General features: G+C 33.0%; 51 protein-coding genes, 2 pseudogenes and 1 riboswitch (2 of these 54 only partly in view). Of the genes and pseudogenes, 45 read left to right on the top strand and 8 right to left on the bottom strand.

Annotation, left to right across the window (positions count from 1 at the left end; translation table 11 throughout):
• The 9 genes from dltB to IAE51_RS01580 all read left to right on the top strand — a co-directional run.
• A protein-coding gene (gene dltB, locus IAE51_RS01620; protein WP_010905856.1) for a D-alanyl-lipoteichoic acid biosynthesis protein DltB crosses the window boundary here: on the top strand, positions 1–833 show its 3' portion. 391 nt of this gene lie to the left of the window's left edge; the window shows 833 of its 1224 coding nt (coding positions 392–1224); its start codon lies beyond the left edge, outside the window; its stop codon occupies positions 831–833.
• Positions 834–875: 42 nt separating this feature from the next.
• Positions 876–1115 (top strand): D-alanine--poly(phosphoribitol) ligase subunit DltC, encoded by a 240-nt coding sequence (dltC, locus tag IAE51_RS01615; RefSeq protein WP_003130226.1) that lies wholly within the window; start codon positions 876–878, stop codon positions 1113–1115.
• Positions 1105–2391, top strand: coding sequence for a D-alanyl-lipoteichoic acid biosynthesis protein DltD (gene dltD / locus IAE51_RS01610; RefSeq protein WP_033898887.1), 1287 nt, complete (start codon positions 1105–1107; stop codon positions 2389–2391). The genes dltC and dltD overlap by 11 nt, the downstream gene beginning before the upstream one ends.
• A 61-nt stretch (positions 2392–2452) precedes the next feature.
• A riboswitch (M-box (ykoK) riboswitch) is annotated at positions 2453–2613 on the top strand.
• A 257-nt stretch (positions 2614–2870) separates the two neighbouring features.
• Entirely contained in the window at positions 2871–5603 is a 2733-nt protein-coding gene (gene mgtA, locus IAE51_RS01605) for a magnesium-translocating P-type ATPase (RefSeq protein ID WP_017864534.1), read from the top strand.
• Between the two features lie 93 nt (positions 5604–5696).
• A complete protein-coding gene (locus IAE51_RS01600) occupies positions 5697–6350 on the top strand; it encodes a metal-dependent transcriptional regulator (RefSeq protein ID WP_012897863.1) in 654 nt (217 codons plus the stop codon).
• Between the two features lie 155 nt (positions 6351–6505).
• Entirely contained in the window at positions 6506–8779 is a 2274-nt protein-coding gene (gene metE, locus IAE51_RS01595) for a 5-methyltetrahydropteroyltriglutamate--homocysteine S-methyltransferase (RefSeq protein WP_200094587.1), read from the top strand.
• Complete coding sequence (metF, locus tag IAE51_RS01590) at positions 8769–9620, top strand: methylenetetrahydrofolate reductase [NAD(P)H] (RefSeq protein ID WP_200094585.1); 852 nt, start codon at positions 8769–8771, stop codon at positions 9618–9620. The genes metE and metF overlap by 11 nt, the downstream gene beginning before the upstream one ends.
• Positions 9621–9981: 361 nt before the next feature.
• Positions 9982–11004 carry a 3-deoxy-7-phosphoheptulonate synthase gene (locus IAE51_RS01585; RefSeq protein WP_017864532.1) on the top strand — a complete coding sequence of 341 codons (1023 nt, stop codon included), beginning with the start codon at positions 9982–9984 and terminating at the stop codon, positions 11002–11004.
• A gap of 285 nt (positions 11005–11289) precedes the next feature.
• Positions 11290–12390 (top strand): lactate oxidase, encoded by a 1101-nt coding sequence (locus IAE51_RS01580; protein ID WP_200094581.1) that lies wholly within the window; start codon positions 11290–11292, stop codon positions 12388–12390.
• Positions 12391–12468: 78 nt separating this feature from the next.
• Here the strand turns inward: IAE51_RS01580 and IAE51_RS01575 are convergent, their stop codons facing one another.
• Positions 12469–13926 carry an alpha-amylase gene (locus IAE51_RS01575; RefSeq protein WP_200094578.1) on the bottom strand — a complete coding sequence of 486 codons (1458 nt, stop codon included), beginning with the start codon at positions 13924–13926 and terminating at the stop codon, positions 12469–12471.
• Positions 13927–14163: 237 nt separating this feature from the next.
• Here IAE51_RS01575 and IAE51_RS01570 point away from each other — a divergent pair, with 237 nt between their 5' ends.
• The 7 genes from IAE51_RS01570 (at position 14164) to IAE51_RS01540 (ending at position 24524) form a co-directional block, all read left to right on the top strand.
• A complete protein-coding gene (locus IAE51_RS01570; protein WP_058203089.1) occupies positions 14164–15066 on the top strand; it encodes a hypothetical protein in 903 nt (300 codons plus the stop codon).
• A 216-nt stretch (positions 15067–15282) separates the two neighbouring features.
• Positions 15283–17232, top strand: a complete 1950-nt coding sequence (locus tag IAE51_RS01565) for a sodium:proton antiporter (RefSeq protein WP_143458615.1) — start codon at positions 15283–15285, stop codon at positions 17230–17232.
• Positions 17233–17561: 329 nt separating this feature from the next.
• A complete protein-coding gene (locus IAE51_RS01560) occupies positions 17562–18269 on the top strand; it encodes a hypothetical protein (protein WP_143458614.1) in 708 nt (235 codons plus the stop codon).
• A gap of 269 nt (positions 18270–18538) precedes the next feature.
• Positions 18539–20005 carry a helix-turn-helix domain-containing protein gene (locus IAE51_RS01555; RefSeq protein ID WP_026138903.1) on the top strand — a complete coding sequence of 489 codons (1467 nt, stop codon included), beginning with the start codon at positions 18539–18541 and terminating at the stop codon, positions 20003–20005.
• Between the two features lie 367 nt (positions 20006–20372).
• Positions 20373–21869, top strand: coding sequence for a glycerol kinase GlpK (gene glpK / locus IAE51_RS01550; RefSeq protein ID WP_038600881.1), 1497 nt, complete (start codon positions 20373–20375; stop codon positions 21867–21869).
• A gap of 35 nt (positions 21870–21904) precedes the next feature.
• Positions 21905–23734: a type 1 glycerol-3-phosphate oxidase gene (gene glpO, locus IAE51_RS01545; RefSeq protein ID WP_098383879.1), complete on the top strand. Its 1830-nt coding sequence runs from the start codon at positions 21905–21907 to the stop codon at positions 23732–23734.
• Positions 23735–23786: 52 nt separating this feature from the next.
• Complete coding sequence (locus IAE51_RS01540) at positions 23787–24524, top strand: MIP/aquaporin family protein (protein ID WP_058203085.1); 738 nt, start codon at positions 23787–23789, stop codon at positions 24522–24524.
• A 472-nt stretch (positions 24525–24996) separates the two neighbouring features.
• Here IAE51_RS01540 and IAE51_RS01535 read toward each other — a convergent pair whose 3' ends face one another.
• Complete coding sequence (locus IAE51_RS01535; protein ID WP_085624938.1) at positions 24997–25839, bottom strand: aldo/keto reductase; 843 nt, start codon at positions 25837–25839, stop codon at positions 24997–24999.
• 494 nt (positions 25840–26333) lie between these two features.
• On the opposite strand from IAE51_RS01535, the gene IAE51_RS01530 reads away from it, so the two are divergent.
• The 14 genes from IAE51_RS01530 to IAE51_RS01465 all read left to right on the top strand — a co-directional run bounded on the left by IAE51_RS01530 (position 26334) and on the right by IAE51_RS01465 (position 36224).
• The gene (locus tag IAE51_RS01530; RefSeq protein WP_187398338.1) at positions 26334–26573 is read left to right on the top strand and encodes a GlsB/YeaQ/YmgE family stress response membrane protein; all 240 of its coding nucleotides are present in this window, start codon (positions 26334–26336) and stop codon (positions 26571–26573) included.
• 29 nt (positions 26574–26602) lie between these two features.
• A complete protein-coding gene (amaP, locus tag IAE51_RS01525; protein WP_143458612.1) occupies positions 26603–27163 on the top strand; it encodes an alkaline shock response membrane anchor protein AmaP in 561 nt (186 codons plus the stop codon).
• Between the two features lie 9 nt (positions 27164–27172).
• Entirely contained in the window at positions 27173–27361 is a 189-nt protein-coding gene (locus IAE51_RS01520) for a DUF2273 domain-containing protein (RefSeq protein ID WP_011835142.1), read from the top strand.
• Between the two features lie 20 nt (positions 27362–27381).
• Complete coding sequence (locus IAE51_RS01515; RefSeq protein WP_134794544.1) at positions 27382–27933, top strand: Asp23/Gls24 family envelope stress response protein; 552 nt, start codon at positions 27382–27384, stop codon at positions 27931–27933.
• Between the two features lie 133 nt (positions 27934–28066).
• Complete coding sequence (locus tag IAE51_RS01510) at positions 28067–28243, top strand: CorA family divalent cation transporter (protein WP_370524354.1); 177 nt, start codon at positions 28067–28069, stop codon at positions 28241–28243.
• Positions 28244–28309: 66 nt separating this feature from the next.
• A complete protein-coding gene (locus IAE51_RS01505; RefSeq protein ID WP_200094572.1) occupies positions 28310–29239 on the top strand; it encodes a N(5)-(carboxyethyl)ornithine synthase in 930 nt (309 codons plus the stop codon).
• A gap of 474 nt (positions 29240–29713) precedes the next feature.
• The gene (locus IAE51_RS01500) at positions 29714–30031 is read left to right on the top strand and encodes a helix-turn-helix transcriptional regulator (RefSeq protein WP_058202853.1); all 318 of its coding nucleotides are present in this window, start codon (positions 29714–29716) and stop codon (positions 30029–30031) included.
• Complete coding sequence (locus IAE51_RS01495) at positions 30028–30705, top strand: type 1 glutamine amidotransferase domain-containing protein (RefSeq protein ID WP_058204694.1); 678 nt, start codon at positions 30028–30030, stop codon at positions 30703–30705. Before IAE51_RS01500 ends, IAE51_RS01495 begins: the two co-directional genes overlap by 4 nt.
• Positions 30706–31620, top strand: coding sequence for an NAD-dependent epimerase/dehydratase family protein (locus IAE51_RS01490; RefSeq protein ID WP_200094569.1), 915 nt, complete (start codon positions 30706–30708; stop codon positions 31618–31620).
• Between the two features lie 288 nt (positions 31621–31908).
• A complete protein-coding gene (locus tag IAE51_RS01485) occupies positions 31909–32316 on the top strand; it encodes a hypothetical protein (RefSeq protein ID WP_200094567.1) in 408 nt (135 codons plus the stop codon).
• A gap of 297 nt (positions 32317–32613) precedes the next feature.
• Positions 32614–33000: a plasmid mobilization relaxosome protein MobC gene (mobC, locus tag IAE51_RS01480; RefSeq protein ID WP_200094565.1), complete on the top strand. Its 387-nt coding sequence runs from the start codon at positions 32614–32616 to the stop codon at positions 32998–33000.
• Positions 32997–34517: a relaxase/mobilization nuclease domain-containing protein gene (locus tag IAE51_RS01475; protein WP_200094563.1), complete on the top strand. Its 1521-nt coding sequence runs from the start codon at positions 32997–32999 to the stop codon at positions 34515–34517. Before mobC ends, IAE51_RS01475 begins: the two co-directional genes overlap by 4 nt.
• A 136-nt stretch (positions 34518–34653) precedes the next feature.
• Positions 34654–35718, top strand: coding sequence for a hypothetical protein (locus IAE51_RS01470; protein ID WP_200094562.1), 1065 nt, complete (start codon positions 34654–34656; stop codon positions 35716–35718).
• A 53-nt stretch (positions 35719–35771) separates the two neighbouring features.
• Positions 35772–36224, top strand: coding sequence for a hypothetical protein (locus IAE51_RS01465; protein ID WP_200094561.1), 453 nt, complete (start codon positions 35772–35774; stop codon positions 36222–36224).
• A gap of 196 nt (positions 36225–36420) precedes the next feature.
• Here the strand turns inward: IAE51_RS01465 and IAE51_RS01460 are convergent, their stop codons facing one another.
• Together IAE51_RS01460 and IAE51_RS01455 are read right to left on the bottom strand one after the other, a co-directional pair.
• Positions 36421–36600, bottom strand: coding sequence for a hypothetical protein (locus IAE51_RS01460; protein WP_041168157.1), 180 nt, complete (start codon positions 36598–36600; stop codon positions 36421–36423).
• 11 nt (positions 36601–36611) lie between these two features.
• Positions 36612–38381, bottom strand: coding sequence for an oleate hydratase (locus tag IAE51_RS01455; RefSeq protein ID WP_200094560.1), 1770 nt, complete (start codon positions 38379–38381; stop codon positions 36612–36614).
• Positions 38382–39076: 695 nt separating this feature from the next.
• Here IAE51_RS01455 and IAE51_RS01450 point away from each other — a divergent pair.
• The 11 genes and pseudogenes from IAE51_RS01450 to IAE51_RS01400 all read left to right on the top strand — a co-directional run bounded on the left by IAE51_RS01450 (position 39077) and on the right by IAE51_RS01400 (position 48865).
• Positions 39077–39220 (top strand): hypothetical protein, encoded by a 144-nt coding sequence (locus IAE51_RS01450; RefSeq protein WP_200094558.1) that lies wholly within the window; start codon positions 39077–39079, stop codon positions 39218–39220.
• Positions 39221–39534: 314 nt separating this feature from the next.
• The gene (locus IAE51_RS01445) at positions 39535–41259 is read left to right on the top strand and encodes a MucBP domain-containing protein (RefSeq protein ID WP_233611011.1); all 1725 of its coding nucleotides are present in this window, start codon (positions 39535–39537) and stop codon (positions 41257–41259) included.
• A gap of 596 nt (positions 41260–41855) precedes the next feature.
• A complete protein-coding gene (locus IAE51_RS01440; protein WP_081199726.1) occupies positions 41856–42506 on the top strand; it encodes a deoxynucleoside kinase in 651 nt (216 codons plus the stop codon).
• Between the two features lie 2 nt (positions 42507–42508).
• Positions 42509–43063: a TIGR00730 family Rossman fold protein gene (locus tag IAE51_RS01435; protein WP_200094557.1), complete on the top strand. Its 555-nt coding sequence runs from the start codon at positions 42509–42511 to the stop codon at positions 43061–43063.
• Complete coding sequence (locus tag IAE51_RS01430) at positions 43047–43526, top strand: nucleoside 2-deoxyribosyltransferase (RefSeq protein WP_200094556.1); 480 nt, start codon at positions 43047–43049, stop codon at positions 43524–43526. Before IAE51_RS01435 ends, IAE51_RS01430 begins: the two co-directional genes overlap by 17 nt.
• 76 nt (positions 43527–43602) lie before the next feature.
• Positions 43603–44338: pseudogene (locus IAE51_RS01425) on the top strand (BMP family ABC transporter substrate-binding protein).
• A gap of 179 nt (positions 44339–44517) precedes the next feature.
• Positions 44518–45441: an FAD:protein FMN transferase gene (locus IAE51_RS01420; protein ID WP_023189236.1), complete on the top strand. Its 924-nt coding sequence runs from the start codon at positions 44518–44520 to the stop codon at positions 45439–45441.
• A gap of 15 nt (positions 45442–45456) precedes the next feature.
• Entirely contained in the window at positions 45457–46062 is a 606-nt protein-coding gene (locus IAE51_RS01415) for an NADPH-dependent FMN reductase (RefSeq protein ID WP_025017080.1), read from the top strand.
• A 53-nt stretch (positions 46063–46115) separates the two neighbouring features.
• Positions 46116–47327, top strand: coding sequence for an NAD(P)H-dependent oxidoreductase (locus tag IAE51_RS01410; RefSeq protein WP_200094555.1), 1212 nt, complete (start codon positions 46116–46118; stop codon positions 47325–47327).
• Positions 47328–47705: 378 nt separating this feature from the next.
• Positions 47706–47840, top strand: a complete 135-nt coding sequence (locus IAE51_RS12135) for a DNA recombination/repair protein RecA (protein ID WP_233611010.1) — start codon at positions 47706–47708, stop codon at positions 47838–47840.
• 317 nt (positions 47841–48157) lie between these two features.
• Positions 48158–48865 (top strand): Cof-type HAD-IIB family hydrolase, encoded by a 708-nt coding sequence (locus tag IAE51_RS01400; RefSeq protein ID WP_370524353.1) that lies wholly within the window; start codon positions 48158–48160, stop codon positions 48863–48865.
• Positions 48866–49003: 138 nt separating this feature from the next.
• Here the strand turns inward: IAE51_RS01400 and IAE51_RS01395 are convergent, their stop codons facing one another.
• A complete protein-coding gene (locus IAE51_RS01395; RefSeq protein ID WP_200094553.1) occupies positions 49004–49915 on the bottom strand; it encodes a LysR family transcriptional regulator in 912 nt (303 codons plus the stop codon).
• A gap of 67 nt (positions 49916–49982) precedes the next feature.
• Positions 49983–51740, bottom strand: coding sequence for a CocE/NonD family hydrolase (locus IAE51_RS01390; protein ID WP_200094551.1), 1758 nt, complete (start codon positions 51738–51740; stop codon positions 49983–49985).
• Positions 51741–52552: 812 nt separating this feature from the next.
• On the opposite strand from IAE51_RS01390, the gene IAE51_RS01385 reads away from it, so the two are divergent.
• The 4 genes and pseudogenes from IAE51_RS01385 (at position 52553) to xerS (ending at position 55116) form a co-directional block, all read left to right on the top strand.
• On the top strand, positions 52553–52714 hold the full coding sequence (locus IAE51_RS01385) for a hypothetical protein (protein ID WP_200094549.1): 162 nt from the start codon (positions 52553–52555) through the stop codon (positions 52712–52714).
• A 123-nt stretch (positions 52715–52837) separates the two neighbouring features.
• Positions 52838–53452 (top strand): annotated as a pseudogene (locus IAE51_RS12130) (tyrosine-type recombinase/integrase).
• An 83-nt stretch (positions 53453–53535) separates the two neighbouring features.
• The gene (locus IAE51_RS01370; RefSeq protein ID WP_233611009.1) at positions 53536–53751 is read left to right on the top strand and encodes a hypothetical protein; all 216 of its coding nucleotides are present in this window, start codon (positions 53536–53538) and stop codon (positions 53749–53751) included.
• Between the two features lie 294 nt (positions 53752–54045).
• Positions 54046–55116, top strand: a complete 1071-nt coding sequence (gene xerS, locus IAE51_RS01365) for a tyrosine recombinase XerS (RefSeq protein ID WP_003131037.1) — start codon at positions 54046–54048, stop codon at positions 55114–55116.
• A gap of 44 nt (positions 55117–55160) precedes the next feature.
• On the opposite strand, the gene trmFO is transcribed toward xerS, so the two are convergent.
• Complete coding sequence (gene trmFO, locus IAE51_RS01360; protein ID WP_003131150.1) at positions 55161–56504, bottom strand: methylenetetrahydrofolate--tRNA-(uracil(54)-C(5))-methyltransferase (FADH(2)-oxidizing) TrmFO; 1344 nt, start codon at positions 56502–56504, stop codon at positions 55161–55163.
• Between the two features lie 71 nt (positions 56505–56575).
• A protein-coding gene (gene topA / locus IAE51_RS01355) for a type I DNA topoisomerase (RefSeq protein WP_003131148.1) crosses the window boundary here: on the bottom strand, positions 56576–57671 show its 3' portion. Its footprint extends 1037 nt past the window's final position; the window shows 1096 of its 2133 coding nt (coding positions 1038–2133); the start codon falls outside the window, past its right edge; it ends in the stop codon at positions 56576–56578.

Genomic DNA, 57671 nt, shown 5'->3' with positions numbered 1-57671 from the left:
TGGAAATACGAGACGGACTTATTAAAGCCGTTCCTCTTAAAGAATTTCTTTATTTCCTCTATTTCTATCCAACGATTTCATCAGGACCAATTGACCGCTTCCGACGTTTTGTTAAAGAACTAAAAGCGCCAGTTGTCACTGAGAAATACCTTGATTTATTAAATAAAGGTGTCTTTAGAATTTTCCAAGGTTTCCTTTATAAATTCATCATCGGATACTTGATTGACCAATATTGGCTACATGGCATTGCAATCTCTGCAACAATACACCCAAGCTTCTTGAATGTTTCATCATCAATGTATGCTTACGGACTTTATCTATTCTTTGACTTTGCTGGCTACTCACTCTTCGCTATTGGTGTCAGCAATTTAATGGGATATGACCTCCCACACAACTTTAACAAACCTTTCCTAGCTAAAAATATTCATGACTTTTGGCAAAGATGGCACATGACTTTGAGTTTTTGGTTCCGTGACTTTGTATTCATGAGATTAGTGAAAACATTCATGGTTAAAAAATGGTCGAAAAATATGATAACCATCTCAAATGTTGGTTACCTCGCAAATATGTTACTCATGGGATTCTGGCATGGTTTAACTTGGTATTACATCCTTTATGGTTTCTACCACGCTATGTTAATGATTGGGTATGACGCATGGAAACGTCTGAAGAAACGTAAAAACTGGAAAATTCCAGATAATAAATGGACAAGTGCTATAAGTATTTTCATTACATTTAATCTAGTATTTATCAGTTTCCTTATTTTCTCAGGAATACCAAATCATATCATTATGCACTGCATAGATCCACATTTCCCACTTCCTAACTTCTAAAAGGCGTTAGGCATATCATAAAAAAACATTAGGAGAAACAAAATGAAAGAACAAATTTTTGATATTATCGAAACCGTATCAGGCACAGACGAATTCCGTGAAGACTTAGACATGGATTTATTTGAAGAAGGAATTCTTGATTCAATGAGAGCCATTATGCTCATTGTTGAATTAGAAGGCGCTTTTGATATCAGTCTTCCACCATCAGAAATGGACCGTGAAGATTGGAATACAGCAAATAAAATAGCAGCACGCGTTCAGGAAAAAAAGGATGAAAATTAAAATTTTTAGAGCCATTGGCCCATTAATTGCAGCTTTAGCCCTTGTTGGCTTACTGATATTTCTCCCAATAAATGTTGGTATGAAATACTCAAAAGACCAACTTGTTAAATTTGCTCAATCACCACTAAATACTCCAAGCTTTACAGGCTATTCAATTAAAAAACAAGCCTATTCAGACCCCGAGTTTTTACCAGTTCTTGGTTCATCAGAAATGGAACATGTGGATTCTTTTCACCCAAGTGCCTATTTCAAAAAATACAATTCTGGTTTTACGCCATTCTTAGTAGGACAACCAGGAACAACTACTTTAACCCACTTTTTCTACATGAACTCTGTGGCAAATGAGTTAAAAAATCGTAAAATTGTTTTTGTCATTAGTCCACAATGGTTTTCAAAACAAGGAATTGTTGAAAGTGAATTGAAAAACTTTGTATCCAAAGGTGAGATTTACGGTTGGTTAAAAGAAGCAAACCCTAAAGCAGATACCACCACCCAACTTGCAAAACATTTATTAAGATTTAGATCGCTTAAATCTGAAGAGACGATTTATAATTCTCTAGAACGTCTAGCAGATAAAAAACCACTGACCGCTCTACAAAAAATGACTGTGGCGACCAATCTTCAGTTTTGGCGAAAAGAAGATTTACTCTTCTCAAGTGTTTCACAATTCACAGCACAACCTCTTGGACTTACACCAAAAATTAATAAGTTTGCTAAAGAATTACCCAATGATCCAACCTCTGAAAACTTAGAAAAATTGGCAGTTGACCAAGGAAAAGATAGTTCAAATAACAATCCTTTCCAAATCAATAATAAAGTTTGGGATAAGAAAATAAAATCTAAATATAAACATCTAGAAAATTACAAAAAACATGTTTCCTATTTAGAAAGTCCAGAGTATCAAGATTTCCAACAGCTCTTAAATGTGTTTGCCAAAAATAATAATGATGTTTTATTTGTTATTCAACCAGTAAACGGCTCATGGTCATCTTACACTGGAGTATCAAAAGCAACACTCGAAAATTTCAGCTCTAAAATTAAAACACAATTGCGCAGTCAAGGCTTTTATCAAATTGCTGACTTAACAGATATGTATAACACGCCTTATGCCTCTGGTGATACTGTTCACTTTGGTACTAAAGGTTGGTTAGCCACAGACAAAGCGATTGAAAAATTCATGAAGACACCAAGCAAGGTCAACTATCATATTGATAATTCGTTATTTTTATCAAAAGATTGGGCAATGAATGGTGCAACAGAGTCTATAGTAAATTAAAAATAAAAAAGATTGACAAAAAAGAATATGTCAGTTATAATAATAAAGGTTATGTCTATGACATAATCGTCGGTAGGTGAGGCTACCGCAGGGATACGGGTTGCTGCCGCAGAGTCGTGGAGACACGATGAGAGGGCTAACAGTTCACGTCGACAAACAAGGCGTGAAATAGTGCAACAACATTGCCCTGCGGAGCTAAAGCTTGAACGATAGCTTGTAACTGATTCGCTCTATAGTAGTGGTATCTTTTTTGGAATTATTCCCTTGCCTACGTTTAAGTTTTGTAGGCAAGGTTTTTTTATATTTAAAAAGGAGGTGAAAACGGAAATGGAATCCCAGAGTATTAATAGTCCCGAGCCTGATAGGCCGCAGATAATTAACGTGATAAGAGCAGCTTTCCGTTTTTATCACCTTCTTTAAAGTGCCTAACGTTTGGGACTGTACACACAAAAATATTATAGAATATGAGGTACAGACCAATGAAAAAAATTAGAAAAACACTCGAAAACACAAAAAGAGCTACAACATTTGTAGATAACAATGAAATAAATGCAAGATTAGAATTTGCAAAAACTTCTACAAAAGAGGAGCTATTTCAAAAATTTAAAACATCAAATAAAGGATTAAGTGAAGAACAAGTAGAAATCTCTCGTGAACAATATGGAGATAATACGATTACGCGTGGTAAAAAAACTTCACTTATTAAACGGCTTTATCAAGCGTTCATCAATCCTTTTACCATTATATTGTTTGTCTTAGCATTAGTTTCAGCTTTTACGGATATTATCTTAGCAGCTCCTGGTGAGAAAAATCCCCAAGGACTCATTATCATTACTACAATGGTTTTAATCTCAGGAATTCTGCGTTTCGTTCAAGAGACTAGAAGTGGAAATGCTGCTGAGAATCTCTTAAAAATGATTACGACGACGACAAACGTTCATAGATTAGAATCAGGAAGTCAAGAGATTCCTATTGAAGAAGTTCTCGTAGGCGATATTATCCATCTATCAGCTGGAGACATGGTTCCAGCAGACCTTAGGATTATTCAAGCAAAAGACTTATTTATCAGCCAAGCCTCTTTAACTGGTGAAAGCGAACCAGTAGAAAAACTAGATTTAGCTACTGATGAAAAAGATGATTCAATCACAGAGTCAGTAAACCTAGCCTTCATGGGTTCAAATGTCATTTCTGGTAGTGCTTATGGAGTTGTAATTGCAACTGGAGATGCGACCATTTTTGGTGAAATGGCAAAAAGTGTAACCGAAGACTCAACTAAAACAACTTTTGAAAAAGGCGTTAACTCAGTTTCATGGGTCCTTATTCGCTTTATGTTAGTTATGGTTCCATTTGTCTTATTGATCAATGGTTTCACTAAAGGTGATTGGATGGAAGCTGCACTATTTGCTTTAGCAGTTGCTGTTGGTTTAACACCAGAAATGTTACCAATGATTGTGACAACTTGCCTAGCAAAAGGTGCAGTCACAATGTCAAAAGAAAAAACAATCATCAAGAACCTAAATTCTATTCAAAATCTAGGGTCAATGAATATTCTCTGCACTGATAAAACTGGAACATTAACACAAGACAAAGTAGTATTAATGCGTCATTTAGATATTCATGGGCAAGAAAATATTCGAGTATTAAGACATGGATTTTTGAATAGTTACTACCAAACTGGTTTAAAGAATTTAATGGATTTGGCAATTATCGAAGGAGCCGAAGCCAAGCAAGATAAAAATCCTGAACTGGGTGGTCTAAGTAGTAAATATACAAAAGTTGATGAAATTCCTTTTGATTTTGAAAGACGTCGGATGAGTGTCGTAGTAAAAAGCAATACTAATGGAGCGACTTCAAAAACTCAAATGATTACTAAAGGTGCAGCTGAAGAAATGTTAGACATCTGTACTTTAGTCGAAGATAAGGGAAATGTTGTTCATTTAACTCCTGAACTCAGAGCATACATTCTGAAAAAAGTTGATGAACTTAACGAAGAAGGAATGCGCGTGATTTTAGTCGCTCAAAAAACAAATCCTTCACCAGTAGATACATTCTCGGTTCAAGATGAATCTGAAATGGTGTTAATGGGTTATCTTGCCTTTCTTGATCCACCCAAAGAATCTACAGCAAAAGCAATCAAAGCACTCAATAAATATGGGGTATCAGTTAAAATCTTGACTGGTGACAACGATAAAGTTACTCGTTCAGTTTGCAAACAAGTAGGACTTCCAGTTGATAAAACTATTTTAGGTTCTGATATCGACCAATTAGATGATAATGAATTGGCAAAGATTGCCAAGGAAGCTTCTGTTTTTGCTAAGTTATCACCTCAACAAAAAGCCAGAATAGTAACAACACTTAGAAATTCAGGCAATAGTGTCGGCTATATGGGAGATGGTATTAATGACGCAGCAGCAATGAAATCATCTGACGTTGGAATTTCAGTAGATAGTGCTGTAGATATTGCCAAAGAGTCAGCTGATGTAATTTTGTTAGAAAAAGATTTAATGGTTCTTGAAAAAGGAATTATTGAAGGAAGAAAAACCTATGCTAACATGATTAAGTATATAAAAATGACAGCAAGTTCTAACTTTGGTAATATGTTCTCAGTTCTAATCGCTAGTGCATTTTTACCATTTATCCCAATGTTATCTATTCATATTCTCTTACTTAATTTAATCTATGATTTCTCTTGTACCGCTATTCCTTGGGATAATGTCGATGAAGAATATTTGGTTGTTCCAAGAAAATGGGATGCAAGTTCTGTAAGTAAATTCATGTTGTGGATTGGCCCAACAAGTTCCGTATTCGATATTACAACTTATCTCCTAATGTTCTTTGTGATTTGTCCAGCAACATTTGGACCATTTAGCTCTCTTGTCCCTGGAAGTGCAGCATATATTGGATTTATCGCGCTCTTCCATACTGGTTGGTTTGTTGAATCAATGTGGACTCAAACCTTGGTTATCCATATGATTCGTACTCCTAAAATCCCATTTTTACAAAGTCGTGCTTCGGCTCCACTAACAATCTTAACTTTCATGGGAATCATTGGACTCACAATCATTCCATTCACAAGCTTTGGACATTCAATTGGTTTAATGGCTTTACCAATTAACTTTTTCCCATGGCTAATTTTAACAGTAGTGATGTATATGATGCTTGTCACCATATTTAAAAAAATATTTGTTTCAAAATACGGTGAATTACTTTAAATAAAAAATAAAAGTGGTGATAATTTATCCCACTTTTATTTTACTTTGGTATAGTCTATGCTATAATTAAATCAAGAAAAGTAAGGTAAAAAAATGAAAACATCAAAAAATGAACAAGACTATCTAAAGGCAATATATAGCCTAAAAAATGAAAATAATGGATCTGTTAGTATTAATGCCATTGCTCAAAAATTATCAGTATCATCACCAAGCGCCACTGAAATGATTAAACGATTAGCCAAAAAAGAACTTGTTATTCATAAACCTTATTATGGGGTATCACTTACAGACTTAGGAAATCACGAAGCGAGATTTATTTTAAAAAGTCATAGGGTCTGGGAAACTTTTCTTTTTGAGAAGGTTGGATATACAATGGAGGAAGTGCACGATGAAGCCGAAAATTTAGAACATGCTTCATCACCAAGGTTGATTGAATCTCTATATGTCCTGATGGGCTATCCAGCAACTGACCCTCACGGCTCAGAAATTCCTACAGAATCATTTTGGCTGAAAAATGAAGTGGAACTCACACTTGATGAAGCACAAGTTGATCAGACTTACCACGTTACTGCTATAGAAGAAGAAGGAAAAAACTTTTTCAAAAAATTAGAAATTTCTCTTCCACATCTTATTAAAGTAATCGATAAATTAGAAGATAAATCAATAATTATTAAAGAAGATCGAGAAAGTTCAATTGTAATCCCACCATTTTTACAATCTAAAATTCATCTCATGCATAGAAGATAAGATAAGATACACTAAAAGTCCAAGAAATTTATTTGGACTTTTTATTTTTGAATTTTCATATAGTTTTAAACTATAGGTCATCATATTAAAAATGTATTATTAAAGTTTTATTAAATTTGATAAGATAGACCTATTAAAAATTGGAGACTATGACTATGAAAAAATCAATTATTGCTTTCCCACGTATCGGTTCAAACCGTGAATTAAAATTTGCTCTTGAAAAATATTTTCGTAAAGAAATTACAGAAGAAGAATTACAAACAGTAGCCAAAGAAATTCGGTTGAAAAATTGGAAAAGTCAAAAAGAAGCTGGAATTGACTCACCTATTTCCAATGACTTTTCTTTCTATGACCAAACCTTAGATTTATCAATTGCTCTTGGTGCAATTCCAGAGTCTTATAAAAATTTAGAATTAAATGAACTAGATACTTTATTTGCATTAGCGCGTGGTTTCCAAGATGAACAAAATGACGTAAAAGCAAGACCAATGAAAAAATGGTTTAATACAAACTATCATTATTTAGTTCCAGAAATTAACAAAGATACGATTATTAAAGCAAATTTTTCAAAATTATTAAATGAATATAAGGAAGCAAAATCTGCTGGATTTGAAACCAGACCAACAATTATTGGCCCATATACATTTTTAGTTTTAGCAGATTACAAGTCAGGAGCCACGAAAGATACAGTATTATCTGATGTTATTGTAGCTTTTCAAACACTACTAAAAGAACTTAATCAACTAGGAGTAGAATGGTTACAGATTGAAGAACCAGCACTTGTTTTAGACCAAACTGAAGAAGAAAAAAAATTATTTGTGAGTATTTATGAAGAACTACTTAAGAGTAAAAACAACCTTAAGATACTTCTTCAAACATATTTTGGAGATGTTCGTGATAGCTATAAAGAAATAGTAAAGCTTGATTTTGATGGTATTGGTCTTGATTTTATAGAAGGAAGAGATTCTTTAGCTCTTATTCAAAAATACGGTTTTCCCAAAGAGAAAATACTTTTTGCAGGACTAGTAAATGGAAAAAATATTTGGCGTAATAATTATCAAAAGACACTTGAGCTACTAACCGCTTTAGATGCAGTAGCAGATATCGTAATTAATACAAGCTGCTCTTTACAACATGTTCCGGTAACAGTTAAAAACGAAACTAAATTATCAAAAGAAATTCTTAAACACTTTTCATTTGCCACAGAAAAATTAAATGAAATTGATGAAATTTCCGATATTTATTTTAATAAAAACACTTCTTTTTTGAAGAAGAATATCGAACTTTTTGAAAATGAAAGAGTTCGTGAAAATACTAAACTTAAGCAAAAACTTGATAAATTAACAGAAAAAGACTTTACTAGACAACCGTCACTAGTGGAAAGACGAGCAAGTCAATCTCAATCGCTTAATTTACCACTTTTACCAACCACAACCATCGGTTCATTTCCTCAAACGGCAGAGGTGAGAAAAGTTCGGCTACAAAATAAGCGAGGAGAATTAAGCCAAGCAGATTATGAAACATTCTTAGAAGAAAAAATAAAAGAATGTCTTAAACTCCAAGAAGATATTGGATTAGATGTTTTAGTCCATGGTGAATTTGAACGAAATGACATGGTAGAGTATTTTGGAGAAAAGTTAGAAGGTTATGTTTTTACTCAAAAATCATGGGTTCAATCTTACGGAACACGTTGTGTCAAACCTCCAATCGTGTGGGCTGATGTCACTAGACCAAAATCTATGACCGTCCGTTGGTCAGCCTATGCTCAATCTCAAACGTCTAAACCAGTAAAAGGAATGCTGACAGGTCCTGTAACGATTCTAAATTGGTCTTTTCCGCGAGAAGATATTTCGTTAAAAGCAAGTACTTTACAATTGGCATTAGCTGTTCAAGAAGAAGTTCTTGACTTAGAGAAAGCTGGCATTAAGATTATTCAAATTGATGAGGCAGCTTTGAGAGAAAAGTTACCACTTCGCAAAAGTGATTGGTATAAAGAATATCTAGATTGGGCAATTCCTGCCTTTCGTTTAGTTCACTCTAAAGTAAAACCGGAAACGCAAATTCACACGCATATGTGTTATTCTGAATTTGAAGATATTATTCCATCAATTGACGCAATGGATGCTGATGTAATTTCTTTTGAAGCAAGTAGAAGTGAGCTATCAATTATCGATGCATTGAAAGCTCACCATTTTAAAACTTTGGTTGGACCTGGAGTCTATGATATTCATTCTCCACGAATACCTAGCGTAAAAGAAATACAAAATCAATTAGAAAAAATATTGGACAAATTACCAATTGAACAAGTTTGGGTAAACCCTGATTGTGGTCTTAAAACACGTGGTAATGCCGAAACCATTCCTAGTTTAAGACACTTAGTTGAGGCAACTAGGGTGTTAAGAAAGGAAAAGGTTGAATATGACAAGTAATTCCAAAATTCTTTCTTTTGAAGTTTTTCCACCTACAACTCAAATTGGAAGTACCAACTTGGTAAAGACCTTGGATAGCCTAAGAACTCTCTCGCCAGATTTTATCAGTGTAACTTGTAGTAACAATAATTATGATAATATTGGAGATACAACTATAAAGTTTGCTGATTATGTAAACAATACACTAGATATTCCAGCGGTTGCTCATTTACCTGCCGCTTATTTAGATAAAGCTCAAGTGATCGAAATTTTGGAACGGTTAAAAGATAAACAAATCAAAAAAATTCTTGCTTTAAGAGGTGATATCAGCGATGAACCGATGAAAAATGATTTTAAATTTGCAAGTGATTTGGTTAAATTTATCAAAGATTATGATGATAGTTTTGAAGTTTTAGGTGCTTGCTACCCCGATATTCATCCCGAATCAGTAAATCGAGTGAGTGATTTTCATTATCTGAAAGAAAAAGTAGATGCTGGTTGTGACAGATTAATTACGCAACTATTTTTTGATAATGATAGTTTCTATGATTTTCAAGAACGATGCGCAATTGCTGAGATAAATACTCCGATATTCGCCGGAATAATGCCAGTAGTCAATCGAAATCAAATTCTTCGTCTATTAAAAAATTGTAATACGCCATTACCAGCAAAATTTATTAGAATACTCGAAAAATATGAACATAATCCTTTAGCTTTAAGGGATGCTGGAATTGCTTACGCCATCGACCAAATCGTTGATTTAGTAACAGAGGATGTTGCTGGAATTCACCTCTATACGATGAATAATGCAAATACAGCACACTCCATCCATGCTTCAATTTCTTCTTTATTTACCGTTTGATACATAATAAAAGTTATGTAAAAAGAAATTTTGAAATAAAATTAAGAAAAAATAGATAAATAATTGACAAATCAAAAAATTTTAATTATACTAACTAATAATATTAAATATCGAGGTTCCAAAATGATTAACAACTTTAAAAAATTTTATTTTTTCTTTATGAATGATCCACATTAGTTTTTGGCTAATAAAATGTGGGTCCTCTTTGATGTTCGTTAATCATCTAGGGGATAAAGAAGACGTCCCCTGGGACGTCTTTTTTTATTATAAAGGAGGCACATAAAAAGTAAAATAGAAAAAATTTATTGCAAGTAAAATATTATTAAGTATTTTTACTAAAAAACTATAGGAAAGGTAAAAGATGACTTTTAAAGAACTCAGTAACAAAATTAACATTAAAGATGTAAAAGAGCTAAATCATTTAAATGATGAGCAACGAGAAAAGAAAGAAAAACGTGATAAGGAACTTGAAGCGATAATTAAGGGTGAAGACGATAGAATCCTCTTAGTCATTGGCCCCTGCTCATCGGATAATGAAGCTGCAGTTCTAGAATATGCTCACAGATTGTCAAAACTTCAAAAAGAAGTAGAAGATAAAATTTTTATTGTGATGCGTGTTTATACTGCAAAACCGCGGACAAACGGAGATGGCTATAAAGGCCTCATTCATGAACCTGATGCAGATGGACATACAGACCTTATCAATGGGATAAAAATGGTTCGTGACCTTCACTATAAAGTAATTACTGAAACTGGTCTGACTACAGCAGATGAGATGCTATACCCAGAAAATCTACCATTAGTTGATGACTTAGTAAGTTACTATGCAGTTGGCGCTCGCTCAGTTGAAAATCAACAACATCGCTTTGTTGCCTCAGGAATAGATGCCCCAACAGGAATGAAAAACCCGACATCAGGGAATTTAAAAGTTATGTTTAATGGAATGTATGCAGCCCAACAATCTCAAGATTTTCTATTTGGGAATGCTGAAGTAGAAACATCAGGAAATCCATTAGCTCATGCCATCCTTCGTGGTGGACAAGATGAAAATGGTAAAAACCATCCAAATTACTATACAGATAATCTTCTTGAAAGTATCGAAATATACGAAAAAATGGGCTTACAAAATCCATTTATTGTTATTGATACTAATCATGATAACTCTGGGAAGAAGTATATGGAACAAATAAGAATTGTTCGTCAAACATTAGTCAATCGTAATTGGGATGAACAAATTCATAAATATGTCAGAGGATTTATGATTGAATCATATCTTGAAGACGGTCGTCAAGACAAACCAGAAGTATTTGGAAAATCAATCACTGACCCATGTTTGGGTTGGGATAAAACAGAAGAACTTATTAATGAAATTTATAATTCGTGATTGTAAAATGAGAAGGGATGAGTGAGAAACTTAATAGAATATTTTCATATTCTGTTCAGATAGAAAATGAATTTTTCTATCAAAAGTAAAGAACCAAACCTTATCGTACCACCTTTTAAAATAATAATATAAAAGAGTAGTTTTGCTACTTTTTTAATTTATCTTTTTATATAAGTTTTAGTTTATAAAAAAATAAATCTTTCATTTGTGTATTTTTTAAAAATAAGATGTATAATGTATTTATCATCTACAGATGTAAACTTTACAAAAAATAGGAGAACTAAGATGACTTATAAAACTAGTACTGAAAACAAAGCGTTAGAAATTGTAAATGTTAAATCACTTGAAGGTAAAGTGAAACAAAGTATGGAGGCTGCGGGAAATAAAGGTGCCTTTGGCTATATTCGTGGTGGCTCTGAAGATGAGTGGACACTGAATGAAAATACATCAGCATTTAACAAAAAACAAATTATGCCTCGAGTATTAAGAGGAATTGATTCTGCAGATTTAAGTACCTCACTCTTTGGTATAAAGCTAAAAACACCAATAATCCAAGCACCAGTTGCCGCCCAAGGCCTTGCTCATGAAGAAGGAGAAGTTGCAACTGCTAAAGCGATGGCTGAAGTTGGCTCAATCTTTTCAATTAGTACTTACGGAAGTACATCAGTGGAAGACGCCGCAAAAGCAGCACCAGGTGCACCGCAATTTTTCCAATTATATATGAGTAAAGATGATAAATTTAATGAATTTCTTTTGAAAAAAGCTGTATCAGCTGGAGTTAAGGCAATTATTTTAACCGCTGATTCAACATTAGGTGGCTATAGAGAAGAAGACATTGTCAATCATTTCCAATTTCCTTTACCAATGCCAAATCTAGCTGCTTTTTCAGAAAGTGATGGAACTGGGAAAGGAATAAGCGAAATTTATGCAGCAGCAAAACAAGGTCTTGTTTTAGAAGATATTCAAAAAATTAAAAAAATAACTAATCTTCCTGTAATTGTTAAGGGGGTCCAATCTCCTATTGATGCAGATGATGCCATTAACGCTGGGGCAGACGGTATCTGGGTTTCAAATCATGGGGGACGACAATTAGATGGAGGACCTGCTTCAATTGATGTCCTACCCCTCATCGCCAAAAGTGTTAATCATCGAGTTCCTATTGTTTTTGACAGTGGGGTTAGACGTGGGGAACATGTCTTCAAAGCTTTAGCACAAGGAGCAGATGTTGTTGCGGTAGGTCGTCCAGTTCTTTATGGTTTGAATTTAGGGGGAGCCAAAGGCGTTCAATCTGTTTTTGAACACTTAAACAAAGAGCTAAGTATTACTATGCAACTTGCTGGAACAAAAAATATTGAAGAAATCAAACATACCTCATTGATTTACTAATAGTTCAAATAAAAAAGTACCTCTAATAAGGTACTTTTTTTATCCTATTTGATAAAATAGTTAGTTTTGAAAGTTCATTTAATCAATTTTTGAAACAATTTCCTTATCTACCCATACCGAAACACTTCCATCATTGACGTAAAATTCAGCTCCACCATTTTGATCCAGCGTAATAGGTATTTCATGTCTTCCAAATAAATCTATATAAACTTTACCTGCATACGCCTTATCAATTATCATATATTTTGAACCACCATTTTTATTGGTTAAAATACATGATAATCCATATTCCTTATTATCTATTTTTAAAACGTTTGTCCATCCAATAATATCAGGATGATCAAAATAATCATTTTCTTTTAAAAATTCAGAGTGGTTACGTAATACTATCATAGTTCTTAAGTTATCACCTACAGGATCAACATTACGTGATGGTATTCCGTATAAATCTCCCCAAAAGACAGTAGGAATTCCATTTTCACGAAGTAAAATTAAGCTATAAGCGTGCTCTTTAAACCAAGCTGGAATCCAAGATTGAAGAGCCTGTCCTTCTTGAGTATCATGGTTATCAACAAAAGTGACCGATAGCTCTGGCTGGCTGGCAGTGAGTGTGTGATCAAAAAGAGTACGCATATCAAATTCTCCATTGGTTGAAGAGGCTTCTTTCATATTAAAATGTAGTGGTACATCAAATAATTGTATTCTATCACCGGATTGTTCTAGATAATACTCTAATTTGCAAAGATCATCAGACCAGTACTCGCCAACAATAAAAAGTTTTTTATCCAATTGCTTTGCTCTCTGTTCAAGCCATTTATCAAAATATTTGAAATCAATATGTTTAATTGCATCTAATCGAAAACCATCAATTTTTGTCATTTCTGAAAACCAATGTCCCCATTTTTCAAGTTGTTCTACCGTTTCCGAAACACTAAAATCAAGATCAGCTCCCATTAAATAATCAAAATTATTATTCTCTGAATCTACATTCTCATCCCATTCATGTCCTTCAAATTCAAGAATTTCTTCTTGATTTTTCCTTTCATCATAATCAATTCCCGTAAAGTTGTGCCAGGTCCATATATAATTGTCGTATTTTCCTTGTCTTCCTGGAAATGTAAATTTGGTCCAAACTTCAACAGTTTTATTATTTTCGATGTTATGAAGATGATTATCTTCCGCTTTAATATCAGCTTCAATAGTTTCTGTTTCATCAGCACCCATCATGTGATTAAAAACGATATCCGCATACACTTCAATATTGTTGTGGTGTAGTGTATTAATTAAATCAAGATATTCATCTTTAGTCCCATATTTTGTAGGAATTGTCCCTTTTTGATCAAATTCCCCTAAGTCGAATAAATCATAGGTCCCATAACCAACATCTTCAACTCCAGAAGCTGCCTTGGAAGCTGGAGGTAACCACAATCCTGAAAATCCTAACTTTCCTAAGTCAGGAATATTCTCTTTTATATTATTCCAGTGCTGAGAATCTGAGGGTAAATACCATTCAAAAGCTTGAAGGATTGTTTTCATAAAATCATTTCTCCTTTTTCAAATTGATACAATTCTTTTCTAAAAACTAGCGCTATTAATAATTAGTATACACAAAAAGGAATCTGAAGGACAGCAGAATGTTTTAGAATTAATTAGAATATTCAAAAATATAATACTATCATCATTGGTGAATGTATTTTTTGTAAGACGATATTTTTGAATATTCTGAAATTTAATCATACAATGAATTTATACTGAATTGAAAGGAGTTAGAACATGAAAGAAATTTCTTACAGCAAAATACTCTTAGTAGCTAAAAATGCACATCTTTATTTTTTCGATTCCTTAAATAATATTGATGTAATTTCAGGACGCCGATTAGTCCATTTTATAAAAAGTGATTTGGGAAAGCACCGGCTTGCCCGTTATCAGCTTATTATATTTTTAGATTCTGGTTTTAAAGCTAACTATCCTAATATTATAAAGGATTTTACCGAGGCAAAGATGATTCTATTTTTTTGGAATCATTTGACTCAAAAATATATTGATTTGCTACACACCTCTAGAGAAATAGGAGTAATTGATTCCTACTATAGTTTTGACCCTATTGAAGCAAAGAAATATGGGCTCTATCATAATTCTACTTTTTATACTCCTTGTATAAATTTACCTCTTCAAATACCAGATTATGATTTGTTTTTTGGAGGAAATGATAAAGGAAGAACTCAACTTGCACATGTTATTTTAGATAAATGTGCCAGTTTAGATATTTCAATATTACTTTATATCATTAATGGAGAAAAAGGTTTTAAAAATAAAGGATATTTACCCTATCCAAAATTTTTAGAGTTCTTAATTAATAGTAATGGTATTCTTGAAATTATGCAAGAAAACCAGACAGGTTTGACCTTGAGAACAATGGAGGCTATTTTCTTTAAGAAAAAATTAGTTACAACAAATAAAGCCATCAAGCATTACCTATTTTATCATCCTGATAATATTTTTATTTTAGGAGAGGACTCAATAGAGAACTTATCCAATTTTTTGGAAAAAGACTATCATCCGCTAGAACATGATAAAATCAATTTTTTTGAAAGCCAAAACTGGTTTGACAGATTCTTATTTCCTGAAAAGGAATTACTGAATATTGAATATCGTGATAGTTTACTGGATGGTTAAAATGTTCAGCAAAATTACTAATGACCAAATCAAAATAAATAAAAAGACGTCAAAATAGATGTCTTTTTATCATTATATTAATAATCTAAATAACTTTTATATACTATGAAAATGACAAATCGTCTTGTATATTTCATAAATTTTAATACTAGTCTTGGAAACCCAATCTTGAACATGTTATACTGTAAGAGTATAAAAATTAGGAAATGGTGTTTTATGTCAGCTATTAGTTTTATTGCTGTGATGATGATTGGTGTTATCGGGGCAAATATAATCAAAGAGTTTTTTCCACAAATTTCAGAAACTTTTATCTTGATTGGTGTGGGCCTTATTTTGAGTTTCCTACCAGAATTTCAAAATTTTGAATTGGAGCCAGAGTTTTTTATGATGTTAATCATTGCTCCATTAATGTTTTATGAGGGAAGTAAAACTTCATTAAAAAAAGTACGGAAAAATTTCAGAGGAATATTTTTTCTATCAATTACTTTAGCAGTGGTGACTGTACTTTTAGTAGCAGTGCTTACGAATAATATAATGGGTAGTTGGATTTTCCCTTTAGCTATCTGTTTTGCAGCAATTGTAACGCCAACAGATGCAGTTGCTGTAAAATCAATAATTTCTGGAAAGAAAATGCCCGAAGGGGTTAATGAAGCAGTTGAATTTGAATCTTTATTTAATGATGCAACAGGGTTAGTTTTACTGAGCTTAGGATTATCTGTTTTAGAGAGTGGGCATTTCAGTATTTGGGAAGGACTTGGTCGCTTTATATTTGTCTCAATTGGTGGAATTATAATTGGTTTAGTTGTCGGTGCTCTACTGGTACGAATTAGGACCGCAATCAATCTCAGAGCAACTCGGCCAGAAGCTACCATAATTCCTATTTCAATTCTGACCCCCTTCTTTATTTATTTGTTAGCAGAACATTTTGGAACTTCCGGTGTTTTAGCTGTAGTTGCTGCTGGGTTGATTCATAATTTTGAAGGAGATATGCTCAAACTGACTTCAACAAATGTTCAATTAACGAATAATACAATCTGGGAGATTTTAAGCGATATTCTGAATAACTTTGTTTTCATTCTCTTGGGTGTAAGTCTATTTGGAATTTGGGACATTTTTAAATCACTTGGTTGGAAAGAATCAATTGTTCTATTTTTGATAAGCGTTTTAGTTTATTTACTTATGTTATTCATAAGAAAATTTTGGACTAATAGAAAAGGAAATAGATCAATCGAACACTTTTTCTCTGATGTAAAAGAAGAGCGTAATAGTGATTCAACAATTTTTGCTTTGTCAGGAGCCCATGGAACAATGACATTAGCAATGGCTTTCTCTTTACCTTTGAATACTAGTATTTTGAGCAACGAGAATAGGGAAATTATTATTACAATGGCCGCTATTGTTATTCTTTTAAGTCTTATTGTACCAACACTGATTCTGCCAAAATTATTACCGGGACTTGGAGGTGAAAGTACTGATAATATAAATCAGGTTCGTAACGATATGGTTGATTATGCGATTCTTCATATGGTAGAAGAAATTGAGGATAGTAAAGTTCGTAGTAGTCTTACCAAACAACTACAATCACAAAAAGGATTACAAATCCCTGACCACACTAAGAGTAGTAAATTAATGGACGAGATAATAAGTTGGCAGGAAACATTACTTGATACAACAACTATCAAAGCACAGTTTTCACCTAAAGTTATTGACTATTTTAGAATTTATCTAGAAAACAGTAGTAAACATTCAACTGGTAAGAAAATAAGACGATTATTCTCCAAAAGACGACGTGGCAGAAGAGTAGATTCAGTAGAAATGCAAGAATTTGCGACAATAAGAACCGATATAAGCCGACTAGAAAGCAGTTTATATCAACAAACAATCGAAAAATTAAGTTCTCTTGAAAAAGAGCGAATAGAAAATAAGATAACTGACTTTAGTGATATTGAAGAAGTAAAACATATTTTGGAAAATAGACATTACCGTATTCGTAACGAAATTCAAGAAGATACAATTATTCCAAACGAATTACTCATAGAGGCATTTCAACTTGAATATCAATTTGTATTGAACCAGGTAAAAACTGATGTAATTTCTAAAGAAACAAGTAATAAACTTTTTAAAGAGATAAATAATGCTCAAGTTTTACAATTACAGAAACAATAAAAAGCCTATTGAGGCTTTTTTCTAAAGTAACTAAATATATTACCAATAAAGTTGATTCGCATGGTTCATAGCAACGATAAACGATTATGTTCCATTAAACAGCCGTAGGATCATTACCCTCTTTATTAGAACTCAGTTGATTACTGGTAATTATCAATTCTATTTGCTAGAATATGCTTGTGTTGGACAAGAGCTTATGATGTTGGAGAGTCTTTATTATTTCATTGATAATAATAAAATCAGTCTGTAACAAGTAATGGATGCCTAATGAATTTACAAAAATTTAAAAGATTGTTGCTAGAGAAATTGATACATGGAGGTAATGATAGATGAAATTAATACTATCATCAATTTTGTTAGGATTCGGTGGATTTGATCCAGTGGGAGCAGTGCTTATAATGGCTGCACTAGCAAAAGGAACAAAGAAAAAACAAGTATATTTATTTTCTTTAATGGCTCTACTTTCCACGGTCGTTTTCGGATTAATATTTTCATACGGTACTAGTATAAGCTTGAATTATTTTATAAATATAATGAATCATATTCCAGATATGGCTTATGTATTTACCGGTTTTTTGATATCCATTGTATGTGTAGCTTGGTTTATAATATCTACCTTACTAAAAGGAAATAAAGAAAGAGTAGATGATCAGAAAGAATCGAAATTTATGAAATTTGCAAAGAGAAGTATGCCACTTGCAGGTTTTATTTTTGGGTTTTGGGCTATGTCAGATCCGACTTTTTGGGCAGTGGTTGCACTAAGTGCAAAAGAGGGGAATATACTATTAACAATATTATGTTTAACAATTTGGATGTTGTTAGGACAGATTCCTTTATATACTTTAGTAGTATCATTAATATTTAATGTCTATGAAAAATTGATTAAAATAGCAAGTAGGTATTTAGATAAAAATAACCGAAGAAAAAAATTAAGTAATGTCACTAGAATAATAATATCATTATTTATATTAGGTATTGGTATTTATTTTTTTATTGATTCATTGGTATATTTACTAAAAGGGATTTGGTTATATTAGTTTATATATTATCGTGAATTAATATAAAACATGTTTAGTGTTTGATAAACAGATTATAATCTAAGTTTATCTAATCACTTTTATAGTTTAGTCGCAAAATATAGAAGTTTAAAAGAAGAATAAGGCTTTTGGTCATATTCTTTTTAGTGTCCAATTTACTATGTTCATACTGAGCAATTTTTAATAACAAAATATAGGGGAGTGATAAAATAGAATGAGAATATGAAAACTCCTACAAAAAATATTAATTTAGAAAAAGAGGAACAGCTGTGAATATTGAAGTTTTACTTGAAAAGAAAGAACAAATACAGGTTAAGATTTTACGTCAGTTGTTCCTCAAACATGATAAGCTAACTGCGCAGGAACTGTGTGATTGGGTAAACCTCTCTCGACCTTCGGTTCAGAGTTATTTGGAGGATATATCTTATATAGGACGGATGATTGGGAAACCCATGGAAGTTATTCGTCAGAACAATAAACTCGTTCTAAACATGTCGGAATCACAAACCTTAGATGAAGTCATCAGTTTTTTAATCCAAGATAGTATCAAATATCGCCTGATTCTCTTATTTTTAGAACAAAAAAATTACATGATTTTTGAATTAGCAGAACTCTTGCTACTCAGTGAATCTACTTTGTTTCGCAAAATCAAAGAACTCAATAAACTTTTATTGGAATTTGATATTCAAATCAAAAATAATAAATTGATCGGAGAAGAAAGTCAAATTCGCTATTTTTACTATCTGCTATTTGATTCGCTTCATCCTAAATTTCGACCAGATTTGCTGCAAGTCACTAAATTTCAGGTTGAATTTGTACGGCAACTTGAAGAAACGTTAAAAGTAAATTTTTCCGAAAGTAGCAAAGATAAACTTTATCGGTGGTTGGCAATCACAGAAAGAAGGCGGAAACTTACAGATATCCAAATTACTAAATCTTTAGAAATGAAGAAAATATACCAAGATGACCATCTCTATCAACTATTGGATTCTCTTTTTTATCAACATATTTATGATAATCAGAGCAAGGATAACTGTGAGACAATTTTTTTCTACGGTTTTCTCCAATCTTTTTTCATTCTAGATAAAGAAAGTTATTACCGTTTTGATATTTATCGCAGTAAAAAAATTCCAACTGTTCTCTTGAATATTTCTTTAAGAGAGCGAATGTTAAACCACTATCGTCCCCATCGTTTAGGTTTCGAAGAGGAGAAATCCATCAGTTATCAGTTAGCTCAAGTAAACAATAAATTCACCTTTTTCCAAGGTAGCCTCTTTACCAAAATTCAAGAAGATTTGATGCTACATAAACAAAACTGGGTCGATAAGAGTTTTCAAGATTTACTCGATAACCTCAAAGATATTGCTTTAAGTTATATACCCAAAGAGCAGGATTTGCCAGAACTCATCTTTGGTTATCGCAATGCCTTGATGCTGCTGGAGCTCTTATCTGCTCAACAATTGACGGTGGCTTATGATTTGTCTGATACACCTGCCTATCAAATCCCGATGGAACACTATCTGAAAAATCACCTCAGATCTGTTGAAAAGATAAAATTAGAGCATTATCAAGAAAGCCAGAGTTATGATCTACTTATCTCAAGTAAAAGAAATGACAGTCGAAAGTTTGTCTATATACTTTCCGAGTTTTCCAGTGATTATGATTTTGAAGAGTTATTGTCGCGTATTGAAAACTTAAAAAAAGAAAAATTTCAAAAAAAAGCAATTTTGAATTAAGAATGAAACACGAAAGAGGAGTGCTCTCCTCTTTTTTTATGTTTTCACGTGAATATTATTTTACATTTATGAATATATTACTGCGGTCCCATTATTTAGCATTTTCTCACTGAATTTATTACAGAATAGATGAAGAATTAAGAATAGCAACTCAAATAAGGTTAAAATTAAATTGGGGTAGAGACTCCCTCTCCCATTATTTCTTAGTAAGCACAAACTGCCCAAATTCAAGTAATTTTTCTATTCGAATCTGTTGTTTATTTTCGACTGCCAATTTTTTTTTGAATTTGATAAAAAATGAAAGTTTCTATTCGTTTTAAAATGCTATAATATAAATCATAGAAAGCGTTTACAAAGGAGAAACAACATGACAGAAACTTCTTACATTATGGCAATTGACCAAGGTACAACAAGCTCAAGAGCTATTATATTTGATAAACATGGTAAACATATCGGCAGCTCCCAAAAGGAATTTACACAGTACTTTCCTAAAGAAGGTTGGGTGGAACATGATGCCAACGAAATTTGGAACTCTGTTCAATCTGTTATCGCAGGAGCATTTATCGAATCTGGTATTAAGCCTGTGCAGGTTGCTGGTATTGGTATTACTAACCAACGTGAAACAACCATTATCTGGGATAAAAAAACAGGTATACCAATCTACCATGCCATCGTTTGGCAATCACGTCAATCTTCCAATATTGCAAATGGTCTTAAAGATGCAGGGCATGATGAACTCTTCCACAAAAAGACAGGACTCATTGTCGACTCATACTTTTCAGCTACAAAAATTCGTTGGATTCTTGACCATGTTGAAGGAGCACAAGAGCGGGCGGAACGAGGCGAGCTGCTCTTTGGAACAATTGATACATGGCTTTTATGGAAGTTAACAGATGGCGATGTACATTATACAGACTACTCTAATGCCAGTCGTACTATGCTCTACAACATTCACGAGTTAAAATGGGATGAAGAAATCCTGAAAATTCTGAATATCCCGGCTTCAATGCTTCCAGAGGTTAAATCTAACTCAGAAGTTTATGGTGTGACTAAAGGATTTCATTTCTTCGGATCTGAAGTACCAATCTCAGGTATGGCTGGTGACCAGCAAGCCGCATTATTTGGTCAAATGGCCTTTGAACCAGGGATGATTAAAAATACTTATGGTACAGGTTCATTTATCGTGATGAATACGGGTGAGAAACCACATATTTCCAAAAATAACATGCTCACAACAATTGGCTACGGTATTAACGGAAAAGTTTATTATGCCTTAGAAGGAAGTATCTTTGTTGCAGGTTCATCAATCCAATGGTTACGTGATGGTTTGAAGATGTTGGATCGTGCCAGTGATTCTGAAGAAGTTGCACTCCAGTCTATGAGTCAAGATGAAGTTTATGTGGTTCCAGCTTTTGTCGGCCTTGGCGCACCATATTGGGACCAAGAAGCACGTGGTGCAATGTTTGGTTTAACACGTGGAACAACAAAAGAAGATATTGTGAAAGCAACCTTACAAGGGATAGCTTATCAAGTCCGTGATGTAGTAAGCACCATGAAAGAAGATACAGGAATCGATATGTCTGTACTCAAAGTAGATGGTGGCGCAGCAAATAACGAATACTTGATGCAGTTCCAAGCCGATATCTTGAATATCCCTATTCAACGTGCGGGAGATTTGGAAACGACAGCGCTCGGTGCAGCCTTCCTAGCAGGTCTTGCAGTTGGTTTTTGGAAAGATTTAGAAGAACTCAAAGAATCTTATGAGCCTGGCAAAATTTTCCAAACGCAGATGCAAGAAGAACGTAGAGAAGAACTCTATGCCGGTTGGAAAAAAGCTGTGAATGCAACACGCGCTTTCAAATAATAATCAATTAGACAGTAACATAAAGGAGAATAGAAATGGCTTTTTCTAAAAAAACAAGACAAGAAGCAATCACAAAAGTTCAGAATGAAGAAATGGATTTACTCATTATCGGAGGTGGTATTACTGGTGCTGGATTGACTTTACAAGCGGCAGCCACTGGCATGAAAGTTGCTGTGCTTGAAATGCAGGACTTTTCAGAAGGAACATCGTCACGTTCAACGAAACTCGTGCATGGGGGTATCCGTTATCTAAAAAACTTTGATGTCGAAGTCGTTTCCGACACTGTTTCAGAACGTGCTGTTGTTCAAAGTATTGCGCCACATATTCCTAAGCCAGACCCGATGTTACTTCCTATTTACAATGATGAAGGCAAAACGACTTTTGATATGTTTTCTGTGAAAATCGCCATGGATTTGTATGATCGGTTGGCAGGTATTGATGAAGGTTCTCCATATGCCAACTATACCATCTCACCAGAAGAAGTGCTACGCCGTGAGCCACTGATCAAGAAAAAAGGTTTGCAAGGTGCAGGGGTTTATCTTGACTACCGTAACAATGATTCACGTTTGGTGATTGACAATATTAAAAAAGCTGTAGAAGACGGCGCAAAAGCCATCAGCAAGATGAAAGTGATTGATTTTATCTATACTGATGGACAAATCTCTGGTGTTCGGGCGCGTGACTTATTGACAGATGAAGTCATTGAAGTAAAATCTAAACTTGTGATTAACACAAGTGGTCCTTGGGTAGATAAGATACGTTACTTGAACTTCACTCGTCCGATTGTACCAAAAATGCGTCCGACAAAAGGAGTCCATCTCGTGGTTGATGCTGCCAAATTACCTGTGCCTCAACCAACATATTTTGATACAGGAAAACATGATAAACGTATGGTTTTTGCCATTCCACGTGAAAATAAAACATATTTTGGTACGACAGATACAGATTATCATGGGGACTTTACCGATCCAAAGGTTACTCAAGAAGATGTGGACTACCTTTTAGATGTCATCAATTTCCGTTATCCTGGAGCAAATATCACGATTAATGACATTGAAGCTTCATGGGCTGGATTGCGTCCATTGCTAGGTGGGAATTCGGGTTCAGACTATAACGGAGGTGATAACGGTGCAGTTTCTGAAACTAGCTTTAACGCTGTCGTAGAGGCCGTGCTTCGCTATAAAAATAAAACAGCAACTAAAGCCGAAGTAGAGCATTTATTGAACAATATGGAATCAAGTCTTTCAGAAAAAGGGGACGCGCCATCTTCAGTTTCTCGTGGGAGTTCACTTGAACGTGAGAGTGATGGTTTGATTACTTTAGCTGGTGGGAAAATCACTGACTACCGTAAAATGGCAGCAGGTGCGATGGAGCTTATCTGCCAGCTACTTGTTGAGGACTTTGATTTGAAATATGAACCAATCGACTCTAAAAAATACCAGATCTCTGGTGGTGAATTTGATCCAACTAAGGTTGAAGAAGTCGTTGCTGAAAATATGAAAATCGGTGTTGTTGCAGGTCTTACAGAAGAGGAGGCGAAATACATAGCAGACTTTTATGGAATGAACGCACTCCAAGTATTTGCCTATGCTTCTGAAATGAAACCTTATGAAGGCTTATCTTTGGCAGAATCAGCCCGTCTGCGTTATGCGCTTGAGGATGAAATGATCTTGACACCGGTAGACTACTTGCTTCGTCGTACTAACCATATTTTATTTATGCGAGAAAGTGTAGATACAATCAAAGTTCATGTTGTCAACGTCATTGCAGGCTTTCTCGGTTGGTCTGTAGAAGAAAAAGCAGAACAAGAAAAAGCTTTGGAAAAAGCGCTTCGTGAATCTGACTTATCAGATTTGAAGAAATAAAAATAGTTTGAAGATAATTGAAACAAATAAAAAATAGAAATAAGGGGTCAATATGCACTCAGAAATGGTACAGCTACTTGGTGAATTTTTAGGAACATTTATCTTAATACTTCTTGGTAACGGGGTCGTTTCAGGCGTTGTCCTGAACAAAACGAAAGCAACAGGAGCTGGTTGGGTTGCTATAACTCTCGGTTGGGGATTTGCAGTAATGATGGGGGTTTACATTTCTGGATTTATGTCGCCAGCCCATTTGAATCCAGCAGTAACAATTGCAATGGCAATGATTGGGAGCTTTAGCTGGAGTTTGGTTCTTCCTTATATTATTGCGCAAATGCTTGGTGCAATGGTCGCCAGCATTATCCTCTACCTAATGTTTTACCCTCACTATGCTGAAACAAAAAATCCAGCAGATATCTTGGGCACATTTTCTACAGGCCCTGCTCTTCGTCATACAGGCTCGAATTTGATTAGTGAAATTGTTGGTACTGCAGTATTGACGACAGGAATTCTCGCCTTCGGTCAATACACTATTACGCAAACTTCGGGTGTCTCACCCCTTTTAGTAGGTGCCATTATCACAGCCATTGGTTTATCACTTGGTGCAACGACAGGTTACTCTCTAAATCCCGCACGTGACTTAGGTCCTCGCATCATGCATGCCATCTTACCTATCAAAGGTAAAGGAGATTCAGACTGGTCTTACGCATGGATACCTGTTTTAGGTCCAATCATTGGCGGTAGCTTAGGTGCCCTTCTCTTTAATATGGTTATTCAATTTGCAAGTAATTAAACTGAAATAATATACATAAAAAGAGTTAGACAGAGTTCTAACTCTTTTTATTAAAAATAAATGAGCCATAAGAAAAAATTTTCTATAATCAAAGTCACATAATCAATTGAGAAAAAAATTTAATTAAAATATAATTATTGATGATTATGGAAAGTCTGCCCAGCATGTTTAAGTGTTTCCTGCTTGTACTTGATTTCTATTGTTAGATTATACAACCTGTTATTGGTAGTTATCTAAGGCCATTCCATAGATATGTTTGATGATGACAATATAAATGTTCTGTAAGGGGGGATATATTATTTAGTTGTGCATGTCATATATTTTTTATTTCGAATATGGGAATATTGGTGGATTCCTTTAAAATGATTCAAAATAGAAGCTAAAAAACCACTTGAAAATTTTAGTGGTTTTTTTTGAAACAATTCTTCATATATTCAATTGAAATTAATTATTCAAGAGCAGAGTGATACAATTACACAAATTCTTCATACTCATTAGGATCTTGATTATCTACCCTGCCATTTTCTTGTTTTAAGGCTGTGATTTTATTAATCTCTTCAGAAGAAAGTGAAAAATCAAAAATATCTATATTTTTTCTTTGGTGTTCTGGAGAAGTTGCTTTAACAATAGGTATAATACCTCTTTCAACTTGCCATCTTAGAATGATTTGACCAGTATCCTTATCATATTTTTGAGCTATGTTTTGAATCAGACTTTCCTCAAGCTCTTTACTACCTCGGCCTAAAGGGCTCCATGCCTCAGTTAGAATGCCATACCTTTTATTAATTTTCAATAGCTTTTCTTGAGGCCAGTAAGGGTGAATTTCATTTTGATTAATTGCTGGTATAACACCAGTTTCTTGAATTATTTTGTCGAGATGGTCTTCCTCAAAATTAGATACCCCAATTGATCTTACAAGACCCCGTTTTTTTGCTGCAATTAGTGCTTTCCAAGCTTCAACATAATTATCCCGCTTTGGTAGTGGCCAGTGGATCAAGTAAAGATCAAAATAGCTCAATCCTGTTCGTAATAAAGACTCTTCAATCATCTTCAAAGCATCTTCAAAATGATGATATTTACCAGGTAGCTTAGTTGTCACAAAAAAATTTGATCGAGGGATACCAGAACGACGAATTGCTTCTCCAACTGCTCCTTCGCTATCATAATTAGTTGAGGTATCAAGTAAACGATAACCGCTTTGTATAGCCGTTAAAATTTGCTCCACCCCTTCATATCCACGAATCTGAAATGTTCCTAACCCTATTTTAGGAATCAAATGTCCATCATTAAGCGTATATTTTTCTTGTTCAATCATTTTCTTGTTCTATTTTCCTTTCTGATTGTTTAAGTTTATGAATATTATGTCAATAATACTAAACTTTTGCAGGTTTTCAAAGTTAATCGAATATCTAATCGTTAACTGTATAGTACAAAGTTTAACGTAACTATACTCAATTGTGAAATAATATGTTTATTATTGTTTTTCCAATAAGCTTTACCTCTATTGTATAAGTTTTATCATACCAGGAGCAAATCTTTGATGCAAATTTAGATATTAAAAAAAGATTTTTAAAACATGCGATTTGATGGTAGCATATAATATTATCGTGCTCAAAAAATGAGAGATATAATAAAAATTGGGGTTAATGTAAAGGACATTATTCAGTTCTTTAATAGTCTTTCTGAGATAGTTGAAGCTAAATATAGTATTAATAAATTATAAAATAAGTCATATCATTTGAATGCGCTTTCTGATTGTGTTAGATTAGGGTTAGATCATAAAATGTATTCTAAAGAAAGAGGTGACATATGATTTGGTCATTAATTGTTGGTGCATTAATCGGTTTAATCGCTGGTGCGATTACAAATAAGGGAAGTTCAATGGGCTGGATTGCTAATATCTTAGCAGGGTTAGTTGGATCTTTTGTAGGTCAAGCCTTACTTGGAACTTGGGGACCTTCGCTTGCTGGCATGGCATTAATACCATCCATTGTTGGTGCAGTGCTTGTGGTTGCTATTGTATCTTTCGTCCTATCTAAAATGAATTAGTAGATCTTAGGATCTAGAAAGGAGGAGTTTTGGCAACTGGAAAGAAAATAATACTCATTATCCTTGATCTCCTTTTACTTACGCTTGTTCTACCAATGACGTGGGATTATTATAATTTCATGGAATATGATTGGATGACAACAACCTCTAGTAACATTCCCTTCATAGGTAAATATATGATAGACTATTTGTTTTGGGGGAACATCGTTTTAACAGTCATATTAATTATCGCCTTGATTGTAATCCTTTTTTATCCTCGAACCTATATGGATGTACAACTAACTTCAAATAATGGAGATTTAACTTTGAAGAAGTCGGCCATTGAAGGATTTGTAGGTGAAAAAGTAAAAGAAAATGATTACCTTAAAAACTCAAAAATCGCTGTTTCACTTTTTAAAAATAAGATAAAAATTGATATAAAGGGTGAGATTATTCCTCGAGTTGAAGTGGCACAAAAATCCCAAGTTCTGGAACAGGAAATCATTGAAGGGTTAAAAAGTTTCTTTGGATTGGAACATACGGTTAAACTTAAAGTAAAAGTCAATACATTAAGTAAAGATGATAACCCTAAACGCCAACGTGTTATGTAGGAGGGATCAATGGATTATTTCGAAAAAAATCGATACCCAATTATAGGGGGAATCGTAGGTGCACTCATTGCTGTGTGTATCTTCACTATTGGATTTTGGAAAATGATTTTGGTTTTATTTTTAATTGGATTAGGAATTTATATTGGTCTATTCTTAAAAAAATCAGGAATCATTGATCAATTTATAGATCGTAAATAACATTATAAAAGGAGAATATTATGGTACAAGAAAATATGAAAGCATTTGGAACAATGGCAGAAAAAGAAACCCCTAAAACAAAGGAAACCCAACCAGAAATTAAGGGAGCTTTGACTTATGAAGATAAAGTTGTGCAAAAGATTGTAGGACTAGCATTAGAATCAGTGGATGGACTTCTTTCCGTAGAAGGTGGGTTCTTCTCAAACTTAACAGGAAAACTTATTAATACTGATGATGTTACAACAGGTGTTGACGTAGAAGTTGGGAAAACACAAGTTGCAGTAGACTTGAAAGTAGTTACAGAATATCGTAAGAATGTGCCTGATATTTATGAAAAAATTAAAGAAGTCATTCGTAAAGAGGTTGCGGCAATGACAGAATTGGAAGTTGTTGAAGTTAACGTAACAGTCACAGATATTAAAACGAAAGAGCAACAAAAAGAAGATGATGTAAGTATTCAAGATCGAGTGACAAGTGCGGCTCAAACAACTGGGAAATTAACCTCTGAACAAGTTGATAAAGTAAAAGACAAAGTAGAAGACAATACAGATAAAGAAGCTAGAGTTAAATAAATTTCTAGATAAATCGTGATTAACAAAAGCCTCTAATATGAGGCTTTTTTAGTAAGTTACTTCAATTATATAGTTTTTTATTTAGATAGAAGTATCAAGTCAATAGGTCTAAGGAAATCTTTCATGATAGACTATATCGAAGCAGTCGAATAATATTATGAAAATATTAACTGAGCTTACCATTGTCTTAACAATACCAACAATTACTTACGGGTTTTGGGGAAATCTCAAGTTGCCTTTTCAAGTCGTCCATTATCGTTCGTTATTTGTAGTGGTTGTTTCGCTTCTAATCAGTTTATTAGTTTGGTAATGGTTAAAAAAGAAAAAATCTTTTTAGAAAAATTTATAAAATTATAAAAGAAAAGAAGGAAAAACTATGAAAATTGGCCTAGTAAAAGCAAACTTCCCAGGAGAGAGACGAGTTCCACTCTTACCAAAAGACATTAAAGATTTTAAAAATGAAATATTGGTAGAGGAGGGGTTTGGTAAATTTTTAGATATTGATGATCAAGATTACATTGATAAAGGATGTCATATTTTATCAAGAGCTGAAGTTTTTGCGGAATCAGAGGCGATCTTCTCACTAAAACTCATCCAGCCCACTGATTACTCTCATCTTAGAGAGGGGCAGATGATTATAGGGTGGACACATCCTTTTGGTTCAGGACAACCATTCATGGAAGAGCAAGCTCTATCTAAAAAGTTAATTGTAGTAGATTTAGATAGTAATTCACCTTGTATTTATTATGAAAATGAGATATTTGAATCAGATATTCCGAAGGGGCTATTATATAAAAATAGTTTTTACGCAGGATATGCAGGGGTTATAGATGCTTTATTGCAATATGGATTTATTCCAACTGAAGAGACAAAAATAGCTATTTTAGGTTCTGGAAATGTTGCGCAAGGTGCCTTTAGTAGTATCTCAAAATATTCCTCAAACATCCGAATGTATTATCGAAAAACAATGTCAATTTTCAAAGAAAATTATACAAAGTACGACATCATTATCAATGGAATTGAAATTGGGAAAGATGATGATCCAATTTTAAGTTTTTCAGAACAAAAATCATTGAAAAAAGGGACATTTATTATTGATATAGCAGCTGATGCTGGAAACACTATTGAAGGAACGCATTTTACCACTATGGATGCCCCGATCTACGAAAATGATGGAAAATACTATTATGTTGTTCCTAATACTCCATCACTCATCTATCGAAATGTGAGTCAAGAATTAAGTAAGATTTTGAGTGAGAATATCTTTAGTGAAGATTGTTCACGATTTTTAAGTATTAAATCTTGAAGAAACAATTATATTTCTTTGAGTATTAATTCCATTGCCGCAGCAGCAATAGTAGCAAAAAATATATTAGCTCATTCTATCAGAGGAAGGTCTTTCAACTATTTTAGCTTGAACTTAACTTTAAAAATCCACTATTATACTGGCTTTTTTTAAGTATTAAAATCTGATATTGAGGTCGGTATTGTATTTAAAAAAATTATTAGCCATTCATTGGTCGTTCAATAAGAAAAAGCAAACTTTTTCTCAAAGATAAATTCATTGTTACCTCAGATATAATGAAACTTTCTTGTATCAGAAGAAATCGCTACTAAGACAACATTAGATAGAGGATATTATATGTATCTTCTTTTTTTTTTGATATCCAAGAAATAAATTAAAAACACCTAAAATAAATCTCTTGACTTCTTAATGGTTTAATGGTTTAATTTATTAAACCATTAAAAGAATGAATGTTTATAGAAAATAGGAGATAAAATGGAATTAAAAACACAATTCTCTGAACTGACCGAGTTTTTACAGGCTTTGGGTAATACGAATCGGCAGGATATTATTATGGCACTGCTTGATAATCTTTCTTGTGAAGGACTTCGAGTCGAGGAAATAGCCCACAAAATAAATTTGTCAAGACCAGCAACATCACATCACTTAAAAGTATTAAAAAGTGTTAACATGGTTGATTTTAAAAGAGAAGGCACCAAAAATCACTACTATCTGACACACAATACGGAGAATATAAAAAGATTAAAAGATTTGTTAGATAATACCCTGGAAATAATGGAGGAAAAATCATGAAAAAGGTCTTAATAGTTGAAACAAATGTTGAAAAGTATGGCGATAGTTATGAAGCTACCGGCTTATGGCTGGGGGAAGCGGCAGAATTTGTTGATGAGCTAAATAAGGCAGGAGTTCAGTATGATTTTGTTAGTCCTAAGGGAGGATATGTACCTATTGACCCAAGAAGTATGAAATATGTTGATGAATCAATTATGAAAATATATTCTAATCAAGATTTTATAGTTCGTGGACTGTCAAATACTTTATCGCCTAAACAGGTGAATCCTGCAGATTATTTTGCTATATATTATACAGGTGGTCATGGAGTGATGTGGGATTTTTATCATTCAGAAGAGATAGAGCGTTTAGCAAGTGAAATATATGAAAATGAAGGTTATCTTTTATCAGTTTGTCATGGTATTGCTGGGCTTTTCAACATAAAAGATGAGGCAGGAAATTATTATATTAAAGATAAGAATATCACTGGCTTTACTAAAACAGAGGAAATTCTAGCTGGAAAAACTAAAATAGTACCTTTTTTTAATAAAGCTGAAGCAATAAAAAGAGGGGCAAATTTTAAGAAGAAAAGATTTTATAAGGAATTTGCCATTAAAGATGGACGAATCATTACAGGACAAAATCCTTTTTCTGTAAGAGCAGTCGCAAAACAATTTCTTGAGGAGGTAAAATAGGTGCAAACAGTATTAGGTAGTAAAGGACAAATAGGTCAGGAAGTTGCAAAGGAAATATATCGAAAATATAGTAAAAAAATTCGTTTAGTTGGACGCCACCCTAAAAAGATACATCCAACAGATGAACTAATTTCAGTGGATTTAATGGATTTTGAACAGACAAAAACTGCCATAGATGGGAGTGATATTGTATATTTCACTGTAGGATTACCCATGGATAGCTCACTTTGGGAAGCCAATTTTTTAATAATTATGGAAAATGTTATTGCTGCATGCAAACTATATGGCAGCAAATTAGTATTTTTTGATAATACCTATATGTATCCTAAAGATAGCGAACCACAAACCGAGACTACACCATTTATTCCAATAGGAAGAAAGTCCATTGTACGTGCAAAAATGGCTGAAATGGTCTTATCTGAAATACACAATCATGAGTTAGATGCAGTGATATGCCGAGCACCAGAATTTTATGGACCGGATAAAACACAAAGTATCACTAATACAATGTTTTTAGACAAAATTAAAGAGGATAAGACGGCTAGTATCCCCATAAATTCAAGTTGCCAGAGAAGCTTGATATGGACACCTGATGCGAGTCGTGCTATGGTCTTAATTGCAAATACACCTTCAGCCTACAATCAAACTTGGCATTTGCCCTGTGATAAACCATACAGTTATAACGAACTGAAACAAATTGCAGAAAAAGTATTAAATAAGAAAGTAAAAGTCAGAGTGATTCGAGAGTGGCAATTTAACCTCATTAAGCCATTTAATAAAAGTATCCAAGAACTAAGCGAATTACTTCCACGCTATCGTCAAGATAATCTATTTGTTTCTGATAAATTTAAGAAGCAATTTCCAGATTTTAAAATCACGACTATTGAGGAAGGACTCTCAACTGTTTTAGATTGAACTTAACTTAAAGAAAGCCACTATTATAATGGCTTTTTTTTAGTATTAAAAGGTCGGTATTAGGTTCAGTATTAGAGTCAGTATTGAAAAGTGTTATCGATCTTAAGACTGGACTAACAATTATTTATAGCCATGCCTTGAGAAAAAGTAAGACTTTTTTAGAAGAAATTTTATATATTTTTTTGCAAGAATAAAGAGCAACAAGTTTGAATGAAAGCTCTAATCTTTTAGGAATATTGTCTAAAAATCAACCAATGGTATTACTCCCTTCTAAACCTACAAAAGAAAATGAAGAAAAACTTCTTATATATTATCGTGCTTCAGTCTCAAATAAAGAAAAAAATTAAGATAAAAGATAAAGAAAGTTTTAATTACTTGTTTAGTCAGTTAATCAAAAAAACAACGAACTCCATTGAAAAAGGAGTGCCTAATCAAAAACATTTTGAATATTTAGCAGTATGTTATGCCTATGGAGTAAGAGAAAATACAATATCAGTTTTTGAAAAAAACAATTTATTTTTAGATGAAACCAATGAAAAACTTTTGGAACTTTCCCTTCAAAATATTCTAAAAGAAATTCATCTGATCCAAGAAAAGCTTTCAAAAAATGATACATCTGATTCTAAAAACAAAAATTCTAGTCAAGATTTACTACACGAAAAACTCGATAATGCAGAAAAAGAACAAAACAAATAATGTTTTTTTAGAATAAATAGGAAATCTTTAATGATTCAACATAAGAAATTACATGATTCAAAAAATAGCGGGGCTTGGGGTGCAACCTCAAAACTAACACTAAAATTTAAGCTTGTATGAAGCTTAAGTTTTAGTGTTTTTTCGTAGGTGTCATGACACCTGCTATGCTTGCCACAATGAGGGGTTTCCCTGGAGGGGCCTCAAAAAGCGTAGCGTTTGTGCCTCTCGTTGTGCAGCCGCGAAGCGGCTGGGCGCCAAATTTTTTCCCACTATAAATATATATGAAAGGAAATTTAAATGCCAAAGAACAGAGAAAGAAAAATTCCATTTCAATTTTACGTTAATTCGGATGAAGAATTTATCATTCGAGAGAAGGCTGCAAGTTGTCACAAAAATATAAGTGCCTATCTTCGTATAATTGCAATTAAGGGCGCAATTCATGAAGTCAATTTTCAGGAACTTGATGAATTTTCAAAGCAACTTTCTCAACTTCGATTTGAATTTAATCGAATCGGAAATAACATCAACCAGGTTGCCAAAAAAGTAAATTTAATTGATGAAGTAGATCAGGAAGACATGGAAGTGTTGCAGGATGAAATGAGTGATATTCAAAAAAACTATCGTCAATTGAGTCGAAAAATATTAAATGAAGTTCAAACTGTAGTTAGGAAATTGGAAGAATGACGATTACAAAAACTATCCAAATTAAAAGTGAGTGGCAACTCGCATATTCATTAGACTATATTATTAATGCAGACAAGACTAGAAATGAAACTTTAGTTAGCGGTCATGCTTTAAATAATATTCACAATGCAGAATTTGAGATGTTGCGTACACGTCGCTTTGCTCAAAAAATGAAGGGAACCTTTTCTAATGGAAAAGGAAAAGTTTTTGCACATCATATCATTCAATCTTTTGATCCAAAAGATAATATTACTCCTGAACAAGCTCATGAGATCGGTGAAAAGATGATGCCGCAATTTACTGAAGGGAAGCATGAGTTTGTCATTGCTACACACGTTGACCAAGATCACATTCATAATCACATCATCTTTAATTCTACATCCAACGTTGACTTAAAAAAATTTCGTTGGAAAAAAATCACTGCATACAACCTTAGGAAAATATCAGATGAAATGGCTTTGGAATATGGTATTCAACCTTTGAAAAAAACATTAGACTCTAAGTATAAAGCTTATGAAAAGTATAGAAAAGAGATGACTTTCTCAAATGAGATTAAACAAGGTTTAGATTTTTTAATCTCACAATCGAGCAGCTTTGAAGATTTTAAAAATAAATTACCGCTCTTAAATCTTCAAGGTGACTTTTTTACTAATTCTGGAAAATTAAAAAAATATGCCACTTATAAGCTTTTGGATTTTCCTCAACAAAGAGCCAAACGTGATAATACTTTGAACAAAAATGGAGATTATCTTTTAAAAAATCTTGAGGAAAAGTTTAAACAAAATGAAGTCGTGTTATCTGAAAATGAAATTATTGAGGGATATGAAAAAATTAAGCGTGATGTATTTGCATTGCCTGACGTTGAAATTGTGATAGAACCCTGGCAGATTTCTCAGAAAGATGAAGATTTTATTTATCTTACTTTTGATTATGGTATTAAAAATCAAGGGGAGGTTCGGATTCATAAATATCAATTTTTAACTCAAGATAATGGAAATTATAAGTTGCAAATGAAGCACTCAGACTTCTTTCTATTAGTCGATTCAGAACATCAAAGTAAAAGTCGTTTTATAAAATCAAGTGTCCTAGTTGAACAGCTGACAAGCGACAATTTACGTCCTGCAACAAAATTTTATTCGGCTAGGAAAGAGTTCATTTTTGCCCTGGACTCTCTCAATTTCTTGGCACAAAAAGATATTCATACTGGAGAGCAGGTAGAAAAATATTTTTCAGTTATGAAAAGTAAACTCAAAGATTCATCTGAAGCAATAGAAAATGTAGATCGTAAAATAGAGGCTGTTGTAGAGCAATATAAATATAAAGCTCCAAGCCTGGAAGTCAAGAAAAAACTTGAAGGCCTCTATCAACGAAATGAGGAGCTGAAAAAAATGCATCAAGAGATTGAAAAGAGTATTGACCAAATTGAAAAAATTTCTGAATACTCTTTAAGCCATAAAAATAGAATTAAGTATCTTCCAGACGAAAAACAAAAATCAGCAAAACACGAAAAATTTTAATACCAGTAAACATAAATACTTCTTTTTATCTATAATTTTTGTAATGTATAGGACTTAGTTCTTTTAAGTTAATTACTTAAGTAAGAGTAAAATGGTATAATAAGCTAGGTTCTGAAAGCGTTAGCTTTAAGTATATTTGAAAATTATTTGGGAGCATGGGTTAGGAAATGATGATAAAAACTTACTAAATATTGAAAAGAATATCATTAATCAGATTCTATATCAAATTCCAGTGTCAAAAATTCCTTTGACAAACTTTAAGATAAAAAGAGAAATTACATTTATACAAAAAATTTTCTTTATAGTAGAATTGATATTAATCACAACTTTAATCTTTAGAAAATCTGAAGTGGTTTTATTTATATTTTCAATTTTTGAAAAATACGTTTCTCATATCGGTATTATCTCTGGCATCTATACACTACTTTCATTTTTGGTGATATGGAATGTTTGGATGATACTAAAATATGTTCCTATAAAGAAACTAAATTTAAAGTTTCAAAATGTCGAGGCAGAAATCAATAAAAAAGACGATGAGCTATTTGAAAAATATGCTGACGAAATTGTATACCTTCTCAAAAAGTCAGGGAAAGAAATTCTAGTTATTGAAGATTTAGATAGATTTAAACAATTAAAAATTTTTGAGAAACTAAGGGAACTAAATATTAAAGTAAATGATAAACTTAACAGTTCTAATAAAAAAAAGTTTACATTTATTTATGCAATCAAAGATGATTTATTCGATGAAAATAAGGATAGAACTAAATTTTTTGATTTAATTATTCCTGTAATCCCTTATCTGAATGCAAAAAATTCTTACGAACAATTAAAATTGTTGTTTTCAAAAACATATAATATTAGCGATAACTTAGTTTATCTTTTAAGCTTTTACATTGATGATATGCGATTACTATTAAATATTTATAACGAATTTGTTGTTTACAAGAATGAACGGCAAAATCCTGCTTTTAATGAAGATGATAAGCTTCTTTCTCTAGTTGTATGTAAAAATCTTTTTAATAAGGATTATGAAGACTTAAAGTTTAGAAAAGGAAAATTGTACGATATTCTTACTTTAGTCGAAAAATATAGAGACAATATAAGAAATGAGATTCAAAAAGAAAAAATTGAATTAGCAAGAGAAGAAGAACAACGAGAGCTTAAACATTTAAACAGCAATTCTTTACACTGGGTGTCATAAAAAAACATATTAAAGAGTGAAAATTACAAAAATAATAATGAAAGCGGGGAGTAATGATAGAAAGATATTCAAAACTTGAAGGAACTTGGGAAATCAAAGCAACGACATTTCCTATGTGGCTGTCTGGGAAGAGAAAATATCCGCGTATTACCTATAAACTGACAAATAAAACAAGAGTAGAATTTCTTGACATAGTAGAATATGAGGTTAAAGGTCATACGAAAAAAATCAGAGGACTTGATTGTTTGAAAAAAGGGAGATTCATTTGGCGTGGACTTGGTTTATTGAAAATCTTAAGTAGTCAGTGGGAAGTAGTTACAATGAAGGATGACATTTTAATAATACGATTCGAAAAGTCTTTGCTTACGCCATCTGGTATCGATATTTTAGTAAGGAAAGGGAAGAATATTACGGATTTTCAAGATAAAGTAGAATATACCTATGAGAACATTGGTTTGAGAGCAGAGGAAAAAGTAAAAATCAAGTGGATTGAAAAAAATATATGATTAGCAAAGCTCGCTAAAAAAAGGTTTAAATAAAAAACAAATAAAAGAACTCATTTTGAGTTCTTTTTACCATATCTTATCCTAAAATGAGTTTAACAGGAGACTTTGAAATAGAACCCAATAATTAATCATTAAAAAATTAATTACAGTAAGTCTATGTGTTATAGCTTTTTTACTATCTATTTCTAAATAAATTTTATAATCCTTCACCCTTTGTTTTTGTTTCACGAATATAGACTGGGATATTTTTTATTTCAGATTTTGGGACTGGCTTCTTATTAATAGGAATGATTTTTAATAATTCATCTCTATAACAATATCCAAGAACTGTTCCTGCAACAAGAGTAGTAGCTAATAATAATTTTCCTTTTTTCATCTTTATTCCTCCTATAATAAGTGTTGATCGACTAATATTTCTTCAATGTATGTTCCTTTAATTTTCTTAAGAAATGCTTCTAATCCAAATTTTTCAACTTTTGTTAAAGGTAAGTCACGTAATCCTTTTTTATCATTAAGATAATAGATAGCATTTAGAATCATGCGCATATCAAAAGAAGAATCAAATACTTCTGGAATTCCACGGTCTACATCTAGTAATTGATAAACAGCTTCCATGGCTGTACGAACCGAATATTCAGTAGTGAAGACTGTATCGCGTTCTGTTTCAGCAAAGTTTCCAACGAATGCTAGATTAGCTGAACCATCCGGTACCACTTTTGGACGATCTCCAGCTGCTCTAGGCATAAAGTAAGAAGTAATATAAGGCATGTTTGTAGGAACAGCTTTCACTGTTGCTGCAATTTCTGAAATTTTATTTTTAGGAACCCCAATGTGATATAAGAATTCTTCGCATATTTCACGACCAGTACAGTCAGTAATTTTTTTAGGAATATAATTTCCGGGTAAATCTGAAAATAGACCGTACAACCAAACAATTAATTCATTGTCTTTTTGTTGCTCAAAGTGAGGCTGACGACTAATGGAAATCCCTAATAACCAATTAGAGTCACGAATTGTTATAGGACCACTTGTTACTAGAGAACCACTATGCGGCTCTTTACCTGTAATAGATTCTAAAAATGGAATGACTTGATCATCTGAGAATGTTAAAGTTGTTGAATTTACCCAATTTGCATCGGGAATATTACGATAAAATTTCCAAGGACGACCAAAAGATTTATCTTGTTTGGCTATATTTTCCCATAATTGCCAACTTTGTCCTACTTCATGTTCTTGAGGTGCAGGATGTTCGGTATCTCCATACGTTGTACTTTCAGTAATTGAACCATTAGTTACAATGACCAAATCATCTATTGCCAAAGGTAACACTTTTGTTTGACCAGATTCAGTAAGCTGAATTTCTGTGGCGATTTTTTGACTGTCCGAACGGTTCACTATAATATTATCGACAACTGTATCATATTGGAAATGTACATTATGCCCTTCTAAGTAATGGATCATTGGTTTTACTAAAGATTCATATTGATTAAATTTAGTAAATTTTAACGCTGACATATCTTTTAGTGTGCCTACATGCTGTACAAAACGTAGTAAGTAACGGCGCATTTCCATCGCACTTGCCCATGGTTCAAAAGCAAACATTGTAGACCAGTATAACCAAAAGTTAGATTCAAAAAATTCATCAGAAAAGACTTCATTGATTTTAACATCATCTAATTGACTTTCTGATGTTAAGACTAGTTTTAATATTTCATCAATAGCTTTACGAGATAACTTTAATTCTCCGTCATTTTCTAATTGTTTTCCGCATTTTTCAATTACACGTGTTTTAGAATAACTTGGATCTTCTTTATTTAACCAATAAAACTCATCTAATACTGAAATTTCTGGATTTTCAAGAGTTGGAATTGAACGGAATAAATCCCAAAGGGTTTCAAAATGGGCTTCCATTTCACGACCACCACGGATGATGTAACCATGTGATTCATTATATATTCCATCCATACTACCACCAGCTAAAGAGAGTTCTTCAAAAATATGAATATTTTCTCCGGGCATTTGACCATCTCTAATTAAAAAAATTGCCGATGCTAATCCAGCAAGACCTGAACCAACAATATAAGCTGATTTATTTTCTACATTTTTTGGTTTTTTAGGTTTTGCAAATGCTTCATAATTTCCGTTACTGTAATACACAAATGGGCCTCCTTTGTATAGACACTAAATAAATGTCCTTCTTAACTTGATTATAGACTTTTCATTATTTTTTGTAAAGAAAACCCTTTCAAAACTATTAGACAAATCAACAAATTTGTCTATTGTACTAAAGGCAAATAATTAGACACAAAATGAGTTATATTTTTGGAAAGGTTATAATAAACTAGACACAAAGTTAAGAGAAATCATGGAAAGGTTTATTATGGCAAGAAGAAAATTCGACATGCAATTTATTTGGTTGCAGGGCTCTTCACAGCTTATAGTATTCGTGGAAACATTGGACTTGGAAGTAACTCAATTAATTTACTCATAAGATATAATATGCTTCCAGGTATTTTTGTGTTTGTAATCACATTTTGCTTCTTCATGGTACTAAAAAATTATAAAATAGTATATTATTTTGACATGTTTCCCGAGTAATAAGTTCAAAAGAAAACTGTTATTGAGTCGCGATGAAGATGTCCCTACTGAAATATGGTCTATCTCCGTGATGGGTTCTTTCAAGAAATCGATGTGGTCACATTAGCGATTCAAAGCGGTGTAGTTAAGAAAATGAATGATATGAACATTTAAAAAGATTGCCCATTTGGGCAGTCTTTTTTGCCTAAAAAGACGGTGTATTAATATCCAAATAGTTCTAAAATAAGTATATAAAAGAAAGAGAGAAAGAGAATATGCCAGTACTAAAGGTAGATATTGATTACCCAGATGAATATATAAAGAAACTTTGGGATGATGCAGAAGTATTTGATGTTATAGCTTGGTGCCTTAATAAAAAAACAAAGAAGAATGATATCTCAGCAACTCTCTTTATTTGATATAAAAAAAAGAAAATGGTTTACAAATATATTTAGCTGAAAAAAGGCAACTTAAAGAACTTTATATTCAAGGTTATCGCCTTGTCACTGATAATTCGGAGATTGAATCGTTCCCTCTATTTATGTTTGTTGCGATAATGTAAAAAAACTACCGTAATTTTATGATAAAATAATATAAGTGTTTTTTAAAAAAAGTATTGTATTTTAGATGCTTTTTCTGTATTTTTTTAAAAATAGAGTTGGTGTTTTCGTATATTTTTGTAACATAAGAATTTTTCTATGTTGAATTTTGAATATAAGGTGAGGGATGTAAAATGAGAAAAATAAAAATTTTTGGATTGATATCGACAGGTATAATTATTTCAACAAGTATGATGCCGATTATTGCAGATACAAAAGACGTTCCAATAAATGAAACGACACTTACTAGTATTCCAAAAGTCAATTCTGAAAGTAATAATATGGTGCGAAATCTGGGAGGTGTTACTGGAAGATGGTTTGTTATTAATGGTAAAAATGAATTTTTTAGCCCAACAATAAATATTCAAAAAGACAGTACAGCTCCTATTGAGTTTTCAAAAATTATTTCACAAAATTCAGGGAGTAGTTCCAACTTTTCTGAAAAAGTATTATTTTCTGATGCCATAAGCATAAAAGCTTTACCTGAAGTTATTGTACCTTCTGGAACAACTTATAGTATTGAATATACTATTGATAAAACTACATTTAATAGCATGCCTCCTGCTGATATTACAAGCTTAAAAGGTATTATAGTTACCTTTTCTAAAATGAATGCTTCAGAACGTGTAGAAATAAAAAATTCGGCTGTAGTTAAGTGGAACAATACCCATTCTGGTCCAAATGATTTAGCTCAATTTTTTGAAGACGATAGACTTCAGAGCACTATTTATTTTGATAGTTACCGTATGGTTACAGCTACTTATAAAGATGAATCGGGAGCTGATTTATCTGAGCCTGAAGTTTTTTATGGAGTTTTAGGGGATAAATACAATACTTCTGCAAGAACAATACCGGGTTATAAACTTACAGTAATGCCTAATAATGCATCAGGGCAGTTTAGCGATGATGATCAAACTGTCTCATATATTTATAAAAAAGAGGTGGTTGCTGGTGGTGATGTGACGGTAAATTATGTAGATGAAGATGGGAAAGCAATTCCCAATGTTCCTGCCCAAACTATTAATGGCAATATTGGTGATTCCTATGATGCAACAACAGAGGCTTATAAGTTAGAAATACCAGGATATACATTAGATGAAAACAATCTCCCATCTAATGGGAAAGGGATTCTGTCAGATAAAGCCCAAATGGTTACTTATGTTTATAAACAAATTAAAGATCAATCAGTAGTTATTGTGCATGACTCAGAAATCACAGTTGGTGATGAATGGAAGCCAGAAGATAACTTTAGCAGTGCCACAGATTATTATGGAAATGTGGTTCCTTTTTCAGATATTAGTGTTGAAGGGCAAGTAGATACAACAAAAGAAGGAATTTATAAAGTCACGTATAAAAGGCTTGTGCCCAACTTCTATTTAACTTCCGAAAATCAAGGTTCTTACTCAGCTGTAGCTACAATTACTGTAAAAGATGCCCAACCTGTAAAAGGTGGAGATGTTATTACTAAATATGTAGATGCAGACGGGAATAAAATTACAGATGATACTGTGAAAATGGGTAACATTGGTGAGACCTATAATACAGAACAAAAAAATATTGAAGGATATACCTTCAAAGAAGTTCAAGGTAATATAACTGGTCAATTCACGGATCAAATTCAAACTGTAAACTACGTATATACTAAAAATAAATTAAATCCAGTGATCCCTAAAACAAAACCAGATAATAAACGAGGTTCTAAAGGCAATAAAGAAGGAACAACATCTTCAGAACACCATAGTTTACCTGCAACAGGGGAAAATGAAAGACTGATGACGATGAGTATCATCTTAGGAGCAATTCTTATAGCTTTGGGAGCAGTTTTATCGGTTTTCCACATTAAGAAAGTAAATAAATAATACCAAGAAGAAGTTATGGGTCATAGCTTCTTTTTATTTATCAAAAAGACGTGGTCACTTTAGCAATTCAAATGAGTGTGGTTAAGAAGATGACGAATGGTACTCGTTTAATGGTCAGAAGTTAGGTCGTGGAATTTTTAGCGTTAAGGAATACCTAGCAAGTGTTAATTTGTTTTTGAAACGCTTAAAAACTTAAACAGAGAATCGCTACAATTTTTCTAAAATAAACAATTTACATAAATAGTATTATGAAAATAAAAAAGTTGACTACCAAGAGTCGACTTTTTATTTGTAAATTTATGTTAAATAAAATAGAAATATCACATTTTTTTATTAAATAAATCGCTTAGTAAAAGCTATACACAAACAAATGTAAAAAAAGTTTGACATTTTTGCAGTTTAAACACGCTACTATATGTTGTGTTGTGCTATAATAAAAAGCGTCGCAAAACACAACATGTAGTAACTTGTGTTTTATTGACGTTTGTTTCACGTGGTAACATACAAAATCGTCTTATTTTCAATAAAGAAAATAAGCAGTATATATTAACTCTTATAGTCTATATTAATAGATTTATTAGAATAGGAAGGACATAATGTCAGTGTTAGTCTTAGCAGGTACAATTGGGGCTGGAAAAAGTTCCCTTACAGAAATGTTGGCCAAAGAATTAGGTACGGAGGCTTTCTATGAAAGCGTAGATGACAATAAAGTTTTACCTCTTTTCTATAAAGATCCTCAAAAATATGCTTTTTTACTTCAAATATATTTTTTAAATAAGAGATTTGATTCAATAAAACAAGCATTATCAAACAATAATAATGTTCTTGATCGATCGATTTATGAAGATAGTTTACTTTTTCACCTTAATGCTGACCTGGGAAGGGCAACAGAAACAGAGGTTGAAGTTTATGATTCATTATTAGAAAATATGATGCAAGAAATCAATATATTAACTTTTAAGAAAAAACCAGATTTACTCATTCATATCAGTGTCTCCTTTGAAAAAATGTTGGAACGCATCCAAAAAAGGGGTAGAGAATTTGAACAGTTAGAATATGACCCAAGTTTGTTTGACTATTATCAAGAACTTAATAGAAGGTATGAAGATTGGTTTGATAATTTTGATATTTGCCCTAAAATACAAATTGATGGTGATAAATTTGACTTTGTAGAAGAAGAATCAGCGCGTAAGATTGTTTTAAATAAAATCAACGATAAATTAAAAGAAATTGGAAAGGACAAGTAAAAATGAATGTTACAGTATTTTTATCAGCACGAGATGGGAAAAATCCTATCCATCGGATTAAAAGTCAACGTTTAGGTGAGCTACTAACCAAATCTGGACATACTTTGGTTTATGGAGGCTCTATGGAAGGCTGTATGGGTGTGGTATCTGACGCTGTTTTAAAAAATCATGGTAAAGTAATTGCGGTATATCCCGATGGAATACTACCTTTAGAACCTCCTAGACAAAATGCAACCGAGTTACATTTAGCTAAAACTATGGATGAACGTAAACATAAATTAATCGATTTTGGTGATGCTTTTGTTATTCTCCCAGGCGGATTTGGAACAATGGAAGAGGCATTTCAGTTATTAACAGAAATGTCAATCGGTAAGACGTTAATCAGACCCGTAATTTTTATTGGAATCAATTTTTATAAACCCTTATTTGAAATGGTGCAGCATCAAATTGAAGAAGAAATGTTAAGCTTAGAGGTGGTTGAAGAAATGTACCTAGTAGATACAACTGAGGAAGCAATGCAATTAATTGGAGATCAAGAATATGAACAAATTATTTAATAAACCTGTAAAAGTCTATTTAGCAGGACCTTTTTTTAGTGAAAAACAGATACAAAAAGTGGAACAACTTGAAAAAGCGCTCCTAGATAATAAGACAGTATCATCAATATTTAGTCCAATGCGTTGTCAACGCCCCGAAGAACTAACAGAAGAAATAGAAGATTTCACACCCGAGTGGGCAAAAATAACGATGGAAAATGATGTAAAAGAAGTAGAAGCCGCAGATATTATTATTGCAATTGTGGATTTTGATGATGAAGATACAGATTCTGGAACTGCGTGGGAATTGGGCTATGCAATTGCTCAAGAGAAACCAACGTATTTGATTCGCTTTGAAGAAACTGTCCCTACTAATATTATGCTTACGGAACGCAACCGAGCTTTCTTTACTGAGATAAATCAAATTAGAAACTACGATTTTTTGGCATCACCAGTAATTCCTTATAGCGGTAAATATCAATAAGAAATAATTATGATTAAACGAAAGTAAAATTGAATAATAAAAATTTTGGGGGAAATCTTTCTATGAAAAAGCAAAAATAATTGTGAGTGCTATTGCGCTCATATCATTATTTAGTCTTACAGCTTGTGGATACAACAGAGAAAATCAATCAGGTAAAGCAAAAACGACTCTAAAGGTGGCACTTGTTCCAGGAAAAGGAGGAGTCAACGATCGCTCATTTAATCAATCCGCATGGGAAGGATTACAAGATTGGGGTAAAGAAAACAATTTAAAAAAAGGGGTAGGTTATAATTATTATCAGTCAAATTCAGATTCTGAATATATAACAAACTATAACTCAGCTGAACAAGCTGGCTATAAACTACTTTTTGGTATCGGTTATTCGCTGCAGGATGCTACAACGATAGCGGCTGAAAATAATCCTGTTTCGAAAAAGGATACATTGCTGGAGCCAAGTCTATAAAGCCAAACATTCAAGTTAAAGTTCAATATTCAGGAACATTTACAGATGCTGCGAAAACTAAAACAATTGCAGCTGCCATGTATGCTTCGGGAAATGACGTTATCTTTCAATGTGCTGGTAATGCTGGGTCTGGGGCTTTTAATGAGGCAAAATCATTAAATAACAATAGAAAAGAATCAGATAAAGTATGGCTTATAGGTATAGATCAGGATCAAAAATATTTAAGTATGACCTTAAAAATGGAGGTGTTAGCCTAGCGCTGGATAATGTTACTTCAGAAATCAAAAACTCTATTATACAAGCTAAGGAAAAAATTGTTTCAGGAAAAATCATTGTGCCTGAAAAATAATATTTTATACACAAAAAGGAAGCCTTAATGGTTAACCTTTTATTTTTTTCATAATATAAATTCAAAATATAAAACAAAATACCACTATTTGTACAACTAATATTTATCTATGTAAGCATTATCTTTTTGAAAGTATTATAATAAACTTGTTTAATGCTATGCGAAAGTGAGGATAATTATTGAAGTTAAGTCAACAAATTCATATGATGGGAACAACAATTGACCTTCTCATTGAAGATGATCAGGCAGACCTGAAATTAGAAATTGCTTGTCAATTACTCGATATCTATAACAAAAGATTCAGTGCTAATGACTCTGAATCAGAATTATCTCAAATTAATCATCAGGCTGGTCTCAAACCAGTACAGATCCATCCTGAGTTGTTTGAACTTATTAAAATAGGTAAAAAGGAAAGCTTATCTACTCCTAGTAATCTTAATATTGCTCTAGGCCCGGTTACACAAGCTTGGCACATTGGATTTCCTGATGCCAAACTACCGGATAGTCAGGAGATACAAAAATTACTTTTATTGAGTAATCCAGAAATGATTATTTTAGATGAAGAGAACTTAACCGTTTTTCTTCAACAAAAAGGAATGATAATAGATTTAGGGGCATTAGCTAAAGGATATATCGCTGATCAGATAATTAAAAAAATCAATGCAAGTTCCATACTAATTAATCTTGGAGGAAATGTTCTAGTTTCAGGACCAAATTCTAACAGAGAATCAAGTTCTTGGAATATCGGGATTCAATCTCCAACAAAACCCAGAGGAATGCATGTTGGAGTAGTATCGATAGAAAACCAATCGGTTGTAACCTCGGGCATTTATGAACGTAGCTTTGAGTTGGAAGGAAAAACTTATCACCATATTTTTTCATCTAGGACCGGCTATCCTATAGAGACTGAAATGGCAAGTTTAACAATATTAGCGGATAAATCATTAACTTGTGAAATTTGGACCACGCGGCTTTTTGGATTACCCATTTTGGATGTTCTTCAAATAATAGATGACCGACCAGAAATAGAGGGAATTATTATTACTAAAGCCGGTCAAATTTTATATTCAGAAAATATAAAATCACATTTTAACTTAATATAGAAAAGAGAATAACCAATGAAATTAATTGGACTCGTGGGAAGTAACTCTAAGAAATCAACTAATCGTATACTTTTACAGTATATGCAGAAGCATTTTACGGAAGGGGTTGAAATTAAACTTATTGAAATAAAGGAATTTCCAATGTTTAATAAACCTGCTAGCATGAAGCTACCAGATATCGTTCAAGAAATATCTGAAGAAATTAAACTATCTGATGGTGTGATCATCGCTACCCCAGAATATGATCACGCAATTCCAGCAACGTTAATGAATGCTTTAGCTTGGTTATCATATGGAATAGACCCATTTTTGAATAAACCTGTGATGATTATAGGAGCTTCGTATGGTACATTGGGTTCATCTCGTGCTCAACTTCAATTGAGACAAATTCTTGATGCACCTGAGCTTAAGGCCAATGTTATGCCTGGCTCAGAATTTTTACTGGCTCATTCTTTACAGTCATTTAATGAAGCAGGCGATTTATCTGATATTGAAGTTGCAAAAAATTTAGAAAAACTCTTTAAAAGTTTTCAGCTCTTCGTAAAAATGGTCGCAAACTTTTCCAGTGCAAAGGAATTTATCCTCGAAGATACTGAGAATAAAGAATCATTGAATAAATAAAAAATATGAATATCTATTCGTAAACAAGAATAGTAATATAGAAGGTAAATAATATGAAATTTGTCGGAATAGTCGGTTCGAATGCTGAACAATCTTATAATAGAAAGTTGTTAAAATTTATTCGACGTCATTTTAAATTGAAGTTTGAACTTGAACTTTTAGAAATAACTGATATCCCAATGTTTAATCAAGATATTGATGCTTCAGATAATTTTAATTTAAAACTTCTTTATAATAAAATTACTCGTGCTGATGGTGTAATTATAGCAACACCTGAGCATAATCATACAACTACTCCAGCACTTAAAAGTGTTATTGAGTGGCTATCTTATGAATTACATCCTTTTGAGCATAAACCAGTTATGATTGTTGGTGCTTCCTATTATGATCAGGGGTCTTCACGTGCTCAACTTCAATTAAGACAAATTCTTGATGCACCAGGTGTCAACGCATATGTATTACCTGGTAATGAGTTTTTACTTGGTAAAGCTAAAGAAGCTTTCGACAATAATGGTAACCTCATTAATTCATCTACTATAGAATTTTTAGAACTCTGTCTTGATAACTTTACGAAGTATGTCGAAGTTGTTTCGCATTTAAAAAAACCAAAGCCTCTTGATCCAGAAGATTTAACAGTAGGAAAACCCATTTCAACAACAATAAAAGGAATCGATCCAGATGATCCTCACTGGGTTGAAAAAGCTTCTGAGCAAGTTGGAGCAGTATCTGGAGATACGTATGTGAAGCTTAATCACGGTTTACTTACAGTGGATCAAATTAATATGTTTCTAGATTCTATGCCTTTTGAGCTAACGTATGCGGATGATAATAACCAATTTTTATATTATAATAACAAACATCAAGACCCAGAAACTATGTTAGCAAAACGGATACCCGAACAATCTGGGAATCGGCTTTCTACTGTCCATAGCTCACTTCCACCTCAAAGAATGAAAAATGTAGAGTGGGTTATTGCAACTCTTAGGGCGGGCAATCAGGAGTATGTTCGGACTGCTATTCCAGGAAAGAATCCGGATTTAATTAATACTCATAATTATCAAGCTATGTACTACCCTAATGGTGACTATGCTGGTATCAATGAGATTGTGCTCAATTTTAAACCTTGGCTTGACTGGTACTTGGATCAAACTGGTCAACATCTATCAGGAGGAAATAAAGTCGATGCTACAAGTGGTGCATCTTCAACGTCAAATACAACTATTGAAAATGAAACAGATGCTACAAGCGGTGCATCTAGTCATTAATAAAGACTAAATACATCGCTCATAAAGTGTACTATGTTAATATTTTTTATATCGAGCTAGCATAATATTATCATCAAAAAAACAACTAATTAATGTTAGTTGTTTTTTATTTATCATAAGATATTAAAAATATAATAACTGTGATCAAAAATTCTTTCGAATTATAATATTCTTTATTGAATTTTCTTGAATAAAGAACTTGAGAGGAACCCAACTTTTGCTAACTGATAAGGTAGGCGATAAGTACGGGAATGATTAGAAGATTTTTAAAAAACTATTTTTGGGTTAGAGGAACAATTATTTTTCACAGCCATTCTATCATTAGATTGTACCCTTGGTATTAGTGGTTATGCAAAATGACATGTCTAGAGTTATTTGGTGCTGACACCTGATACTGAATATACTGAAGATATTGGGGTAAAATCAGAAAGTTTGATATTCGCTCAACCAGATACAGGCGAACAAGCCTTTTATATGATAAACGAGTTTGTAAAAACAGGGCTTTTGATTTAATTGTTGTTGATTCGGTTGCTGCTCGGATACCTGCTTTAAAAATTGAAATATTCCAGGTCAACAGGCTAAAACGGTGTCAGAACAACTCTCTAAGCTCCTTTCAAAAGTCAATTAGACTAAGACGGTCATTATCTTCATCAATCAAGTGCGTTCAACCATGAGTGGGCTATCCTTAAATAAAGCAACCACCCATCCCAGCAGGGTTAGCACTAAAATATTATTCTTCTGTACGGATTAAAGTTAAATCAGGAGAAAAAATCAAATAGGGTTACGATACGATTGGTAAGAAAACCACACTTTATACTGTTAAGAATAAAGTGCCAGCACCATATAAAAAGCTTTCAGTTATTAATGTCTTTGGAGATGGATTTTCTCAAGAAATAGCTGAAAAATTGGGATTGGAAAACGTACCAATGGCGTGTTACAATGGAGCATTACTTGGAAATTTTAAGGATGGCGTATTTTATAACATATCCGAACACCTTATCAACATCAAAGAATTAAAGGCTATATTAAAGCTATTATCAAAAAATTTTCCAGAAATATCAGTGAGTTTATACTATGGAATAGAGTGGGTAGTTGAGAAGTTAGATAAATGGGTTCTTATTGAGAGCGAAATAGTCAATTCTATACCTAAAATTGATACATTTATTGAAAAAAAGGCCCATAAGTTATTATTAATAGGAAACAGTAAAGAAATTAAAAAATTATTTAGTGTATTGCAAAATGAGAACTTTAAAGATACTGATTTCTATCTTTCTAAAGAAAACTATTTAGAGATAACAGCAAATAATGTCTCAAAAGAACATGCATTAAAAGAACTAGCGAAACATTATGGTCTATCTTTAGCTGAAACTATGACTATAGGAGATAACTTCAATGATATTCCAATGTTAGAGAGTGCAGGTATAGGGGTAGCAATGGGAAATGCTCCGAAAGAGGTAAAGTCTCATGCAACCAAAATCACGAGTTCAAATGATAAGTCAGGTGTTTCATTGGCGATTAAGACGTATGTTCTAAAATAAAAATATAAAAAAGTCACTCATTTTGAGAAACCTATTTATATTAAAAAATACTTGTACAAATGGGGCTGCTATTAATATCATATAAAATATTTAAGGTCAGTTAAAAACTCATCTTGCTATTTATTGCAAGATGAGTTTTTAATATAAATCAGATCTATTTTGATGAACGAAGTTTAAAAATTCATCCAACATAGGATTATTATTTTCTTGAAAAGCATAAACCAAATTTTGTGAACTTTTCTCTTCATTCAAATTTAAAAATTTTACACGATATTTTTTTGACAAATATCCATTATCCATGCCGGAGTAAAGAAATGAAATCCCTTCTCCAAGTGATGTTTTAGAAAGTCCCTCATCTAAATTCTTAACATAATAATTAGCTTTCGCATGGAAACCATGTTTTAAACATTGATTAATCACATAATCAAATACTAGAGGGGATTTATTTCGTTCAATGAGAATAAGGGTTTCATCAGTTAAATCAGAAAATTTTATTTCTTGTTTTGATGCTAATCTGTGATTATTTTGAATGGCCACCTGTAAATTATTCTTTTTATATAAAGAAGTTTTAAGAACATCATTGCTAGAAATATAATTATCTAAATTAAGTACTAAATCATATGTCCTGCTCAACAGTCCATCATTTAGCTCCATGGGGGAACCTTGTTCAATTATAAATTTTACGGTTGGGTATTGTATTTTAAACTGCTCTATTAAATTATACAATTCACTATAGTCAAAATTAGATAAACATCCAACTTTAATTAATGTCGCATTATTATTGGTAACACTGTCAGGATCAAACATACCTGATATAGAGTCAATTTGGTCTAAAACATCTCTAACTTTCACCAGTAATTGTTTACCTTCTGGGGAAAGGATCAAATTATTTGTGTTATTGCGGTTAAAGAGTGTTACCCCTAACTCTGACTCTAATTCTTGAATCCTTCTGCTTAAAGTTGGTTGAGAGATAAATAAATTTTGTGAAGCTTTTGTGAAGCTGTTCTCAGTTGCTACCTCAACAAAATATCGTAGAGTTGATAATTTCATCTGACCTCCGATCATTACTAGAATATCATAAATGATCCATAAAGTCATATGGTAAAAGACAGAATAATTAGTTTAGAAGAGGGAGTTGAAGATAAGAAGTATTAGTACCTCCAGTATGTAAAATGTGAACCCCTCCATTATCAGGTGTGCAACCAGGTGTGCCTGGCATTACTGATCCAAGTTCATCTTTTGAACTTATAACGATTCTAAGTGTTTCACCTTTATCATATGATAGTCCGATTGGGCTTAATACAATATCAAGTTCTACCACTTGTTTCTCAGAAAGTTTTTCAACGCGATCAAAACTATAAGCAGGTATTTCGTCGGTAGAATGCTCTACATCAAGATGGCGCATTGAAGCTCTTAATCTCCCCCAAGCTCCTTTATACCTAAGCGCCGAAGCACCATTTTGGGTAAAGTCTTGCAACGCTGCACCGTGATTAGGTACTACAAATTCACTTAGTACGTTACCAAATTTATCCAGTTTCTGTAGCCACACAAATATATCCATATCATTATAGCTTTCAACTTCCATGTATAATTTAACCTTAGGATAACCTACAAATGTAGTTTTCTTATCAAAAGTTTTCTGAAAGGAAATTTTTCCTGGTAATCTTTGTGTATCGTATCGTAATACAATATCCGTTTCCCCCGCTTTATCTTGGAGAGTTCTAGTAAGTGGATTAAAGAAGTATTTTGTATTTGAGGTTTCTGAGGGTGGGAATGTGCCCGTTGAGATATCGTTAGTATTATTTCCTTGAAAATCTATTAATGAATAACGAACTTGTGAAGTTTTATTCCAACCATTGTCTTTATCTAATAAGTAATAATCAAAGAAACGACGCAATTCTTCAACATTATCTTTATCATAATAGTATGGCCATTCTTGCTTATCGTGAATTCTCAACCATTTTTCTTTTGAACCTAAGTTTCTCCAAGAGCGGAAAGTCCCCATCGTATGAAGTGTATTAGAATAACTTGCAATGACAAAAGCAGGTACAGTAATTTTTGATGTATCAGCCACTTTATCTTTCCAAACTTCAGCAGTGGCTAAAGGATAGCAGTCCATCTCTTTTACTAAATTTTCACGCTTCGCTCCTTTTGCACTTACATGATTAACTTGTAATCTCTCAATGAAGTTTTTATCGGGAATTCCTCCAATAAAAGCCAAATCTCTATAACCATCTGAGAGTCCTTCAGTAGGATTAATGCAAGTAAGGTGAGGAGGCTGTTCAGCAGCTATATACCATTGAGAAAAGGCAAGATAAGAGGTGCCAGTAAGTGCTGTTTTACTATTACTCCATTCTTGACTAGCAATCCATTCAATTAAATCATAACCATCTTGGGCTTCTTGAGACCCTACCATAGTGGTATTCCCTTCACTATGTGCAATCCCTCTCATATCCGGATTGCATACAGCATACCCATGTGCACACCAATATGAAGGATCTGGTGCTTCAAATTTTGTTAGACCAGAATTCCATGCATTTCCCATACCAAGCATATTGAAGAGATTCTTATAGCGAGGTGCAGTCCCAGCACTCTTACCATAGGGACTCCAAGCAATAAGTGTCGGAACTTTTTTACAGTTATTTGGTAAGTATATGTCTGTATAAATTGTTACACCGTCTCTTAATTTCACAGGGACATCTTTAAGCATTTTGATATCACAATCCAACGGTTTAAAACCTTCAGCAATAAGCGTTCCTTTCTTTAATAAAATTTCTTTAGGTTCAAACTTACTTAACACACCATGTTCTATACCATTATCGACATAATCGAAAGAACGACTAAATTTCATTTTATCTGTAATTTTCACAACCATATTTGGCCTCCAACTTTTATTTTATAAGCTTATTATAAGTGGTGTACCGGTACTTGTAAAATACCAATTATGAATAATGTTTGTAAATATAAACTCGGTATTCAATTTTTGAATAGTGCTAAGAAAAATTGCAGAAAAAGGTTCAAACTTTCTGACAAAAACTTAATCTCTAAAATAAGTCAGTATTAAGGTCGGTATTAGAGTCGGTATTGTATCTACAAAAATTAATCAAATTAATATGAGAAAAAGCAAACTTTTTCGGAAAGATATGTATCATTTTAAAATGTTCATACCTGCTATGTAATTTTAATCCGTTTATAAAATGCTGAAGCCTCTTTCTAAGGTTTAAATACCGAAATACTGAAAACCGGATTTATCGGATTACGGATTTACCAGATTCCGTTAAATCAGCCACTACAAATTACCCACTATTAACAAACTAAAAATACTAACAAATAAAATATCTTTTACAAAAAAACATTTGAAAAGATGAGGATGAATAAAATTAATAAAAAATTCCAAAATAAAAAGCGGTCAGGAAAAAACAGACCGCAAAGTATTAAGTTTTGAGTTTATACAAAAATTGACAATACTTTAATATTTAACTACAATATATTCTAATTTGAATAGAAAATGTTGAGGAACAATAAAAAGAGATGTCAGAAAATCATGGTTATCGTTATAATGTAAATAAACTCATGCTTGAGTTTCCCTACTACGTCAATGAGTTTATCCAGTCTAAGGACACTGTACCGCTGAGTATTGCCTCTATTTACTCTTACTGCCTAGAGTTCAGGAAATATTTGAATTGGATGAGTGAAAATAACATAACGAACCATGCTAACATCAAAGAAATCACTTTGAACGAAATGGAAAACGTAACGAAACGTGAGCTAGAAGCCTTCGTACTTCACGAACGACTCCGTTTAGAATCAAAATGTGGTTCTAATACACATACATCATCATTAAATTGAACAATTGCTGCAATAAAGAGCCTATATAATTATCTTTGTGAACAAACCGAAGATAGTAATGGCAATACTTACATTACTAGAAATGCTAGCCGTTTAATTCATATCCGAAAAAAAAGCGAAACCTTGCATTACCGTGCGGCTCAACTGGAAGGTAAACTATTTTTAGGAGATGAGACCAAAGTCTTTTTAGAATTTGTTGAACATGACTATGAAAAGTCTATCAGTAATCGTGCAAGAACAAGTTTCAAGAAAAATAAAGCCAGGGATTTAGCTATATTAAGTCTTTTTTTATCATCTGGATTACGTTGTGCGGAACTTGTAGGAATCAATCTTAACGATTTAAACCTTGAAACTGGAAAAGTAAGAGTGATGCGAAAAGAAGGAAAGAAGGATGTAGTGCCTATTGCTCATTTTTAGCATAAATATATAACAGATTATTTTGAGGCAAGAAGTAGCTTAAATACTGATGTAGAAGCTTTATTTATCACGGACTATAATCAAACAATTAGAAAAATTTCTAACGCATCGATAAATAAGCTAGTCGCAAAGTATTCAGAAGCCTATAAAGTTAGAGTAATCCCTCATACTCTAAGGCATACATTCGCAACAAGTCTCTATAATGTCAGTCACTCTCAAGTCCTTGTCAGCAACCAATTAGGACATTCTTCAACCAAACCAACTGAGTTATATACCCATATTGTCAGTGCTGAAGCTAAAGATGCGTTAAGAAAGTTATGAAATTCACAAACTATAAAAAATTTATTTAACGTGTAATTTTTGATATAATCAGATTAACGTAATTAAATGACAGGGGAGTAACCATGAAAATCATTCAAGCAGTCCATATTAAAGGAACTGACAAACATAAACGCTATTGGAAGGTACCAGACCACCTACAACCAATTAGACTACGTAAAGGCGACGAGGCGGCTGTTGAAACCAAAAGTGGGCCACAGAGGGTTAAGATTGTTGCCGTAGTTACCTCAAAGGATGGATTTTTGTATTGGAAAATATGCATAAAAAGTCAAGTCAAATGATGTAAAAGGGAGATTCTTAATCGGATCTCTCTTTTTTGTGAGTGATTTGATTTATAATAATATCTATTATTTTATTTTAGTAAGAAAAAGAAAAAACTTCTGAAAAAATTTTTTAGAAAGATATTTAGAACAAAAAGCAGGAGAGCAATGTGTCACAAGAACCTTATAATAGCAAGGTTTACGAAACCTTTTGAAAAGGTGTGACACAGAACTCCTATATGTTTTGAGTAACATCTTTCCGAAAAACTGTAATTTTCTTGACAATTGGATATCTCTTCTGGTATACTTAAATTTATGAAACGTGAACAATTAATACAAAATATTGAAAAACTAAAACATATCATGCCTTCTTATGTTTTAGAATATTATCAATCTAAACTTACTATTCCTTATAGTTTGAATACACTTTATGAATATCTTAAAGAATATGAACGTTTCTTTAGTTGGTTGGTCGATTCTGGAGTTGCTGATGTTGATAAGATAACTGATGTTTCCCTCTCTGTTTTAGAAAACTTAACTAAACGAGATTTGGAGTCATTTATCCTCTATCTTAGGGAGAGACCCCGTTTAAATACGCGCTCTACTCGTTATGGGGTAAGTCAAACAACAATTAATCGTACTCTATCTGCTCTTTCTAGTCTTTATAAATACCTTACTGAAGAGGTTGAAAATGAAGATGGTGAGCCTTACTTCTATCGTAATGTTATGAAGAAGGTACAGACTAAGAAAAAATCCGAAACTTTAGCTTCTCGTGCTGAGAATATTAAAGGAAAGCTTTTTTTGGGAGATGAAACTCAAGGTTTTCTTGACTATATTGATAATGAATATGAAAAAACATTATCAAATAGAGCTCGTTCTAGTTTTTTCAAAAATAAAGAACGTGATTTAGCAATTATTGCACTTATTTTAGCCTCTGGTATTCGTCTTTCTGAGGCAGTTAATGTAGATTTAAGAGATTTAAATCTTATTACTATGGTTGTTGAGGTGACTCGTAAAGGAGGAAAAAGGGATGCTGTTCCTTATGCTCCTTTTGCCAAAACTTATTTTGAAAGATACTTGGAAGTACGAAGTCAACGTTATAAGACTACAGCGAAAGATACGGCATTTTTTGTGACACTTTATAGAGATGTTCCTAGCCGAATAGATCCTTCTAGTGTTGAAAAATTAGTTGCTAAATATTCTCAAGCTTTTAAAGTGCGAGTGACCCCTCACAAGCTTAGACATACACTTGCGACTCGACTTTATGCTCAAACAAATTCTCAGGTATTGGTGAGCAATCAGTTAGGGCATGCTTCAACTCAAGTTACAGACCTTTATACTCATATTATCAATGAAGAACAAAAAAATGCTCTAGATAATCTATAACAAATAAAAAACACTTGATTCAAATTCCAAGTGTTTTTTATTTGTTATAGATTATCTTTTGAAATAATATCTGTTAAGCTATTTAAAGCACGCTCTGCTACCTTAGTATAACGTTCTTTTTTATCACGAATTCGTGGGCCTTCTAATTCTTCAACAATTCCGAAGGTTACATTCATTGGTTGAAAATGTTTGCTATCAGTATGGGTGATGTAGTAAGGTAAACTTCCAATCGCCGTTGTTTTTGGGAATATAACTACTTCTTCGTCATTAAAGAGTTTGACAGCATTAATTCCAGCAACTAAACCAGAAGCAGCTGATTCTACATAGCCCTCTACTCCTGTCATTTGTCCTGCAAAGAACAGATTCTCTTGTTTGCGAGATTGGAAAGTTTGTTTAAGAAGATTTGGAGAATCCATGTAAGAATTACGATGCATGACTCCATAACGAACGAATTCAGCATTTTCAAGACCTGGAATCATTTGGAAAACTCGTTTTTGTTCTCCCCATTTTAAATGAGTTTGAAATCCTACGATATTGTACAAAGATGCGGAAGCATTATCTTGGCGAAGTTGAACAACTGCATAGGGAGTCTTAAAATCACCGTCTCTGGGTCCTTTATAATCTTCAGGATATTCCAATCCAACAGGTTTCATCGGGCCAAATAGCATCGTTTTATAACCACGTTTGGCCATTTCTTCAATAGGCATACAACCTTCAAAGACTTTTAAATCTTCAAAAGAGTTTAAAGGAGCTTCTTCAGCAGAAATTAAAGCTTCTTGAAAGGCTTGAAATTCTTCCTTGGTCATTGGACAGTTGATATAGTCAGCCTCACCTTTATCATATCGAGATTTTTTATAGACTTTATCAAAATTAATCGAGTTGGCGTCAATAATTGGTGCTGCTGCATCATAAAAATAAAAGCCATCCGCACCGTTAAACTCATGAATTTTTTCTGCTAATTTATCTGAAGTTAGAGGTCCAGTAGCAATAATTGTAATTTCATCTTCTGGAAGATCAGTAATTTCTTCACGAATTACTTCAACTAATGGATGGTTAGAAACTTCTCTTGTGACAAAATCAGAGAAACCTTCTCTATCAACAGCTAAGGCTCCTCCAGCAGGTACTTGAGTCACTTCCGCTGCCTTGATAATTACAGAATCAAGTCTTCTCATTTCTTCTTTTAAGAGACCAACCGCGTTAGTGATTGCAGCTCCACGAAGAGAATTTGAACAGACTAGTTCAGCAAATTTATCTGTTTTGTGTTGAGGGGTTTGTTTAACGCCTCGCATTTCGTATAGTTTAACGGGAATGCCACGCTTAGCAATTTGATAAGCAGCTTCAGAACCAGCAAGTCCCGCTCCAATAACGTTAATATGTGTTTTTTTCATAGTCCCAATTATATCTAAATTTAGTAAATTTTTCCATTGATTAATATAATAAAAAAGCGCGGAAACGCCTTTTATTTTTGTTTTTCTTCTTGATAATCACATTCATCATTTGAACATACCACTTGTTTACCGCCACCACGAACTTTCTTTTCAACAAGAAAATGTCCAGATTTAGGACAATCACGTCCGATAGGTTTGTCCCAACTTGTGAATTCACAGTCTGGGTAACGATCACAACCATAGAAAATTCTATTTTTCTTTGTTTTGCGTTCAATAATATTTCCTTCATGGCAAAGTGGACATTTTACGCCTATTTCTTTGACTATTGCTTTGGTGTTTCGGCAATCTGGGAAGTTGCTACAAGCGTAAAATTTTCCAAAACGTCCCAACTTAATTACCATCGGACTTCCACAAACATCACAGTCAAAGCCAGCAGGTTCATCCTTGATTTGAATTTTTTCCATACCTTCTTCGGCATTTTCAAGTTCTTTTGCAAAGGGTTTGTAAAATTGGTCAACAACCTCAATCCATTGACGTTTTCCTTCTTCAACTTCATCAAGATCTTTTTCCATTTCAGCTGTAAATTCAGTATTTACAATGTTAGGGAAGAACTCAACAATAAGCTTATTGACAATTTCTCCAAGCTCTGTAGGTTCAAAACGTTTTGCTGACAATCTCACATAGTAACGTTTTTGAATTGTTTCTAGTGTAGGCGCATAGGTTGAGGGACGTCCCACTCCATTTTCTTCCAATGTCTTGATGAGTGTTGCTTCGGAATATCTAGCTGGTGGTTGAGTGAAATGTTGTTCTGGTTTAACATTCGCTTTTTTGACAGTTTCATTTTCTTCCATCTCTGGAAGCATATTTGATTTATCAGAATCATTGTAGATTCGCAGATAACCGTCAAATTTCACTTGTGAACCATTAGCAATAAAGATAACACCATTTTGAGACAGATTTACTTTAACAGTATCGAAAATAGCTGCGACCATTTGACTGGCAACGAAACGATTCCAGATGAGTGTGTAAAGTTTTAGTTGATCTTTGTCTAGATATTTAGCAATTGCGTCTGGAGTATTAAAGACATTTGAAGGTCGAATTGCTTCGTGGGCATCCTGGGCTCCAGAGGCATTTTTAACTTTTGAACCGTGTTTACTATATTTTTCT

Source organism: Lactococcus sp. S64 (assembly GCF_016516525.1).
Taxonomy (GTDB): Bacteria; Bacillota; Bacilli; order Lactobacillales; family Streptococcaceae; genus Lactococcus; species Lactococcus lactis.
The sequence above is the reverse complement of the archived record's forward strand: the minus strand, read 5'-3'. Positions and strand labels throughout refer to the sequence as shown.

Bases quoted from the DNA above. Each gene is read 5' to 3' on its own strand.
- IAE51_RS01530 (WP_187398338.1), top strand. From the start codon at position 26,334: ATGATTTGGTCATTAATTGTTGGTGCATTAATCGGTTTAATCGCTGGT.
- IAE51_RS01585 (WP_017864532.1), top strand. From the start codon at position 9,982: ATGACTTTTAAAGAACTCAGTAACAAAATTAACATTAAAGATGTAAAA.
- xerS (WP_003131037.1), top strand. From the start codon at position 54,046: ATGAAACGTGAACAATTAATACAAAATATTGAAAAACTAAAACATATC.
- IAE51_RS01600 (WP_012897863.1), top strand. From the start codon at position 5,697: ATGAAAACATCAAAAAATGAACAAGACTATCTAAAGGCAATATATAGC.
- IAE51_RS01440 (WP_081199726.1), top strand. From the start codon at position 41,856: ATGTCAGTGTTAGTCTTAGCAGGTACAATTGGGGCTGGAAAAAGTTCC.
- IAE51_RS01415 (WP_025017080.1), top strand. From the start codon at position 45,457: ATGAAATTAATTGGACTCGTGGGAAGTAACTCTAAGAAATCAACTAAT.
- IAE51_RS01385 (WP_200094549.1), top strand. From the start codon at position 52,553: ATGAGTGAAAATAACATAACGAACCATGCTAACATCAAAGAAATCACT.
- IAE51_RS01460 (WP_041168157.1), bottom strand. From the start codon at position 36,600: ATGAAAAAAGGAAAATTATTATTAGCTACTACTCTTGTTGCAGGAACA.
- IAE51_RS01500 (WP_058202853.1), top strand. From the start codon at position 29,714: ATGGAATTAAAAACACAATTCTCTGAACTGACCGAGTTTTTACAGGCT.
- dltC (WP_003130226.1), top strand. From the start codon at position 876: ATGAAAGAACAAATTTTTGATATTATCGAAACCGTATCAGGCACAGAC.
- IAE51_RS01435 (WP_200094557.1), top strand. From the start codon at position 42,509: ATGAATGTTACAGTATTTTTATCAGCACGAGATGGGAAAAATCCTATC.
- IAE51_RS01450 (WP_200094558.1), top strand. From the start codon at position 39,077: ATGCCAGTACTAAAGGTAGATATTGATTACCCAGATGAATATATAAAG.
- mobC (WP_200094565.1), top strand. From the start codon at position 32,614: ATGCCAAAGAACAGAGAAAGAAAAATTCCATTTCAATTTTACGTTAAT.
- IAE51_RS01390 (WP_200094551.1), bottom strand. From the start codon at position 51,740: ATGGTTGTGAAAATTACAGATAAAATGAAATTTAGTCGTTCTTTCGAT.
- IAE51_RS01495 (WP_058204694.1), top strand. From the start codon at position 30,028: ATGAAAAAGGTCTTAATAGTTGAAACAAATGTTGAAAAGTATGGCGAT.
- IAE51_RS01410 (WP_200094555.1), top strand. From the start codon at position 46,116: ATGAAATTTGTCGGAATAGTCGGTTCGAATGCTGAACAATCTTATAAT.
- IAE51_RS01535 (WP_085624938.1), bottom strand. From the start codon at position 25,839: ATGATTGAACAAGAAAAATATACGCTTAATGATGGACATTTGATTCCT.
- mgtA (WP_017864534.1), top strand. From the start codon at position 2,871: ATGAAAAAAATTAGAAAAACACTCGAAAACACAAAAAGAGCTACAACA.
- IAE51_RS01395 (WP_200094553.1), bottom strand. From the start codon at position 49,915: ATGAAATTATCAACTCTACGATATTTTGTTGAGGTAGCAACTGAGAAC.
- IAE51_RS01370 (WP_233611009.1), top strand. From the start codon at position 53,536: ATGAAAATCATTCAAGCAGTCCATATTAAAGGAACTGACAAACATAAA.
- IAE51_RS01445 (WP_233611011.1), top strand. From the start codon at position 39,535: ATGAGAAAAATAAAAATTTTTGGATTGATATCGACAGGTATAATTATT.
- IAE51_RS01575 (WP_200094578.1), bottom strand. From the start codon at position 13,926: ATGAAAACAATCCTTCAAGCTTTTGAATGGTATTTACCCTCAGATTCT.
- IAE51_RS01485 (WP_200094567.1), top strand. From the start codon at position 31,909: ATGAAGAAAAACTTCTTATATATTATCGTGCTTCAGTCTCAAATAAAG.
- IAE51_RS01560 (WP_143458614.1), top strand. From the start codon at position 17,562: ATGAAATTAATACTATCATCAATTTTGTTAGGATTCGGTGGATTTGAT.
- IAE51_RS01520 (WP_011835142.1), top strand. From the start codon at position 27,173: ATGGATTATTTCGAAAAAAATCGATACCCAATTATAGGGGGAATCGTA.
- IAE51_RS01515 (WP_134794544.1), top strand. From the start codon at position 27,382: ATGGTACAAGAAAATATGAAAGCATTTGGAACAATGGCAGAAAAAGAA.
- glpO (WP_098383879.1), top strand. From the start codon at position 21,905: ATGGCTTTTTCTAAAAAAACAAGACAAGAAGCAATCACAAAAGTTCAG.
- IAE51_RS01580 (WP_200094581.1), top strand. From the start codon at position 11,290: ATGACTTATAAAACTAGTACTGAAAACAAAGCGTTAGAAATTGTAAAT.
- metF (WP_200094585.1), top strand. From the start codon at position 8,769: ATGACAAGTAATTCCAAAATTCTTTCTTTTGAAGTTTTTCCACCTACA.
- IAE51_RS01565 (WP_143458615.1), top strand. From the start codon at position 15,283: ATGTCAGCTATTAGTTTTATTGCTGTGATGATGATTGGTGTTATCGGG.
- IAE51_RS01475 (WP_200094563.1), top strand. From the start codon at position 32,997: ATGACGATTACAAAAACTATCCAAATTAAAAGTGAGTGGCAACTCGCA.
- IAE51_RS01430 (WP_200094556.1), top strand. From the start codon at position 43,047: ATGAACAAATTATTTAATAAACCTGTAAAAGTCTATTTAGCAGGACCT.
- IAE51_RS01505 (WP_200094572.1), top strand. From the start codon at position 28,310: ATGAAAATTGGCCTAGTAAAAGCAAACTTCCCAGGAGAGAGACGAGTT.
- IAE51_RS01570 (WP_058203089.1), top strand. From the start codon at position 14,164: ATGAAAGAAATTTCTTACAGCAAAATACTCTTAGTAGCTAAAAATGCA.
- IAE51_RS01540 (WP_058203085.1), top strand. From the start codon at position 23,787: ATGCACTCAGAAATGGTACAGCTACTTGGTGAATTTTTAGGAACATTT.
- dltD (WP_033898887.1), top strand. From the start codon at position 1,105: ATGAAAATTAAAATTTTTAGAGCCATTGGCCCATTAATTGCAGCTTTA.
- IAE51_RS01465 (WP_200094561.1), top strand. From the start codon at position 35,772: ATGATAGAAAGATATTCAAAACTTGAAGGAACTTGGGAAATCAAAGCA.
- metE (WP_200094587.1), top strand. From the start codon at position 6,506: ATGAAAAAATCAATTATTGCTTTCCCACGTATCGGTTCAAACCGTGAA.
- glpK (WP_038600881.1), top strand. From the start codon at position 20,373: ATGACAGAAACTTCTTACATTATGGCAATTGACCAAGGTACAACAAGC.
- trmFO (WP_003131150.1), bottom strand. From the start codon at position 56,504: ATGAAAAAAACACATATTAACGTTATTGGAGCGGGACTTGCTGGTTCT.